The 57671-nt window shown below is 60.8% G+C and carries 49 protein-coding genes and 3 pseudogenes (2 of these 52 cut by a window edge); 35 read left to right on the top strand and 17 right to left on the bottom strand.

The window, feature by feature from the left end; genetic code table 11:
* From xerD to AC1Z24_RS24925, 6 genes and pseudogenes are all read left to right on the top strand, one after another.
* Positions 1-161, top strand: partial view of a site-specific tyrosine recombinase XerD gene (gene xerD, locus AC1Z24_RS24950; RefSeq protein ID WP_483743113.1) — the 3' end only. 736 nt of this gene lie to the left of the window's left edge; 161 of the gene's 897 nt are visible here — the last part of the coding sequence; its start codon lies beyond the left edge, outside the window; its stop codon occupies positions 159-161.
* 121 nt (positions 162-282) lie between these two features.
* On the top strand, positions 283-1023 hold the full coding sequence (gene dsbC / locus AC1Z24_RS24945; protein ID WP_483743112.1) for a bifunctional protein-disulfide isomerase/oxidoreductase DsbC: 741 nt from the start codon (positions 283-285) through the stop codon (positions 1021-1023).
* A gap of 79 nt (positions 1024-1102) precedes the next feature.
* A complete protein-coding gene (locus tag AC1Z24_RS24940; protein ID WP_259105834.1) occupies positions 1103-2407 on the top strand; it encodes a homoserine dehydrogenase in 1305 nt (434 codons plus the stop codon).
* Positions 2408-2512: 105 nt separating this feature from the next.
* On the top strand, positions 2513-3922 hold the full coding sequence (gene thrC / locus AC1Z24_RS24935) for a threonine synthase (protein ID WP_483743111.1): 1410 nt from the start codon (positions 2513-2515) through the stop codon (positions 3920-3922).
* A gap of 164 nt (positions 3923-4086) precedes the next feature.
* The gene (locus AC1Z24_RS24930) at positions 4087-7653 is read left to right on the top strand and encodes an ATP-binding protein (RefSeq protein ID WP_483743110.1); all 3567 of its coding nucleotides are present in this window, start codon (positions 4087-4089) and stop codon (positions 7651-7653) included.
* 69 nt (positions 7654-7722) lie between these two features.
* Positions 7723-8966: pseudogene (locus AC1Z24_RS24925) on the top strand (EAL domain-containing response regulator).
* Here the strand turns inward: AC1Z24_RS24925 and AC1Z24_RS24920 are convergent.
* A complete protein-coding gene (locus AC1Z24_RS24920; protein ID WP_483743109.1) occupies positions 8939-9601 on the bottom strand; it encodes a response regulator in 663 nt (220 codons plus the stop codon). The pseudogene AC1Z24_RS24925 and the gene AC1Z24_RS24920 sit on opposite strands and share 28 nt — an antisense overlap.
* Positions 9602-9966: 365 nt before the next feature.
* Here AC1Z24_RS24920 and AC1Z24_RS24915 point away from each other — a divergent pair, with 365 nt between their 5' ends.
* On the top strand, positions 9967-10263 hold the full coding sequence (locus tag AC1Z24_RS24915; RefSeq protein ID WP_259105829.1) for a DUF3509 domain-containing protein: 297 nt from the start codon (positions 9967-9969) through the stop codon (positions 10261-10263).
* A gap of 204 nt (positions 10264-10467) precedes the next feature.
* Here the strand turns inward: AC1Z24_RS24915 and AC1Z24_RS24910 are convergent, their stop codons facing one another.
* On the bottom strand, positions 10468-11316 hold the full coding sequence (locus AC1Z24_RS24910) for a TIGR02285 family protein (RefSeq protein WP_483743108.1): 849 nt from the start codon (positions 11314-11316) through the stop codon (positions 10468-10470).
* Between the two features lie 349 nt (positions 11317-11665).
* On the opposite strand from AC1Z24_RS24910, the gene AC1Z24_RS24905 reads away from it, so the two are divergent.
* The 3 genes from AC1Z24_RS24905 (at position 11666) to AC1Z24_RS24895 (ending at position 15123) form a co-directional block, all read left to right on the top strand.
* Positions 11666-12208: a YaeQ family protein gene (locus AC1Z24_RS24905; protein WP_259105827.1), complete on the top strand. Its 543-nt coding sequence runs from the start codon at positions 11666-11668 to the stop codon at positions 12206-12208.
* 3 nt (positions 12209-12211) lie between these two features.
* A complete protein-coding gene (gene recJ / locus AC1Z24_RS24900) occupies positions 12212-13921 on the top strand; it encodes a single-stranded-DNA-specific exonuclease RecJ (RefSeq protein ID WP_483743107.1) in 1710 nt (569 codons plus the stop codon).
* A gap of 95 nt (positions 13922-14016) precedes the next feature.
* Positions 14017-15123 carry an NADH:flavin oxidoreductase/NADH oxidase gene (locus tag AC1Z24_RS24895; RefSeq protein ID WP_483743106.1) on the top strand — a complete coding sequence of 369 codons (1107 nt, stop codon included), beginning with the start codon at positions 14017-14019 and terminating at the stop codon, positions 15121-15123.
* Between the two features lie 128 nt (positions 15124-15251).
* On the opposite strand, the gene AC1Z24_RS24890 is transcribed toward AC1Z24_RS24895, so the two are convergent.
* The 7 genes from AC1Z24_RS24890 to AC1Z24_RS24860 form a co-directional block, all read right to left on the bottom strand.
* Positions 15252-16676, bottom strand: coding sequence for a gamma-aminobutyraldehyde dehydrogenase (locus tag AC1Z24_RS24890; RefSeq protein ID WP_483743105.1), 1425 nt, complete (start codon positions 16674-16676; stop codon positions 15252-15254).
* 60 nt (positions 16677-16736) lie between these two features.
* Positions 16737-17546 (bottom strand): ABC transporter permease, encoded by an 810-nt coding sequence (locus AC1Z24_RS24885; RefSeq protein WP_483743104.1) that lies wholly within the window; start codon positions 17544-17546, stop codon positions 16737-16739.
* Positions 17536-18474, bottom strand: a complete 939-nt coding sequence (locus tag AC1Z24_RS24880) for an ABC transporter permease (protein ID WP_483743103.1) — start codon at positions 18472-18474, stop codon at positions 17536-17538. Before AC1Z24_RS24880 ends, AC1Z24_RS24885 begins: the two co-directional genes overlap by 11 nt.
* 2 nt (positions 18475-18476) lie before the next feature.
* Positions 18477-19520 carry an ABC transporter ATP-binding protein gene (locus AC1Z24_RS24875; RefSeq protein WP_483743102.1) on the bottom strand — a complete coding sequence of 348 codons (1044 nt, stop codon included), beginning with the start codon at positions 19518-19520 and terminating at the stop codon, positions 18477-18479.
* A 198-nt stretch (positions 19521-19718) separates the two neighbouring features.
* Entirely contained in the window at positions 19719-20870 is a 1152-nt protein-coding gene (ydcS, locus tag AC1Z24_RS24870; protein ID WP_483743101.1) for a putative ABC transporter substrate-binding protein YdcS, read from the bottom strand.
* A 198-nt stretch (positions 20871-21068) separates the two neighbouring features.
* Positions 21069-22514 carry a gamma-aminobutyraldehyde dehydrogenase gene (locus AC1Z24_RS24865; RefSeq protein ID WP_483743100.1) on the bottom strand — a complete coding sequence of 482 codons (1446 nt, stop codon included), beginning with the start codon at positions 22512-22514 and terminating at the stop codon, positions 21069-21071.
* A gap of 204 nt (positions 22515-22718) precedes the next feature.
* A complete protein-coding gene (locus AC1Z24_RS24860) occupies positions 22719-23633 on the bottom strand; it encodes a LysR family transcriptional regulator (protein WP_259105817.1) in 915 nt (304 codons plus the stop codon).
* A gap of 183 nt (positions 23634-23816) precedes the next feature.
* On the opposite strand from AC1Z24_RS24860, the gene AC1Z24_RS24855 reads away from it, so the two are divergent.
* From AC1Z24_RS24855 to AC1Z24_RS24780, 16 genes and pseudogenes are all read left to right on the top strand, one after another.
* On the top strand, positions 23817-24491 hold the full coding sequence (locus AC1Z24_RS24855) for a tellurite resistance TerB family protein (protein WP_483743099.1): 675 nt from the start codon (positions 23817-23819) through the stop codon (positions 24489-24491).
* Positions 24492-24773: 282 nt separating this feature from the next.
* Positions 24774-25187, top strand: a pseudogene (locus AC1Z24_RS24850) (MCP four helix bundle domain-containing protein); the annotation flags it as partial.
* Positions 25167-26336, top strand: a pseudogene (locus AC1Z24_RS24845) (methyl-accepting chemotaxis protein); the annotation flags it as partial. The pseudogenes AC1Z24_RS24850 and AC1Z24_RS24845, both read left to right, overlap by 21 nt.
* 9 nt (positions 26337-26345) lie before the next feature.
* On the top strand, positions 26346-26882 hold the full coding sequence (locus AC1Z24_RS24840) for a chemotaxis protein CheW (RefSeq protein WP_483743098.1): 537 nt from the start codon (positions 26346-26348) through the stop codon (positions 26880-26882).
* Positions 26879-28192 carry a CheR family methyltransferase gene (locus tag AC1Z24_RS24835; RefSeq protein WP_483743097.1) on the top strand — a complete coding sequence of 438 codons (1314 nt, stop codon included), beginning with the start codon at positions 26879-26881 and terminating at the stop codon, positions 28190-28192. The genes AC1Z24_RS24840 and AC1Z24_RS24835 overlap by 4 nt, the downstream gene beginning before the upstream one ends.
* Positions 28189-28878, top strand: a complete 690-nt coding sequence (locus tag AC1Z24_RS24830; RefSeq protein ID WP_483743096.1) for a chemotaxis protein CheW — start codon at positions 28189-28191, stop codon at positions 28876-28878. Before AC1Z24_RS24835 ends, AC1Z24_RS24830 begins: the two co-directional genes overlap by 4 nt.
* A complete protein-coding gene (locus AC1Z24_RS24825) occupies positions 28875-31283 on the top strand; it encodes a response regulator (RefSeq protein ID WP_483743095.1) in 2409 nt (802 codons plus the stop codon). Before AC1Z24_RS24830 ends, AC1Z24_RS24825 begins: the two co-directional genes overlap by 4 nt.
* Positions 31280-32290 carry a chemotaxis-specific protein-glutamate methyltransferase CheB gene (gene cheB / locus AC1Z24_RS24820; protein WP_483743094.1) on the top strand — a complete coding sequence of 337 codons (1011 nt, stop codon included), beginning with the start codon at positions 31280-31282 and terminating at the stop codon, positions 32288-32290. Before AC1Z24_RS24825 ends, cheB begins: the two co-directional genes overlap by 4 nt.
* 45 nt (positions 32291-32335) lie before the next feature.
* On the top strand, positions 32336-33343 hold the full coding sequence (locus AC1Z24_RS24815; RefSeq protein ID WP_483743093.1) for a diguanylate cyclase: 1008 nt from the start codon (positions 32336-32338) through the stop codon (positions 33341-33343).
* 96 nt (positions 33344-33439) lie between these two features.
* Positions 33440-34535 (top strand): peptide chain release factor 2 gene (gene prfB / locus AC1Z24_RS24810; protein ID WP_259105808.1). Its coding sequence is split into 2 segments (ribosomal slippage): positions 33440-33511 and positions 33513-34535, totalling 1095 coding nucleotides; the frame shifts between segments, so codons are not numbered across the junction.
* Positions 34536-34624: 89 nt separating this feature from the next.
* A complete protein-coding gene (gene lysS, locus AC1Z24_RS24805) occupies positions 34625-36127 on the top strand; it encodes a lysine--tRNA ligase (protein ID WP_259105807.1) in 1503 nt (500 codons plus the stop codon).
* Between the two features lie 158 nt (positions 36128-36285).
* Positions 36286-37005 carry a TetR/AcrR family transcriptional regulator gene (locus AC1Z24_RS24800; RefSeq protein ID WP_483743092.1) on the top strand — a complete coding sequence of 240 codons (720 nt, stop codon included), beginning with the start codon at positions 36286-36288 and terminating at the stop codon, positions 37003-37005.
* A gap of 116 nt (positions 37006-37121) precedes the next feature.
* Positions 37122-37685 carry a hypothetical protein gene (locus AC1Z24_RS24795; RefSeq protein ID WP_483746713.1) on the top strand — a complete coding sequence of 188 codons (564 nt, stop codon included), beginning with the start codon at positions 37122-37124 and terminating at the stop codon, positions 37683-37685.
* A gap of 32 nt (positions 37686-37717) precedes the next feature.
* Complete coding sequence (locus AC1Z24_RS24790) at positions 37718-38995, top strand: flavohemoglobin expression-modulating QEGLA motif protein (RefSeq protein WP_259105804.1); 1278 nt, start codon at positions 37718-37720, stop codon at positions 38993-38995.
* 157 nt (positions 38996-39152) lie between these two features.
* Positions 39153-40040 carry an alpha/beta hydrolase gene (locus tag AC1Z24_RS24785; protein WP_483746712.1) on the top strand — a complete coding sequence of 296 codons (888 nt, stop codon included), beginning with the start codon at positions 39153-39155 and terminating at the stop codon, positions 40038-40040.
* Complete coding sequence (locus AC1Z24_RS24780; protein ID WP_483743091.1) at positions 40037-40366, top strand: PA3694 family proteiin; 330 nt, start codon at positions 40037-40039, stop codon at positions 40364-40366. Before AC1Z24_RS24785 ends, AC1Z24_RS24780 begins: the two co-directional genes overlap by 4 nt.
* Before the next feature lie 132 nt (positions 40367-40498).
* Here AC1Z24_RS24780 and lptF read toward each other — a convergent pair whose 3' ends face one another.
* Together lptF and AC1Z24_RS24770 are read right to left on the bottom strand one after the other, a co-directional pair.
* On the bottom strand, positions 40499-41281 hold the full coding sequence (lptF, locus tag AC1Z24_RS24775) for a lipotoxin F family OmpA-related lipoprotein LptF (RefSeq protein ID WP_483743090.1): 783 nt from the start codon (positions 41279-41281) through the stop codon (positions 40499-40501).
* 57 nt (positions 41282-41338) lie between these two features.
* Positions 41339-41746, bottom strand: a complete 408-nt coding sequence (locus tag AC1Z24_RS24770; protein ID WP_483743089.1) for a DUF4398 domain-containing protein — start codon at positions 41744-41746, stop codon at positions 41339-41341.
* Positions 41747-42038: 292 nt separating this feature from the next.
* On the opposite strand from AC1Z24_RS24770, the gene ppc reads away from it, so the two are divergent.
* From ppc to AC1Z24_RS24740, 6 genes are all read left to right on the top strand, one after another.
* Positions 42039-44675 (top strand): phosphoenolpyruvate carboxylase, encoded by a 2637-nt coding sequence (gene ppc, locus AC1Z24_RS24765; RefSeq protein WP_483746711.1) that lies wholly within the window; start codon positions 42039-42041, stop codon positions 44673-44675.
* Positions 44676-44953: 278 nt separating this feature from the next.
* Positions 44954-45601 (top strand): adenylate kinase, encoded by a 648-nt coding sequence (adk, locus tag AC1Z24_RS24760; RefSeq protein WP_483743088.1) that lies wholly within the window; start codon positions 44954-44956, stop codon positions 45599-45601.
* Positions 45602-45692: 91 nt separating this feature from the next.
* Positions 45693-46367: a tRNA (adenosine(37)-N6)-threonylcarbamoyltransferase complex dimerization subunit type 1 TsaB gene (tsaB, locus tag AC1Z24_RS24755; protein WP_483743087.1), complete on the top strand. Its 675-nt coding sequence runs from the start codon at positions 45693-45695 to the stop codon at positions 46365-46367.
* A gap of 209 nt (positions 46368-46576) precedes the next feature.
* Complete coding sequence (locus AC1Z24_RS24750; RefSeq protein WP_483743086.1) at positions 46577-46897, top strand: hypothetical protein; 321 nt, start codon at positions 46577-46579, stop codon at positions 46895-46897.
* 5 nt (positions 46898-46902) lie between these two features.
* Positions 46903-47766, top strand: a complete 864-nt coding sequence (locus AC1Z24_RS24745; protein WP_483746710.1) for a DUF72 domain-containing protein — start codon at positions 46903-46905, stop codon at positions 47764-47766.
* Between the two features lie 54 nt (positions 47767-47820).
* Positions 47821-48654, top strand: coding sequence for an isocitrate lyase/PEP mutase family protein (locus tag AC1Z24_RS24740; RefSeq protein WP_483743085.1), 834 nt, complete (start codon positions 47821-47823; stop codon positions 48652-48654).
* 73 nt (positions 48655-48727) lie between these two features.
* Here the strand turns inward: AC1Z24_RS24740 and AC1Z24_RS24735 are convergent, their stop codons facing one another.
* Positions 48728-49357: an energy transducer TonB gene (locus AC1Z24_RS24735; RefSeq protein WP_483743084.1), complete on the bottom strand. Its 630-nt coding sequence runs from the start codon at positions 49355-49357 to the stop codon at positions 48728-48730.
* Between the two features lie 101 nt (positions 49358-49458).
* Here AC1Z24_RS24735 and AC1Z24_RS24730 point away from each other — a divergent pair, with 101 nt between their 5' ends.
* A complete protein-coding gene (locus tag AC1Z24_RS24730; protein ID WP_259105793.1) occupies positions 49459-50241 on the top strand; it encodes a class I SAM-dependent methyltransferase in 783 nt (260 codons plus the stop codon).
* A 100-nt stretch (positions 50242-50341) separates the two neighbouring features.
* Here AC1Z24_RS24730 and AC1Z24_RS24725 read toward each other — a convergent pair whose 3' ends face one another.
* Positions 50342-50977 carry a TetR/AcrR family transcriptional regulator gene (locus tag AC1Z24_RS24725; RefSeq protein WP_483743083.1) on the bottom strand — a complete coding sequence of 212 codons (636 nt, stop codon included), beginning with the start codon at positions 50975-50977 and terminating at the stop codon, positions 50342-50344.
* A 91-nt stretch (positions 50978-51068) separates the two neighbouring features.
* Between AC1Z24_RS24725 and AC1Z24_RS24720 the strand changes: the two genes are divergently transcribed.
* Positions 51069-52169 (top strand): efflux RND transporter periplasmic adaptor subunit, encoded by a 1101-nt coding sequence (locus tag AC1Z24_RS24720; RefSeq protein WP_259105791.1) that lies wholly within the window; start codon positions 51069-51071, stop codon positions 52167-52169.
* A 6-nt stretch (positions 52170-52175) separates the two neighbouring features.
* Positions 52176-55232, top strand: coding sequence for an efflux RND transporter permease subunit (locus tag AC1Z24_RS24715; RefSeq protein ID WP_483743082.1), 3057 nt, complete (start codon positions 52176-52178; stop codon positions 55230-55232).
* Positions 55233-55333: 101 nt separating this feature from the next.
* On the opposite strand, the gene AC1Z24_RS24710 is transcribed toward AC1Z24_RS24715, so the two are convergent.
* The 4 genes from AC1Z24_RS24710 to AC1Z24_RS24695 form a co-directional block, all read right to left on the bottom strand.
* Entirely contained in the window at positions 55334-55555 is a 222-nt protein-coding gene (locus AC1Z24_RS24710) for a DUF6124 family protein (RefSeq protein WP_483743081.1), read from the bottom strand.
* 488 nt (positions 55556-56043) lie between these two features.
* Positions 56044-56733 carry a DUF4197 domain-containing protein gene (locus tag AC1Z24_RS24705; protein WP_259105788.1) on the bottom strand — a complete coding sequence of 230 codons (690 nt, stop codon included), beginning with the start codon at positions 56731-56733 and terminating at the stop codon, positions 56044-56046.
* A 91-nt stretch (positions 56734-56824) separates the two neighbouring features.
* Entirely contained in the window at positions 56825-57223 is a 399-nt protein-coding gene (locus AC1Z24_RS24700; RefSeq protein WP_483743080.1) for a YbaY family lipoprotein, read from the bottom strand.
* A 189-nt stretch (positions 57224-57412) separates the two neighbouring features.
* Positions 57413-57671, bottom strand: partial view of a YbaY family lipoprotein gene (locus AC1Z24_RS24695; protein WP_483743079.1) — the 3' portion only. The gene runs 89 nt beyond the window's last position; the window shows 259 of its 348 coding nt (coding positions 90-348); its start codon lies beyond the right edge, outside the window — the gene reads right to left on this strand; the stop codon is at positions 57413-57415.

Genomic DNA, 57671 nt, shown 5'->3' with positions numbered 1-57671 from the left:
TGCGCCATGCCTTTGCCACCCATCTGCTCAACCATGGCGCCGATTTGCGGGTGGTGCAGATGCTGCTGGGCCACAGCGACCTGTCGACCACGCAGATTTATACCCATGTGGCTCGGGCCCGTCTGCAAGAGATGCATGCCAAACATCACCCGCGTGGCTAAAGAGGTGTCCGTTCTTTCGGCCTCACGGGCCTTATGTGATAGGCTTTGCCGGTTTCGCAGATTGAGGCTGGCCATCCCTGTTTTCAGAGCCACCCCGCTGCCCACCGCTCGAGGATTTTTCATGCGCGTGACCCGGATTATCGCTGCCGCCGCCGTAGTGCTGACCAGCAGCTTCAGTATGTTCGCCCAGGCGGATGCCGCCGCTGAGCAAGCCATCCGCAAGACCCTGGCGTCTCTTGAGTTGGAACTGCCAGTAGACAGCATCGCCAGCAGCCCGCTCAACGGCCTGTATGAGGTCAAATTGCAAGGTGGTCGCGTACTCTACGCCAGCGCCGACGGCCAGTTCGTGATGCAGGGCAACCTCTATCAGATCCAGGGTGGCAAGCCGGTCAACCTGACCGAGAAGACCGAACGCCTGGCCATTTCGAAAACCATCAATGGCATCCCGACTGCCGAAATGGTGGTCTACCCGGCGATTGGCGAAACCAAATCCCATATCACCGTGTTTACTGACACGACCTGTCCGTACTGCCACAAGCTGCACGCCGAAGTGCCCGCGCTGAACAAGCTGGGTATCGAAGTGCGTTATGTGGCGTTCCCGCGCCAGGGTCTCGGTTCGCCGGGTGACGAGCAATTGCAGGCGGTCTGGTGCTCCAAGGATCGCAAGGACGCCATGAACCGCATGGTCGACGGCAAGAATATCGAAGCGCCCAAGTGCGCCAACCCGGTGACCAAGCAGTTCGCCATGGGCCAGTCGATCGGCGTCAACGGCACGCCGGCTATTGTCCTGGCTGACGGTCAGTTGATTCCGGGTTATCAACCTGCACCGCAGGTCGCCAAGCTGGCCCTGGCCGCTAAATAAACCATTCAGAGAGCCGCATGTTTTTTGCGGCTGTTTTCCACGGTCGGCCCCACGCCGGTCGTTTTACGGGGAGTTCATAGTGAAACCGGTCAAAGTAGGCATCTGTGGGCTGGGTACTGTCGGTGGCGGTACCTTCAACGTTCTTCAGCGCAACGCCGAGGAGATTGCCCGCCGTGCCGGGCGTGGAATCGAAGTGGCGCAAATAGCCGTTCGCACACCCAACCCCAATTGCCAGATTACCGGTACACCGACCACGACCGACGTGTTCGCGGTCGCCAGCAACCCCGAAATTGATATCGTCATCGAACTGATTGGCGGCTACACCGTGGCTCGCGAACTGGTGCTCAAGGCCATTGAAAACGGCAAGCACGTCGTCACTGCCAACAAGGCGCTGATCGCCGTGCACGGCAACGAGATCTTCGCCAAGGCCCGCGAGAAGGGCGTGATCGTTGCGTTCGAAGCCGCGGTAGCCGGTGGTATCCCGGTGATTAAGGCCATCCGTGAAGGCCTGTCGGCCAACCGCATCAACTGGGTCGCCGGGATCATCAACGGCACCGGTAACTTCATCCTCACCGAGATGCGCGAGAAGGGTCGCACCTTCCCTGACGTGCTCGCTGAAGCCCAGGCCCTGGGTTACGCCGAAGCCGACCCGACTTTTGACGTCGAAGGCATTGATGCGGCGCACAAGCTGACCATCCTGGCGTCGATCGCGTTCGGTATCCCGCTGCAATTCGACAAGGCCTACACCGAAGGCATCACCAAGCTGACCACTGCTGACGTCAACTATGCCGAAGCGCTGGGCTATCGCATCAAGCATCTGGGCGTGGCCCGCAGCACCGCTTCGGGTATCGAACTGCGGGTCCATCCGACCCTGATCCCGGCCGACCGCCTGATCGCCAACGTCAATGGCGTGATGAACGCCGTGATGGTCAACGGCGATGCCGCCGGTTCGACGCTGTTCTATGGTGCCGGTGCCGGTATGGAGCCAACGGCTTCCTCGGTTATCGCCGACCTGGTTGACGTGGTCCGTGCCATGACTTCCGATCCGGAGAATCGCGTGCCGCACCTGGCGTTCCAGCCGGACAGCCTGTCAGCCCATCCGATCCTGCCGATCGAGGCCTGCGAAAGCGCCTATTACCTGCGCATCCAGGGCAAGGATCATCCGGGCGTATTGGCCCAGGTGGCCAGCATCCTGTCGGAGCGCGGGATCAATATCGAATCGATCATGCAGAAAGAAGTCGAAGAACACGACGGCCTCGTACCCATGATCCTGCTGACGCACCGCGTGCTGGAACAGCATATGAACGAAGCCATCAAGGCGCTGGAAGCCTTGCAGGACGTCGTCGGGCCGGTGGTTCGTATTCGCGTCGAACATCTTAATTAATTCAGCTGCAAGCTATTAGCCACAAGCTGCAAGTCAGAAGCCGATCGCGCTCTGCTTGCAGCTTGCCGCTTGAAGTTTTCAGCTCAAACCAAAGGTTTGATTCTCATGCGCTACATCAGTACTCGCGGCCAGGCGCCAGCCCTGAATTTCGAAGACGTGTTGCTTGCTGGCCTGGCCAGTGACGGCGGTCTGTATGTTCCGGAAAACCTGCCACGTTTCACCCAGGAAGAGATCGCTTCCTGGGCCGGTCTGCCGTATCACGAGCTGGCTTTCCGGGTCATGCGCCCCTTCGTGACCGGCAGCATTCCCGATGCCGATTTCAAGAAGATTCTCGAAGAAACCTACGGCGTATTCGCCCACAGCGCTGTTGCGCCGCTGCGTCAGCTCAATGGCAATGAATGGGTGCTGGAGCTGTTCCATGGCCCGACCCTGGCGTTCAAGGACTTCGCCCTGCAACTGCTGGGTCGCCTGCTGGATTATGTGCTGGCCAAGCGTGGCGAGCGCGTGGTGATCATTGGCGCCACTTCCGGTGATACCGGTTCGGCGGCCATTGAAGGTTGCCGTCGTTGCGACAACGTCGACATCTTCATCCTGCACCCGAACAACCGTGTTTCGGAAGTTCAGCGTCGGCAGATGACAACTATCTTCGGCGAAAACATTCATAACATCGCGGTAGAAGGCAACTTCGACGACTGCCAGGAAATGGTCAAGAACAGCTTCGCCGACCAGGGTTTCCTCAAGGGCACCCGTCTGGTCGCTGTCAACTCGATCAACTGGGCGCGGATCATGGCCCAGATCGTCTACTACTTCCACGCAGCCCTGCAGTTGGGCGGTCCGGCTCGCTCGGTGGCGTTTTCGGTGCCGACCGGCAACTTCGGCGATATCTTCGCCGGTTACCTGGCACGCAACATGGGCCTGCCGATCAGCCAGTTGATCGTCGCCACCAATCGCAACGACATCCTGCACCGCTTCATGAGCGGCAATCAGTACGTCAAGGAAACCCTGCACGCCACGCTGTCGCCGTCCATGGACATCATGGTGTCGTCGAACTTCGAGCGCCTGCTGTTCGATATGCACGGGCGCAACGGTGCGGCCATTGCCGGTCTGATGGACACCTTTAAGCAGGGTGGCGGTTTCAGCGTCGAAGACGACCGCTGGAACGAGACCCGCAAGCTGTTCGATTCCCTGGCTGTCAGTGACGAGCAGACCTGCGAAACCATCGCCGAAGTTTTTGCCGCTACCGGTGAAGTGCTTGATCCGCACACCGCCATCGGCGTCAAGGCCGCGCGCGCGTGCCGCCGCAGCCTGGACACCCCGATGGTGGTGTTGGGGACGGCGCATCCGGTCAAATTCCCCGAGGCGGTGGAGAAGGCGGGTGTAGGAAAAGCGCTTGAGCTGCCTGCACATTTGTCTGATTTGTTCGAGCGCGAAGAACGTTGCACCGTTCTGCCAAATGACCTGAAAGCCATACAGGCCTTCGTCAGTCAGCATGGTAATCGCGGCAAGCCGCTCTAACGGTATCGTTGTGTAACAACTTAGGGCCCGCCACTTGGCGGGCCTTCTGCTTTCTGCGTGCCACACTTTGCGGGTTCAAGAACTCATACGGATTGTCTGTGGCTGTGAAACAAACCTACCAGCGAGCCTCCTTCAGGCTTGTGTATGGCGCCTTTACTCCTGTCTTGTTTTTATGTTTGCTGCTGATCGCCGGGCAGTCGGCAACGGCCGCCGAGAGTCTGCCGTTCGGCCTGCCGCCGCCGTTTGTCACGGTTGCGCCATTGGTCCTCGATGATGCCGACCGGCAGTGGCTTGCCCGGCGCGAGAAACTGCGGGTCGGCATCGCCATCGCCGATTACGAGCCCATCGATATCACCAGTGATCAGAATCGCTACCAGGGCATCAGCGCCGACTACCTGAGCCTGATCAGCAGCCGGTTGGGTATCCCTGTCACGGTCGTCGGTTTTGCCCAGCGTGATGACGCCATCGGTGATCTGCACGATGGTCGCATCGATATTCTTACCAGTGCCAACGGCTTTGAGCGCGGCGTAGACAAGCTGGGCTTTTCGGCGGAGTACATGCCCGACCGTTCCGTGGTAGTCGGACGTGGCAGCGACACCCGGATAATGCCTGGCCTGCAGGGCAGCCGAGTGGTGGTGCTCGACGGTTATGCCGATGCCAAGGCACTGCGCAAGGCTTACCCCGACAGTGAAATCGTCCTGGCGCCGAATTTGTTCAGTGCGCTGGAGGCGGTTGGCCAGGGCGAGGTCGATGCCTTCGTTGGCAATGAAGTCATCGCGCGCGCATACCTGGCCCTGCGGCCCTATCTGGATCTGCAGATCAAATTCGAAAGTGCGCTGCCGGCCGTGGGATTCGCCTTCGCTACGCGCCAGAACGATCAACGCCTGCTACGCCTTATCGACTCCGCTCTGAGTAGTATCGAGCCTTCTGTGAGCCGGGAAATCCTCGGCCGCTGGACCCTCGGCCTGGGTTCTGACCTAACCAGCCAGCGCATTACCTTAAGCCGCGCCGAGCAACACTGGATTACCCGGCACCCGGTAGTCAGCGTTGTTTCCGCTCAGCATCCGCCTTACATCTATCGGGACAAGAACGGTCAGTGGATCGGCTTGAATATCGAGGTGCTGGCGCGGGTTTCGCGTCTGACCGGTCTGCAATTCGTGTTCAAGGAAAGCCCGTCGACCCAGGCCACGCTCAAGATGTTGCGGGCCGGCGAGGCCGACATGAATACCACCCTTGCGGAAAACGTCGAGCGCAAACGTTTTCTTAATTTCACCTATTCGTTCGGTGGCAACAGTTGGGTGTTTGTCGTCAGGGACGATGCACTTTCGCCCGACACCTTGCGTGAGCTCAATGGTCAGGTCCTCGCGTTGCCCGCCCGGCATGCCCTGGAGGAGTTGATCCAGCGCGAATATCCGGGTATCCGCCTGTTGTCGGTCGCCACCTACGACGATGCCCGCCGGATGGTCAGTGAAGGCAAGGCGCAGGTGACGATCCAGAACGAGGCCGGTGCCCATCTGTTTCCGCCAGGCAAACTCAGGGTCGGCCGTCAGGTCGAGGGGCTGTGGTCGCCGGATCGCTTCTCCGTGGTGAAATCCCAGCCAGAGCTGCTCAGCATCCTCAACAAGGCGCTGGAAGAGTTTCCCGTCGCCGAGATGAGGGCGATTCGCGTGAAGTGGCTCAGCGGTGCGCTGATTCCCGCACCTTCGTTATGGCAGCGAGTCCCACAGTGGGTTCACTGGACAGTCGTGCTGGCACTGCTGCTGGGCCTGGTGTCGCTGCTCTGGAGCAGTCGCTTGAAGGTACAGATTCGTCAGCGGCGCAAGGCGCAAGAGCAGCTCAATGATCAACTGGCGTTCAAGCACGCGCTGCTCGACGGCATTCCTATCCCCATCTACGTCCGTGACCTGCAGGGGCGTCTGCTGTCGTGCAATCGTAGTTATGAGGAGAGCTTTGGCCTAAGCTTCGAGCAAATGAGTGGTCGACGCCTGATCGATATCAATCTTATCCCCCGCGAGAGCGCCGAGCTCCTGCATTCAGATCACATGACCCTGTTGCGCACTCAGCCACCGGCTCCGGTGTTTGCTGATCGCCGTCTGAGGCTGTTGGATCGGCAGGTTGATGTCTGGCAATGGACGGTGCCGTTTTTTCGCGCCGATGGGCAGTTACAGGGCCTGCTGGGCGGCTGGATCGACATCACCGAACGCAAACGCCTGCAGGCGCAACTGGAGGAAGCGCGCGCCAGGGCGGATCAGGCCAGCGAGGCCAAGAGCGCTTTCCTGGCGAGCATGAGTCACGAGATTCGCACGCCGATGAACGCCATCATCGGTCTGCTGGAGCTGGAGAGTGAGCAGGCGCTGCAACGAGGTGAAACCCTAGGCGAAGGTCTGGACGTGGCTTATCGCTCGGCCAGGGAACTGATCGAGCTGATCGGCGACAGCCTCGATCTGGCCAAGATCGAATCAGGCAGCATGCAACTGGCGCCCGTCGTCACGTCCTTGCGGCCGTTGCTGGACAACATTCGCCAGTTGTTCGACGGTCGCGCCCGGCAGGCGGGGCTCGACTTGCAACTGCTGTTCGCTGCCGAGGCCGAAGGCGATTACTGGCTGGACCCGTTGCGCCTGCGCCAGGTTCTGTACAACCTGCTTGGCAACGCCTTGAAATTCACTGCCCGGGGTTCGGTGACGATTCGTGTCGAGGCCCTTGAGTCCGGTCCTGACGAGGCCCTTCTGCGGATCACTATCGAGGACACAGGAGCAGGCATTGCGGTGGAGCAACTCCCGAATCTGTTCAAACCGTTCATTCAGGGCAGCGGCAAGACGGCGGCGCGCTTTGGCGGCAGCGGTCTGGGCCTGAGCATCTGCAAGCAACTGGTCGAGCTGATGAAAGGACGGATTGCCCTGAGCAGCGTCGAAGGTCGGGGTACTCGGGTCAGTCTCGAATTGCCATTGACGCGCAGTATGACGCCGCCCATTTGCGCTGAGCCTGTGCAAGCGCCGATAACCACTGCCGAGCGGCGTTTGCGCCTTTTGGTGGTGGACGATCTGTCGGCCAGTCGTCTGGTCCTGGCCCGGCAACTGGAGTTTCTCGGTCACGACGTTGTGTGTGCCGAACACGGCGAGGCGGCTTTGCAGCATTGGTGCGACGGCAGCTTCGACGGGGTTATTACCGATTGCAATATGCCGGGCATGAGCGGCTATGTTCTGGCCGAAGCCCTGCGTCGCCTGGAACGTCAGGAGCAACGCCGCCCAGGCGTGATCATTGGTTGTACCGCCAATGCGACCCTTGAGGAAAAGCCGCGCTGCGTCCAGGCGGGTATGGACGATCTGCTGGTCAAACCGGTTTCGCTGACGCAGTTGTCGAGCTTGCTGGCTCAGCGATTCAAGGAGTCGAGCTTCGATCCAGGGACACTGCGGCGCATGACTCAGGCCAATGAAGAGCAGATGCAGCGTCTGTTGAATGAGCTGGACAAAAACCTGCTCGAAGAAATGGACGTCATACGTGCGGCGGTGGCACGGCAGGACCTGCGCATGCTGGAGGCTTCGCTGCACCGTCTCAAGGGCGCGGCCTGTCTGATCAATGCCGCACCCCTGGCCAGAGCTTGTGCGCAGTTGAATGGCCGGATCCGCTCGCAGGGGCCGCATGATCTCGGGGCTTACTGGCCGGCGCTGGAGTTATCGATTGATCGGCTGCGGGCCGATATCGCACAGCAGTTGGCCGTTTGCGCACTTTAAGACTCGTCCTATGTGGCGGGCCCGACGGTACCGCTAGAGTGCAGGTTTGCTGATGTTGGGAGCCCAGTGATGCACGCGCTCAAGGTTTTGATTCTCGAAGACAACCCTTTCCAGCTGATGGCCCTGCATCAGATGCTCAATGCCAACCAGATTTTCGATGTGCGGGTGGCGTCCAGCGTCGCCGATGCCTGCCGGGCTTTGGAGAGAGGGGGCGAGGTTGATATCGCAATATGCGATTTACAGATGGAAGGCCCCGATGGCATTGCGTTTATCGCTCATCTGGCGCAAAGCCAGGCAGCCCGCGCGCTGATTCTGGTCAGCGGCGTTGAGCGCGGTGTGTTGGACGCCGTTGCGCACCTGGCGCGCAAGCAGGGGATCGAGGTGCTGGGCTGCGTGCCCAAGCCTGCATCGGCCATGGTCCTGGCTGGACTGCTGCGACGCTTTGACGAACGGCCACCTGGTTGCGCCATCATCCGGCTGCCGTCGCTGCGCCAATCCTTCAGTTACGCGACCCTGTGCGGTGACATGGACCCGCAGGCCATCGCCGGGCAATGGATTGCCCACTTTCAACCCAAGGTCAGCCTCAAGGGCCAACTGCTCGGCGTCGAGGCCCTGGCGCGTTGGCAGCACCCGCGTCATGGGTTGTTGACCCCGGCCACTTTCATGGCGGCCATTGAGCAAGCGGGCCAACTGGAGGCCCTGACCTGGCGGATCATGGAGCATGCTCTGCAGCTGTCCTCCGAGCATTTGCGGGTACAAGGTGAGCCGCTGCCAGTGGCGGTCAATATCGCTCCGGTATTGCTCGAGAAGGCTGATTTCGCCAGTCGGGTCTCAGGCCTGCTCAGACGTTTTGCTTTGCCGCGCAGGTGCTGACCCTGGAGATCGTCGAGTGGGGCGGCGATGAGCCGGTCGCCTGGCAACTCGAAGGGCTGCTGCGTCTGCGCATGCAGGGCTGCAAGTTGTCCATCGATGACTTCGGCACTGGTGCTTCGAACATCCAGCGTCTGCTGCAACTGCCTTTTTCCGAGCTGAAGATTCCCGCCGAATTCGTCCGTGGCATGGCTGACGACGAGCGCAAGTGCGCAGCGGTGAGCGGCGCCATGCTCATCGCCCGGCGCATGGGCCTGGATGTGGTGGTGGAGGGGGTGGAGACTCTCGATGACTTTCACTCCCTGCTGTGCCTGGGAGATTCGGCAGTGCAGGGTTACTTCATCGCCCGGCCGATGGGCGCGACGGATCTTTTCGTCTGGATCGCGGATCGAGCTCAACGCAGCATGACCCCCCTTCAGGACAGCCCGTTTTCCTGCAAGTAGAGAAACAGCGCGGCATCGTTGACCAACCCCAGTTTGCGCATGGCGCTGATCTTCTGTGCGCTGACGGTCTGCTTGCTGCGGTTCAGGCGGGTAGCGATGCCCATGACGGAATTGCCGCTGGCCAGCATGCGCATCACCTCCAGCTCGCGGGGCGATAACTTGTGTACTGGCGTGCTCTCGTCCGTCCCGTAATCCCCGGCCTCAAGTAACGTACGACGAACGGAGTCAGCCATGTAAGTGGACTGCCGTCGTACCTTGCTGATGGCCTCCGGCAGTTCACTGGCTACGCTGGCTTTGCTGAGCAGGCCCTGAATGCCCAGTGCCAGTATGGTACGAAACAGCGCGGCGTTGTTCAGGGTCGTGACCACCACAATGGGCAGTTCGGGAAAGTCCCGGCGAATACGTTGCAGCAGGCGCAGGCCGTCATTCTGCTGCTCGGTCGGCATCATGAAGTCGGTGACCAGCACGTCGCAGGTCTGACGCTGCAGCAGTTGCAGCAGTTCGTCGGGGCTGCCGGCCTGGCCTACCACCTGGGCGAGATGGTCCTGTTCCAGCACGACCCGCAGCCCGATCAGGAAAATCGGATGATCGTCCGCCAGGATGATGCGCAAGGTTCGATCAATAAGAGCAATCACGGTATGGCTCCATGGCAAGGTGGTCGAGGACGTCCCTGACCGGATTGATGGCTGCTATTGCACATGAACCCGCGACCTGTGATTGCCTGCATGTGATGGACGAGCTGTAAGGCATGGAGATAATTATTCGCGATTTTTCCTACAGTTTCGCGTTGGCCCGTTTATCTGGCCCATTGCCCTATATACGCAGGCGAGGCCCGCCCGCCGTGGACCGGCAGTGAGTTTTCTCTCTGTCACAATCCGCTGGCATGCTCGAAGCTTCGGGTAGCCGCAACTCACCCGCACATGGTGCCGACGAACTTTCTGCATTGGCCGAAGGTCATTGATAAGCACCTTTGCATTCAAACTGTTGAGTGGTGATCCAGATGGAAAATATCAGCTTGTTGCTAAGCGAAGCGCTGACCCCGTACCACGCCAGCCTGGGCGCTGCCGGTTCTCGGGGCGAGTGTCTGGTTACCCTGAAAGATGCCGCCGGCACGGTTGTGCTCGAGCGCGTCGTCTCGGCCGAGCAGTTGCGTGACAAGCGTCTGCTGACGGATGTCGTGGACGGGTTTCACCGGGACCTGCTGATCGCCGAAGGACGTCTTGAGCCAAGCATGATTGCTGCCCTGCGCCACGTCGCATCAAGCCGTGCGTTCACTGCCTCGGCAGGTTTTGTTTAACTCACGGGAACCTTATGTTTGTGCGGTACTCCTATGAAGTACGGCAGGTTCAAACATTGTGCTCCGGTGATTGTGGCCTGTCGTTCGGGTCCGAATGGACCGCGGTTTACCCCGAGTAGTCTCCCCGCTGCTCGGGGTTTCTTTTGTCCGGAATCTCGTTCAGATACACAGGGTTGTGTCTCCCTCCACAAGCGCCGCGATCCCTCACTGCTTGTCATAGAAATGCCGGGCATCCTCCAGATAATCCTTGCGCGTTTTGCCATCGAGCCATTGCGAGTACAACTCCACCAGCTTGGTCTGGCGCAGCGAGCGCATTTCCCGATTGATGATTTCGATTGCCTGGCGGCCTTCTGGCGTATTTGAGCAGCCGAAATGGGTGAACTGGTACTTGGGAGCGTCCTTTATCGGCAGGAAATGCAACTCTTCGGGGTCAATGCCTTGCTGTTGTGCCAGGTAGCGGGCTTCCGGCCAAAAGCTGATCAGCGCCTGCAGCCGGCCCATACGTTCCATTTGCAGCAGACTACCGATGGCATTGTTACCGTAATGGACGTTGATTTCACTGGGCGCGATGCCCTTCAAAATCTGATCGATGACCGCGCCATAGCTGCGTTCGGCGACAACCCCCAGTTTCACGGTTTTGCTGTCGAGGAGGGCGTTGAGATCGACATGGCCTTCCTGGATGAACGGCTTGAATAAGGCCATGTCATCGTTGCGAACGATCAGGCCATTGCTGATTACGGCGTAAGTCGGGATTGAAAAGGCAATGGTCTTCGCCCGTTCGGCGGTCCAGATCAGGGTCGGGTCGCAGGTCAGGGCCGTCTCTTGCAGCATTTGCATGCCACGGGCGCGATTGACCCGCATCGTCACATGGTCGTATTCGGGCATTTGTGCGATCAGCAACGGCATCAATTGATCAATGACCCCCTTGCCCTCAAGCGGTCCGGCGAAGATCGTCGACGGTGGCAGATCACGCAGCAGCCAGGTCAGGGTGTCCTTGGCCTGGCTCGTACCGGCGATGCTGGACAGGGCCAGTCCCAATAGCAATGAACCCATGCATGAGCGCGCAATTCTTGAGGCGTGTCCGACCATTCGCTGATGTCATCCCCGAAAAATGTTGCATGCAGGAAGGGCGAGCGCCCGGCAAAAAGCCCCCTTTACTACCCGGATAGTCCGGATAGAGAGTCTAGGGGGTAAAAACGGATGAGTCTTTTGAGACTTTGGTCGGTAATTAAAGGGCATGCGGCCATCTTCGCGCCAGTGGATTTTTTACCGAAAGCCCTTAAGGGCGGGCGATTGCCGCCATCAAGGGGGTATGTGTCAGGAGTCAACCCTGTGCTTTTATCGTTCGCCGCCTCGGCATCGGTTAGACTTGCCGCCTTTCTCCGCTTCCAGAAGTCCGTTCATGGCCCAGCCGTCCACGACCTACAAATTCGAATTGAACCTCACCGACCTCGACCGTGGGGTTTACGAGAGCGTCAAGCAGACCATCGCCCGTCACCCGTCGGAAACCGAAGAGCGCATGACCGTGCGCCTGCTGGCTTACGCCTTCTGGTACAACGAGCAGTTGTCCTTTGGCCGTGGCCTGTCGGAAGTCGACGAGCCGGCGCTGTGGGAAAAAAGCCTGGATGACCGCGTTCTGCACTGGATCGAAGTCGGCCAGCCGGACGCCGATCGCCTGACCTGGTGCTCGCGTCGTACCGAACGTACCAGCCTGCTGGCCTACGGTAGCCTGCGTGTATGGGAAGGCAAGGTGATTCCTGCGATCAAGACCCTGAAAAACGTCAATATTGCCGCTGTGCCCCAGGAAATCCTGGAAACCCTGGCCAAGGACATGCCTCGGGTCATCAAGTGGGATGTGATGATCAGCGAAGGCACCATCTTCGTCACTGATGATCGCGGCCAGCATGAAGTGCAGTTGCAATGGCTTGCAGGCGAGCGCGGCTGATCAATGCGTATAGAACCCCGTGCGCTGCCTGCGACCCTGCCATTTCTGGGCGATCTGCCGCCGCTGCTGACCCGTTTGTATGCAGCCCGCGGTGTTGCCAGTGAAGCCGAACTGGATAAAAGCCTGGCTCGGCTGATCCCGTTCCAGCAACTCAAGGGCATCGATGCTGCCGTTGATCTGTTGGTAACGGCATTGGAGCAACGTCAACGCATCCTCATCGTGGGTGACTTCGACGCCGATGGCGCTACCGCCAGTACCGTCGGTGTGCTGGGCTTGCGCCTGCTGGGTGCGGCTCATGTCGATTATCTGGTGCCGAGCCGCTTCAAATTCGGCTACGGCCTGACCCCGGAAATCGTCGCCGTCGCCCTGGAGCGCAAGCCGCAGCTGCTGGTGACGGTAGATAACGGCATTTCCAGCATCGAAGGCGTGGCAGCGGCCAAGGCTGCGGGCCTGCAAGTGCTGGTCACCGACCACCACTTGCCCGGTGCCGAGCTGCCGCTGGCCGATGCCATCGTCAACCCTAACCAGCCTGGCTGCCCGTTCCCGAGCAAAGCCCTGGCCGGGGTTGGCGTGATGTTCTACGTACTTATGGCCTTGCGTGCGCGCTTGCGCGAAATGGGCTGGTACACCAGCACGCCGCAGCCGAATATCGGTGAATTGCTCGACCTAGTGGCCTTGGGTAGCGTTGCCGACGTGGTGCCGCTGGACGCCAACAACCGCATCCTGGTCCATCAGGGCCTTGAGCGGATCCGCGCCGGTCGCGCCCGACCGGGCATCAAGGCGATTCTGGAAGTGGCCAAGCGCGAGGCCTCGCGCATCACGTCCACTGACCTCGGTTTTATCATCGGCCCGCGGCTCAATGCCGCCGGGCGTCTGGATGACATGAGCCTGGGCATCGAGTGCCTGCTCAGCAGCGATCCGGCCAGCGCCCGGGAGATGGCCCAGGCACTGGATGGCATGAATCAGGACCGCAAGAGCATCGAGCAGGGCATGCAGCACGAAGCCCTGGCACAGCTCAAGGACTTGCCGCTGGACTCGATGCCGTTCGGCCTGTGCCTGTTCGATGCCGACTGGCATCAGGGCGTGATCGGGATTCTTGCCTCGCGCCTCAAAGAGCGTTATCACCGCCCGACCATTGCCTTTGCCGATGCCGGGGAGGGCTTGCTCAAAGGTTCGGCCCGCTCGGTACCGGGCTTCCATATTCGGGATGCGCTGGAGGCAGTCAATGCCCGCCATCCAGCCTTGATGAGCAAGTTCGGCGGCCACGCCATGGCGGCCGGCCTGACCCTGAGCGAAGCCAACTTCCCGCTGTTTGCCCAGGCCTTCGACGAGGAAGTACGTCGCCATCTCGCCGAGGACGACCTGACCGGTCGTTTGCTGTCGGACGGCACCCTGGCCGTGGAAGAGTTTCACCTGGAGCTGGCCCGCGCCCTGCGCAATGCCGGCCCTTGGGGGCAGCATTTCCCCGAACCGTTATTCCATGGCGTGTTCCAGCTGGTCGAACAACGGGTGGTGGGCGAACGTCACTTGAAGATGGTGCTCAAGAGTGAATGTGGCAGCCTCAAGGTCGACGGCATTGCCTTTGGTGTGGACCGCGATATCTGGCCCAATCCGAATATTCGCTGGGTCGAGCTGGCCTACAAGCTGGACGTCAACGAATTTCGTGGCAATGAGGCGGTGCAGTTGATGGTGGTGCATATCGCCCCGCGCTGACCCGGAGCATCTCAGGAACCCCAGTGGCGATCGGATTGTCGACTAGTCTCTAAAGATTGTCAGAACAGTCCGATTTCCTTGTCTGAGAGGTCCCCATGAGCCTGTTGCTTGAACCCTGCACCTTTCGCCAACTGACCCTGCGCAACCGCATCGCGGTATCGCCCATGTGTCAGTACTCCAGTGTCGATGGCCTGGCCAATGACTGGCATCTGGTCCATCTCGGTAGTCGTGCGGTTGGCGGCGCGGGCCTGATCATGACCGAAGCCACGGCCGTGACCCGTGACGGTCGCATCACCCCGCAAGACCTGGGGCTATGGAACGACGAACAGATCGAGCCGCTGCAACGCATCACGCGCTTTATCACCGCTCAAGGTGCCGTAGCCGGCATCCAGTTGGCCCACGCCGGGCGCAAGGCCAGCACTTGGCGGCCGTGGCTGGGCAAGCATGGCAGCGTGCCGGAGAGCGAAGGCGGCTGGATTCCCTGGGCGCCGTCACCCATCGCCTTTGACCCGACTTACACCAAGCCGGTGCAACTAAGCGAAAGCCAGATTCAAGAGGTGGTCGAGGCATTCGTCACCGCAGCCAAGCGGGCGCTGACGGCGGGTTTCAAGGTGGTCGAAGTCCACGCTGCTCATGGTTATCTGCTGCACCAATTTCTCTCGCCCCTGAGCAATCAGCGTCAGGACCAGTACGGCGGCTCGTTCGAGAACCGCATTCGCCTGACCCTGCAAGTCACTCAGGCCATTCGTGATATCTGGCCCGAAGAGTTGCCGCTGTTTGTCCGCGTCTCGGCCACCGACTGGGTCGAAGACGGCTGGAACCCGGATGAAACCGTGGAACTGGCGCGGCGCCTTAAAGACCTCGGTGTGGACCTGATCGACGTGTCGTCAGGCGGCACTTCGGCCAATGCGGAAATCCCGGTCGGCCCCGGCTATCAGACGCGCTTCGCCGAGCGGGTACGCAAGGAAGCCGGTATCGCCACCGGTACTGTCGGGATGATCACCGAACCGGCCCAGGCCGAACATATCCTGCGCACCGGGCAGTCCGACATTATCCTGCTGGCCCGTGAGTTGCTGCGTGACCCCTACTGGCCGCTGCATGCCGATGACGATCTGGGCGGACGCCTGGCGACTTGGCCTGCGCAGTATCAGCGCGCGACCCATCGCGACCAGCCGATTCATGAGTCGGATTTGCGCGAGTAGTCCTCAGCCCGCACAGCACTAATGTGGGACCGGCTTCAGCCGGGAATCGGCAGGCAGGATCGATACACGTCTATCGCCTGCCTCATTGCTTTCCCGGCTGAAGCCGGTCCCACGACATCCCCCTGCATTCAGTGCTTAAACATCACATGCCGCACGGTGGTGTAGTCCTCCAGCCCATACATGGACATATCCTTGCCGTAGCCGGACAGTTTCTGACCGCCGTGGGGCATTTCGCTGATCAGCATGAAGTGGGTGTTGACCCAAGTGCAGCCGTACTGCAAACGCGCGGCCAGGCGGTGGGCGCGGCCGACGTCCTGGGTCCAGACCGACGACGCCAGGCCGTAGTCCGAATCGTTGGCCCAACCCAGCACTTGGGCTTCGTCCTGGAAGCGGGTGACCGAGACCACCGGGCCGAACACTTCGCGGCGTACGATCTCGTCATCCTGCTGGGCATCGGCGATGACCGTCGGCTCGAAGAAATAGCCGTTGCCGTCGATGGCCTTGCCGCCGGTGATCAGGCGCATATGGGACTGCGCCAGGGCGCGCTCGACGAAGCCGGTGACGCGGTCGCGGTGCTGGGCGGTGATCAGTGGCCCGAGTTCAGTGTCCGGGTCGTCCTGCAGGCCGACCTTGATCGTGCTTACGGCTTCGCCGAGCTTGCTGACGAACTTCTCGTAGATGCCATCCTGAGCGTAGATGCGGCAAGCGGCGGTGCAGTCTTGACCCGCATTGTAGAAACCGAAGGTGCGGATGCCTGCGACGGCAGCGTCGATATCGGCATCATCGAAAATGATCACCGGGGCCTTGCCGCCCAGTTCCATATGCATGCGCTTTACGCTGTCGCTGGTACTGGAAATGATGTGCGAGCCGGTGGCGATGGAGCCGGTCAGAGACACCATGCGTACCTTGGCGTGGGTGACCAACGGATTGCCGACGGTCTGGCCACGTCCGAACACCAGGTTGAGCACACCGGCGGGGAAGATTTCCTGGCACAACTCGACCAGGCGCAGGGCGGTCAGCGGCGTCTGTTCGGATGGTTTGAGCACCACGGTATTACCGGCGGCCAGGGCCGGGGCGATTTTCCAGGCGACCATCATCAGCGGGTAGTTCCAGGGGGCGATGGAGGCTATCACGCCCACCGGGTCGCGACGGATCATCGAGGTATGCCCCGGCAGATATTCGCCCGCCGCCGAGCCGCTGAGCACCCGGCTGGCTCCGGCGAAGAAGCGAAAGACGTCGGCAATGGCCGGGATTTCGTCGTTGAGGGCGGCGCTGTAGGGTTTGCCGCAGTTGTCTGATTCCAGTTTGGCCAGCTCCTCGCCATGGGCCTCGATGGCATCGGCGAGCTTGAGCAACAACAGCGAACGGTCTTTCGGCGCGGTTTGCGACCAGCTGTCGAAGGCTGCATCGGCAGCGCGTACGGCCGCATCGACCTGGGCCTCGCTGGCTTCGTTGATCTCCACCAGCACACGCCCGGTCGCCGGGTTGAACACCGCCTGGGCCGGACCTTCACCGGCGACCAGATGACCGTTGATCAGCAGTTTGGTTTGCATGGTTGTCTCCTTTTCAAGCCGTTATGAGGTCGTTGTGGGATTGGGTGTGCCTGGGTTCCATTATTTGCCACCACTCCCCGCCACGCTTTCGCCACCCCGGGTCAAGTAATAGGCGCCGAGAATCGGCAGCATGGTCACCAGCATCACCAGCATGGCGACCACGTTGGTCACCGGCACATCCCGCGGCCTGCTGAGCTGATTGAGCAGCCAGATCGGCAGGGTGCGTTCATGCCCGGCGGTAAAAGTGGTAACGATGATTTCGTCGAACGACAGGGCAAAGGCCAGCATGCCCCCCGCCAACAGCGCCGAGCCCAGGTTGGGCAGGATGATGTAGCGAAAGGTCTGCCAGCCGTCGGCGCCCAGATCCATGGATGCCTCGATCAGGCTGTGGGAGGTGCGGCGCAGGCGAGCGATGACGTTGTTGTAGACGATCACCACACAGAAGGTGGCGTGGCCGACGATGATGGTGAACATCCCAGGCTCAATGCCCAGGGCTTTGAACGCCGCCAGCAGGGCCAGGCCGGTGATGATGCCGGGCAGGGCAATGGGCAGGATCAGCATCAGCGAGATACCGTCCTTGCCAAAGAAATCCCGCCGGTACAACGCCGCCGAAGCCAGGGTGCCGAGGAACAGCGCGATCAGGGTCGCCACGCAGGCGATTTGCAGGGACAGCTTGATCGATTCCAGCACATCCGCACGGGAAAACGCCACGCTGAACCACTTCAGGGTGAAGCCCTGGGGCGGAAAGCTGAACGCGGCGTCCTGAGTATTGAAGGCGTAGACGAAGATGATCAGGATCGGGAAGTGCAGAAACACCAGCCCGCCCCAGGCAGCGATCTTCAGGCCCGCAGAAGCTTTTTCAGAGTGCATCGAAGGCTCCCAGGCGTTTGACGATGGACAGGTACACCGCGATCAGCACGATGGGTACCAAAGTGAAAGCTGCCGCCATGGGCATGTTGCCGATGGCGCCTTGCTGGGCGTAGACCATGCTGCCGATGAAGTAGCCGGGCGGGCCCACCAGTTGCGGCACGATGAAGTCGCCCAGGGTCAGGGAAAAAGTGAAGATCGAGCCTGCGGCGATGCCGGGTATCGACAGCGGCAGGATCACTTGCATGAAGGTCTGCCGTGGCCTGGCGCCGAGGTCGGCCGAGGCTTGCAGCAGCGACGGCGGCAAGCGTTCCAGTGAGGCCTGGATCGGCAGAATCATGAACGGCAGCCAGATATAGACGAACACCAGAAAGCGTCCCAGGGCCGAGGTCGACAGGGTACTGCCACCAATTCCCGGCACGCCCAACAGCCATTGCAGCACAGGTTCAAGCCCCATGTGCTGGACGAACCATTGCGCCACGCCGCCCTTGGCCAGCAGCAGGGTCCAGGCATAGGCCTTGACGATATAACTGGCCCACATCGGCATCATCACTGCGATATAGAAAAAAGCCTTGGTCTTGCCCGTGGTGTAGCGCGCCATGTAATAGGCGATGGGGAAGGCGACGACGGCGCTGGCAATGGACACGCTGATGGCCATCAACAGGGTGCGCTGGATGACGTCGAAGTTCGCCGGGTTGAACAGGGCGGCGAAGTTGGCGGCGGTCAGGTCCGGGGTAACCGTCATGCTGAAGTCGTCGAAGGTGTAGAAGCCTTGCCACAACAGGCCCAGCAACGATCCCAGGTAGATCGCGCCGAACCACAGCAGCGGCGCAATCAGCAACAACGACAGATACAGGTTCGGGCGCCGATACAACAGGTTGGCGAAGCGCCGCAGCGGCGACTGCGCCGGATGGGGGAGGGTCTGGATCATGCCTACAGGCCCTCGCCGGGGGTGATGCCGTCCTGCAGCAGGGTCATGGCCTGACGTGGCCAACTGACTTGCAGGCGCTGGCCGACCTGGCGCTGGCCGCTGTTGTCCTGCCATTGGTTGTTGGCCTGGCTGACGCTGAGGGTCTGGCCGTTGTCCAGTTTCAGCTCGTAGCGGGTGGCGCTGCCCTGGTACTGGATATCGTGAAGTACGCCACTGACCTGAAGCTCGCCCGTGGCCAAAGGGCCGCTGCTGAAGCGGATATGTTCCGGGCGAATGGAAAAGGGTCGCGACGTGCCGTTGAGATACTGCGCCAGTTGCCCGTCGACGACGTTGGAGGTGCCGACGAATTCGGCGACAAAACGCGTGGCCGGGTTCATGTACAGGTTGCGCGGCGTGTCGACCTGCTCGATGCGGCCCTTGTTGAACACAGCGACCCGATCGGACATCGACAGGGCTTCGGTCTGGTCGTGGGTGACGAAGATAAAGGTGATGCCCAGCTGGCGTTGCAGCTTCTTCAGCTCGCTCTGCATCTGCTCGCGCAGCTTCAGGTCGAGGGCGCCGAGGGGTTCATCAAGCAGCAGGACCCGCGGACGATTGACCAGGGCACGAGCCAGAGCCACGCGCTGGCGCTGGCCGCCGGACAGTTGCACCGGCTTGCGTGCTCCATAGCCATCGAGAGCGACCATCGCCAGGGCTTCGTCAGCCCGGGCCAGACGCTCACTCTTGCCCACACCCTTGACCTTCAAGCCATAGGCGACGTTGTCCTGCACGTTCATATGGGGGAACAGGGCGTAGTCCTGGAATACGGTATTGACGTCGCGCTGATAGGGCGGCAATCCCGCCGCTTCGGCGCCATGAATGCGAATGGAACCGGCACTGGGCTGCTCGAAACCGGCAATCAGCCGCAGGCAGGTGGTCTTGCCCGAACCTGACGGGCCGAGCATGGAAAAGAACTCACCGTCCTGGATATCGATGGAGACCCGGTCAACGGCCTTCACCTCGCCGAACTGGCGGGAAACCTGGGTGAACTGGACTGCAAGGGTCATGGTGAAACCTCAAGATGGAAGCGAGCGACTGCCTTGGGCTCGCCAGCAGGGCAAACTCTCATGAATGCGGGGATCTCAGTGGGAGCGTGGCTTGCCCGCGAATAGGCCGGTACAGATGACGCATCTCTTTGTCAGAGACATCGCCTTCGCGGCGGTGCGATCCGACAAGCCACGCTCCCACAGAGCCAGGATGGCGCCCTATCGCCCGCCCATGATCGCAATGTAGTCCTGGGTCCAGCGGCTGTAAGGCACGTACTTGCCGCCCTCGGCCTGGGGTGTTTTCCAGAAGGCGATCTTGTCGAACAGATCGAAGCCGTTGGTGGTGCAGCCTTGCTCGCCGAGCAGTTCATTGCCTTTGCAGGCGGCAGGTACGGCGGGCAGCGAGCCGAACCAGGCAGCGACGTCACCCTGGACTTTCGGCTTCATCGACCAGTCCATCCACTTGTAGGCGCAGTTGGGGTGCTTGGCTTCGGCGTGGAGCATGGTGGTATCGGCCCAGCCAGTCGCACCTTCCTGTGGGATGGTCGAGGCTACGGGCTGTTTATCGGCCTGCAGGCCATTGACCATGTAACCCCACGAGCTGCTGGCGGCCACGCCTTCGTTCTTCACGTCGCTCATTTGTACGGTTGCGTCATGCCAGTAGCGATGCACCAGCGGATGTTGCTTGCGCAGCAGATCGAGCACGGCCTTGTACTGGGTTTCGGTCAACTGATAGGGGTCGACGATGCCCAGTTCCGGCTTGGCTGACTTGAGGTACAGCGCGGCATCGGCGATGTAGATCGGGCCGTCGTAGGCCTGGACCCGTCCCTTGTTCGGCTTGCCGTCGGGCAGATCCTGCGGCTCGAACACCACGCTCCAGCTCACCGGTGGCGTCTTGAACACGTTGGTGTTGTACATCAGCACGTTCGGGCCCCACTGATAGGGCGTGCCGTAGGTTTGCTTGTTGACCACATACCAGGGACCGTCTTTCAGGCGCGGGTCGAGGTTCTTCCAGTTGGGGATCAGGCTGGTATCGATGGGCTGCACACGCTTGCCGGCGATCAGGCGCAACGAGGCGTCGCCTGACGCGGTAACCAGGTCATAGCCGCCCTTGGTCATCAGGCTGACCATCTCGTCGGAGGTGGCGGCGGTCTTGACGTTGACCTTGCAACCGGTCTGCTGCTCGAAGCCCGTCACCCAGTCATAGGCCTTGTCGCTCTCACCCCGCTCGATGTAACCCGGCCAGGCGACGATATCGAGCTGGCCTTCACCGGCGCCGACACTCTTGAGTGCTTCGGCGGCCTGCAAACTGACACTGGCGAACAGCGTCGTAACCACGGCGCCGAGCAGTGCGATCTTGGGTGCTGACATGATGATTTTCCCTCTTCTTTAATTGTCGGTCGGGGCAGTTGTGAGTTGTGAGTTGTGAGTTGCGAGCTTCGAGCCGCGAGCTACAAGTCAGTGGGTGCGCTTGCTGTCGCATTCAATCTGAAGTCGCGGGTGTAACTGTTCTTATGGATGTCTCATTGCGCTTTTGTTTTTGCTTGTAGCTCGAAGCTCAGAGCTGCTTCATAGCTCCCCGGCATGCCGGGCCATAATGTGTCGCACCACGCTGTAGTCCTGCAGTGAGTCGCTCGACAGGTCCTTGCCATACCCCGAACGCTTGAGGCCGCCGTGGGGCATTTCGCTGACCAGCATGAAATGGCTGTTGATCCAGGTGCAGCCGTATTGCAGGCGCGCGGCCACTTGCAGGGCCTTGTCCAGGTTGCCGGTCCAGATTGATGAGGCCAGGCCGTATTCCGAATCGTTGGCCCAGTCCACCGCCTGTTCCAGTTGTTCGAAGCGGGTCACGGTGACGACCGGGCCGAACACTTCGCGCTGGACGATTTCATCGCTTTGCTTGCAACCGGCCAGCAGGGTCGGTTGATAGAAAAAGCCCGCGCCGGAATGCACGGCGGCGCCGGTGATGCGTTCGATATGGGGTTGGCTCAGGGCGCGTTCGACGAAGCTGGCCACGCGGTCGCGTTGGCGGGTGCTGATCAGCGGGCCAATCTCGTTGTCGGCGTCGCGCTTGCCTGCGAAGCGCAAGCTGCTCACGGCGGCACCGAGTTCGGCCACCAGACGATCATGAATACCGGCCTGGGCGTAGATGCGGCAGGCGGCGGTGCAGTCCTGCCCGGCGTTGTAGTAGCCGTACGTGCGGATGCCTTCGACCACGGCTTGCAGGTCAGCGTCGTCGCAGACGATTACTGGCGCCTTGCCGCCGAGTTCCAGGTGGGTGCGCTTGAGTGTCTTGGATGCGGCCTGAAGGATCTTCTGACCGGTGACGATATCGCCGGTCAGGGACACCATGCGCACTTTCGGGTGGCTGACCAGATGGCTGCCGACCCCCTCGCCACCGCCGCAGACAATATTGATCACTCCTCGCGGCAACAGCTCGGCGAGGACCGGCGCCAGGGCCAGGATCGACAGCGGCGTATGTTCCGATGGTTTGAACACCAGGGTGTTGCCCGCCGCCAGGGCCGGGGCGATTTTCCAGGCGGCCATCATGATCGGGTAGTTCCACGGCGCAATGGAAGCGACCACGCCAATGGGGTCGCGCCGCACCATGCTGGTGTAGCCGGGCAGGTATTCGCCGGACAACTGACCGGTCTGGCAGCGCACGGCACCGGCAAAGAAACGGAAGACATCGACGGTAGCGCTTAAATCGTCCTGACGGGCCAGGTGTAAAGGCTTGCCGCAGTTCAGGGCTTCGAGGCCGGCGAGCAGATCGGCGCGCTGTTCGATGGCGTCAGCGATGGCCAACAGGGTGTTGGCGCGTTGCTGTGGCGTGGTTCGGGACCAGACGCAGAGGGCTCGATGGGCGGCGAGAATCGCACTCTCGACCTGTTCAGTGCTGGCTTCGGCGATAGTGACCAGCACCTCCCCGGTGGCCGGGTTGAGAATCGGCTCGACAAAACCCTGGCCTTTGACCAGTTCGCCGTCGATCAGTAGCGCGGTGCAGAAGTCCGTCATGGTCCGGGAAGCCTTTTATCCGTACGCGGCCTGTTTTTAGTGTGGGACCGGCTTTAGCCGGGAAGGCGTCGAGGGGATCGGTAGATATCTATCGCCTGGCACATCGTCTTTCCGGCTGAAGCCGGTCCCACAGCTATTTGTGACCTTGAGACTAGTGCCCGCCCCGGTAGACGACAAATACCAAATACTGAAAGCGGCGTTCGATTAAATCGATAGCCTGCGCTGTGTATGGTGGTGTTCCCGCGCAATCGTCAGGAACGGGTCAACCAGCGACGGTCGTGCAGTGCCGCGGCGCCAGGCCAGGCCGACGTCCAGGGTGCGGGTCAGGTCGACCAACGGGCGGGCTTCGATGATGTCACCTTCAAGGGACCACGGCCGGTAGGTCATGTCCGCTTGAATCGACAGCCCCAGGCCTGCCGCCACAAGGCTGCGCACGGCTTCGGTGGAGGCGGTGCGCAAGGTCACGCGCGGTTGCAGGCCGGCACCAGACCAGATGCGCTGCGCATTGAGGTCCATTTCATCGACGTTGAGCTGGATCAGCGGCTCACCGGCCACATCGGCCAGGCTGATGCTGTCGTGTTCCAGCAACGGGTGTTGCGCGGGCAGCCACAGCCGGTGAGGGGAATGGGTCAGTACCTCGGTCTGCAGGGCATGGCGGTCTTCGAGGTTGGACAAAATCAGCACGCCGACATCTATTTCGCCACTGACCAGCAGGTGCTCGATATAGGGCCGTTCGTCTTCCATGACGCGGATGTCGACATTGGGGCAGGCGCGCTGGAAGCGGGTGAGCAGGTCGGCCAGGTAATAGCCTGCGACCAGACTGGTCACGCCGATGATCAATTGCCCGGCGACCTGATCAGTGCTCTGTTGGAGGCTGCGCTTGGCGTTGTCCACGGTCGCCAGAATCAAGTGTGCCTGACGTAAAAACTGATGCCCCTGATGAGTCAGGGTCATGCCCTTGGCGTGGCGGTTGAACAGTGTGACGCCGATTTCCTGCTCCAGTTGCTGGATCGCCAGGGTCAGGGTCGACTGGGAAATGAACACGGCCTGAGCAGCAGCGGAAATCGAACCGGTCTCGGCAACGGCGATGAAGTGGCGAATTTGGCGCAGCGTCATCATGGTGGGCACGGCTCAGGTGAGTTTTATCGAATGGGACGAATGTATATCGTTTTTAGCGATGAGCCGTCTATCAGCTCTTTGTATCCCGGCAACATCCGGAAAAACACCTGGCCCCTGGACGCAGGTAACAAGATTTAACCTGCTGCGCATCTGTCATGAGCCGATGGCTCCAGGAGGTTTTCCATGATTACGCGCGGTTTGCTCGATCAGTTGCTCAAGTCCGGCCAGGATCTATTGCAGAACAAGACGGGTAGTCAATCCTCAACCAAGGGCCAGTTGGGCGGCCTGCTCTCCGGCGCTGGTGGTGGCGCGCTGGCGGCGGGAGCCATGGGGCTGCTGATGGGTAATAAGAAAGTGCGCAAGCTGGGTGGCAAGGCCATGACTTACGGCGGCCTGGCTGCCCTCGGCGTATTGGCCTACAAGGCCTATGGCAACTGGCAGGCCAATCAGGGCACCGCGCCGCAGCGCGAGCCGCAGACCATTGATCGGCTGCCCGCGCCGGAGGTCGAGGCTCATAGCCAGGCGATCCTGCAAGCGCTGGTCGCAGCCGCCAAGGCCGACGGGCACGTCGATGAGCGCGAGCGAGAGCTGATCGAAGGGGAGTTTGCCCGGTTGAGCGACGACGCATCCCTGCGCGACTGGTTGCACACGCAACTGAACAAGCCGCTGGACCCGGTGGAGGTAGCCCGAGCTGCCCGTACCCCCGAAATGGCCGCCGAAATGTACCTGGCCAGTGTCATGATGGTGGACGAAGAACACTTCATGGAGCGTGCTTACCTTGACGAGTTGGCGCGGCAATTGAAACTCGAACCTGCTTTCAAGAGTGAGCTGGAGGCTCAGGCTAGAAAGGCTGCCTGAGCACTCGGCCCTTTGCTGTAATGCTAAGGGCCATATTTTCTACCGTTCACTCTCTGACGCTTCTGCTCTGGGTAGTCTTTTTGTATCGGGCAGTGTCATTGCATTGACATCACCGCACGCTATTGAACCATCCGCTGGGCTATACTTCGCCCGCCTGGACCGTTCGTCGGTCCGCTTCTCGAACACGGCTCGACGCCTGTGTTGACTTCCTGAGGGCTGACTGTGAAGAACTGGACTCTGCGCCAACGGATCCTGGCGAGTTTCGCCGTGATTATCGCCATCATGCTATTGATGGTTGTCGTATCGTATTCGCGCCTGTTGTCGATTGAGTCCAACGCCGACGAAGTGCGTCAAGACGCTTTGCCCGGTGTTTACTACAGCACCATCGTGCGCAGCACCTGGGGTGAAAGTTATATACGCACTTTGGAACTGATGAGTGAAGGCAAGGGCCGTGAATTGACGCGTTCGGAACTGGACCAGTTCACGGACACTGAAAATCGCCTGCAAGACCAGATTGATAACTACAAGAAAACCATCTTTGATGACGCTGATAATGAACGTTTTAAGGTATTCGAGAAGCAGCGTGATGCCTTTATAAAATTGTTGAAGGACACCCTTGCCGCATACCAGCACAATGATTTTGCCCTGGCCCATTCTATTTTCTACGATCAGGTCGGGCCGGTCTGGCAGGCCGGGCGCAAACAGCTCAACGAGTTGATTACAGCTAACAAACTGGTAGCTGATACCGCCGCCGATCACATTGGCTCATCGGTTCAGTCGGCCAAGTTGAGCATGGGGCTTTCGCTGCTTATCGCGATCATCGCAGCCGGTGGCTGTGGCCTGCTGTTGATGCGCTCGATCCTGGCACCTATGAACCGTATTGTCAGCATCCTCGAAGTGATGCGTACCGGTGATCTGAGCAAGCGTCTGGATCTGGAGCGCCGAGACGAATTCAATGCGGTGGAAACCGGCTTCAACGACATGATGACCGAGCTCACGGCCCTGGTTTCCCAGGCCCAGCGCTCGTCGGTGCAGGTGACCACATCGGTTACCGAAATCGCCGCCACCTCCAAGCAGCAACAGGCTACTGCCACTGAGACCGCTGCGACCACCACGGAAATTGGCGCGACTTCCCGTGAAATTGCGGCCACTTCCCGCGATCTGGTACGCACCATGATCGAGGTGACTTCTGCTGCCGACCAGGCTTCGGTACTCGCAGGCTCCGGCCAGCAAGGTCTGGCGCGCATGGAAGAAACCATGCATCAGGTCATGGGTGCTGCTGATCTGGTGAATAACAAGCTGGCGATCCTCAATGAGAAGGCCAGCAACATCAATCAAGTGGTCGTGACCATCGTCAAGGTTGCCGATCAGACCAACCTGCTTTCGCTCAACGCCGCCATCGAAGCCGAAAAGGCGGGCGAGTACGGCCGCGGCTTCTCTGTCGTGGCGACCGAAGTGCGGCGTCTTGCCGACCAGACCGCCGTGGCTACCTATGACATCGAACAGATGGTCCGGGAAATCCAGTCGGCGGTGTCGGCTGGCGTCATGGGCATGGACAAGTTCTCCGAGGAAGTGCGCCGGGGCATGTACGAAGTGACCCAGGTCGGCGAGCAACTGACCCAGATCATTCATCAGGTTCAGGCCCTTGCACCGCGAGTGCTGATGGTCAACGAAGGCATGCAGGCCCAGGCCACTGGCGCCGAACAGATCAACCAGGCACTGGTGCAGTTGGGCGATGCCAGCAGCCAGACCGTGGAGTCCCTGCGCCAGGCCAGTTTTGCCATCGACGAGCTGAGCCAGGTCGCTGTCGGCCTGCGCAGCGGCGTCTCGCGCTTCAAGGTTTGAGACCTGCCGATGAGCGAACGTACGGCTGAGCGCGGTGCTGCCAAGGCAGCGTCGAACACCCTGTTCCTGCTGTTTCGCATAGGCGAGGAACGCTACGCCCTGGAAGCGATGGAAGTCGCGGAAGTGCTGCCGCGCCTGCCGTTGCGCGCCATCGCCCAAGCGCCGCATTGGGTCGCGGGCGTCCTGGCCCATCGCGGCCAGGTGGTGCCAGTCATTGATGTCAGCGCGTTGACGTTCGGCCGCCCGGCCAGCACCCGTACCAGCACGCGTCTGGTGATGGTTCATTACCGTGCCGATGCCGAGCGCCCGGAACAACTGCTGGGCCTGATCCTCGAACAGGCCACTGACACCCTGCGCTGCCCGCGCAGTGAGTTCAAGGCTTACGGCCTGGACAATCGCCAGGCGCCTTATCTGGGGCCGGTGCGTGAAAGCGAGACTGGATTATTACAGTGGATCCGCGTGCAGGAACTGCTCAGCGATCCTGTGCGTGAATTGCTCTACCCGCAGGAACCCTGGGACCTTGCCTCGCTTGAGGACGCACCATGAGTGACGACGCGCGCTTTTTCAGGTTTCTCAAAGAGCGCATCGGCCTGGATGTGACCTCCGTGGGCGAGTCGATCATCGAGCGGGCGTTGCGCCAACGCTTCACCGCGTCTGGCGCCATCGACAGCGATGCCTACTGGCTGTTGCTGCAGGGGTCGAGTGCCGAGCAGCAGGCGCTGATCGAAGCGGTGATCGTGCCGGAGACCTGGTTTTTCCGTTACACCGAATCCTTTATTGCCCTGGGCAAGCTGGCCATTGAACGGTTGCAGGCGCTCAATGGCGTTCGTCCGTTACGCATTCTCAGTGTGCCGTGTTCGACGGGCGAAGAGCCTTACTCCATTGCCATGGCGCTGTTCGATGCCGGCTTCACGGCGCAGCAATTCAAGGTCAATGCCATCGACATCAGTCCGCTGTCGATCCAGCGTGCCAAGCGTGGCATCTATGGCAAGAACTCCTTTCGCGGCGATCGCATCGAGTTTCGCGAGCGTTACTTCACTGCGATCAACGATGGCTACCAGATCGATCAGCGGGTCAGTGATCAGGTCGACTTCCAGCCCGGCAACATCCTCGATCCGATGCTGCCCGCCAAGAAGCTGGATTATGATTTTGTGTTCTGCCGCAATCTGTTGATCTATTTCGACCAGGCCACGCAAAAACACGTTTTCGAAGCCCTCAAGCGCCTGACCCATGCCGACGGCGTGCTGTTCATCGGTCCGGCCGAAGGTTCGCTGCTCAGTCGCATGGGTATGCGCTCGACGGGGATTCCCCAGTCGTTCGCTTTTCGTCATGCCGGTGCGGACGCTGAGGCTGCTCAACCGCTATTGCCGTCGGTGCTTTCACCCATTGCCCGAACGAACCCGCGCAAGGTCGTTGACCTGCCGCTGCCGACCCCGGCCGCTTCATCGCGCCCCTTTGACGCCAGCGTCGCGCCGTTCGCCAGTCGCAGCCTGCGGCCGGCCCCGGTTCCCGCAAGCGCTGGCGGCGATGACGTGGCGACCCTGCTCGCCACCATCGCAAGCCTGGCCAATCAGGGTAAAAGCAGCGAGGCCAAGGCGGCCTGCGAGCGTTATCTGCAACAGCATGAGCCGGTGGCGCAGGTGTTCTACTGGCTGGGGCTGCTCAGCGAAGTGGCCGGCAACACCCGTGAAGCCCAGGGTTTTTACCGCAAGGCGTTGTACCTGCAACCGCAGCACCCCGAAGCCCTGGCGCAACTGGCCGCCTTGCTGGCCGCCCAGGGTGACGCTGCCGGTGCCCGGCGTCTTCAGGATCGCGCGGCGCGCAGCAACAATAATAAAGAAGGAAGCCGTCGATGACTGGCTCTTATAGCCATGTGAGCGTGATTGACGAGGGCGCCCAGGCTATCGACGACTGCTGGAACCGTATCGGCATCCACGGCGACCGTTCCTGTCCGTTACTGGTCGAGCATATTCATTGCCGAAACTGTTCGGTTTACTCCTCGGCGGCCACGCGCCTGCTGGATCGCTATTCGTTGTCCCAGGAAGCCCATGACGACCGTTCTGCCCAGTATGTGCAGGGCGAGATCAAGACCCGTTCGATCGTGGTGTTCCGTCTCGGCGAGGAATGGCTTGGCCTGCCGACCCGTTGCCTGTCGGAAATCGCCCCGCTCCAGACCGTGCATTCGTTGCCGCACCAACGCTCCCGGGCGCTGATGGGAGTGGCCAATGTTCGTGGCGTATTGGTGCCGTGCCTGTCGATGGTCGAATTGCTCGGTCTGGACCCTGCCGTGGTCATCGATCCGACCGGGCGGATCACCCCGCGCATGTTGATAGTCGCGGCCCAGGGCGGCCCGGTGGTGGTACCGGTGGATGAAGTTGACGGCATTCATGCCATGGACGAGCGAGAGCTGGAATCCGCCTCTGTGTCCGGGAACCAGGCCAATGCCCGCTTTACCCTCGGCGTGTTGCAATGGAAATCCCGCAGCCTGCGTCTGCTTGATCAGGAACAACTGCTGTCCGCAATCACTCGGAGCCTGACATGACCCCCGATCAAATGCGCGACGCTTCACTGTTCGAGCTGTTCACCCTGGAGGCCGAGGCGCAGACCCAGGTGTTGAGCCTTGGCCTGCTGGCCCTGGAGCGCGATCCGACCCAGGCCGATCAACTCGAGGCCTGCATGCGTGCCGCTCATTCGCTCAAGGGCGCGGCGCGGATTGTTGGTGTGGACTTCGGCGTCAGTGTTTCCCATGTGATGGAAGACTGTCTGGTCAGCGCTCAGGAAGGGCGTATCTACCTGCAACCTGAACATATCGACGCCTTGCTGTTCGGCACCGATTTGCTGATGCGCATCGCCACGCCGGGAGACAGCAGTCTCGGGCAGGGCGATATTGATACGTTCGTCGAACGCATGAATACCTTGTCCAGTCAGGGCAGGGGCACTCGTGCCGGGGTCAGCGCGCCGGTGGCGCCGCCCATGGGCGCGGATGAAATGTTGCTGGCCAATGCCTTGTTGCTGGGCAGTGCCATGCCGTCGGGCGTCAATCCGTTGCTGGCCGACGATATTTCCAGTCTGACCATGGCCCAGGCTGATGCGCAGGCCGATGTCGAGGCGCCTGCCGAGCCGGAACCGGTCGCCAATGCGCCCGCCGTACCCGCCAATGCTGATGTTCAGGTACCCAATCGACGGGGCACCGACACCGGTGAACGGATTCTGCGGGTCAGCGCCGACCGTCTGAACAACCTGCTTGATCTGGCCAGCAAATCCCTGGTGGAAACCCAGCGGGTCAAGCCGATCCTCAGTAATATGCAGCGACTCAAGCGCATGCAGAGCGGCAGTGACCGCGCCCTGGCGACTCTGGAAACCACACTTGGTGGCGCCGATATGCCTCAAGACGTGCGCCAGGCCTTGGCCGACGCCCGGCGCCTGAACAGCGAAGCCCAGCAGATGCTGATCCAGCAGACCGCCGAACTGGACGAGTTTGGCTGGCAGTCGAACCAGCGCGCTCAGTTGCTCTATGACACGGCTCTGGTCTGCCGCATGCGTCCGTTTGCCGACGTGCTCAAGGGCCTGGCGCGAATGGTCCGGGATCTGGGCCGGGAATTGGGCAAACAAGTGCGTCTGGATATCGAAGGGGAGAAAACCCAGGTCGACCGCGACGTACTGGAAAAACTCGAGGCGCCGCTGACTCACTTGCTGCGCAATGCCGTCGACCATGGCATTGAGATGCCGGATGTACGCGCTGCCGCTGGCAAGTCGGCCGAGGGCGTCATCCGTCTCAAGGCGAGGCATCAGGCCGGCATGCTGGTGGTTGAACTGAGCGATGACGGCAATGGTGTCGATCTTGATCGCCTGCGCAACCGCATCGTTCAGCGTCAACTGTCACCGGCGCAAACCGCCGCGCAGATGAGCGAGGAAGAGCTGCTCAGCTTCCTGTTCCTGCCGGGGTTCAGCATGCGCGACAAGGTCACGGAGATTTCCGGGCGCGGCGTCGGCCTGGATGCCGTGCAACACATGATTCGCCAGCTGCGCGGTGGCGTTGAGCTGCATCAGGCCGCTGGCCAGGGCAGTCGCTTCCAGCTCGAGGTGCCCCTGACCCTGTCGGTGGTGCGCAGCCTGGTGGTGGAAGTGGGTGGCGAGGCTTATGCCTTCCCCCTGGCGCATATCGAATGCATGCGCGACCTGGCCAGCGAAGACATTGTCCAGCTGGAAGGGCGTCAGCATTTCTGGCACGAAGAACGGCATATCGGCCTGGTTGCCGCCACTCAACTGTTGCAGCGCCCGCACAATCCGGACCCGCAGGAAGTGCTCAAGGTTGTGGTCATCCGTGAGCGCGACAGCGCTTATGGCGTGGCGGTGGAGCGCTTTGTCGGCGAGCGCACCCTGGTGGTCTTGCCGTTGGATGCGCGTCTGGGCAAGATTCAGGATATTTCCGCCGGGGCCTTGCTCGACGACGGTTCGGCGGTGTTGATCGTTGATGTCGAAGACATGTTGCGTTCGGTGGAGAAACTGCTCAATACCGGCCGCCTGGAACGTATAGACCGGCGCAGTCGCCAGGTCGACAGCGTTGCGCGCAAGCGCGTGCTGGTGGTGGACGATTCATTGACGGTGCGCGAGTTGGAGCGCAAGTTGCTGCTCAGCCGCGGTTATGAAGTCGCCGTGGCCGTGGACGGCATGGACGGCTGGAACGCCTTGCGCAGCGAGGATTTCGATCTGTTGATTACCGATATCGACATGCCGCGTATGGACGGTATCGAGTTGGTCACTCTGTTGCGGCGCGACAGCCGCCTGCAATCGCTGCCGGTGATGGTGGTGTCCTACAAGGACCGCGAAGAGGATCGGCGCCGCGGCCTTGATGCCGGTGCCGACTATTATCTGGCCAAGGCCAGCTTCCACGATGACGCGTTGCTCGATGTGGTCGCGGAGCTGATAGGAGACGCACAAGGATGAAGATTGCCATCGTCAACGATATGCCTATGGCAATTGAAGCCCTGCGCCGAGCCATCGCTTTCGAGCCGCAGCATGAGGTGATCTGGGTCGCGTGCAACGGTGCCGACGCGGTAGCCCGTTGTGCCGAGCACACGCCGGACCTGATCCTGATGGACCTGATCATGCCGGTCATGGACGGTGTCGAGGCAACTCGTCGGATCATGGCGGCAACGCCTTGCGCGATCGTTGTCGTGACCGTTGATCGCCAGCAGAATGCCCATCGTGTGTTCGAAGCCATGGGCCATGGCGCGTTGGACGTGGTCGATACCCCGGCCATTGGTGGTACCAACCCGAAGGAAGCGGCGGCGCCGTTACTGCGCAAGATACTCAATATCGGCTGGCTGATCGGCAAGCGCCACACCCGCGAACCCATGGTTGCCGCGCCGATACGCGCGGCGGTCAAGCGCCGGGGGCTGGTGGCAATCGGTTCTTCGGCTGGCGGCCCGGCGGCACTGGAATTGCTTCTCAAGGCACTGCCCGCCAGTTTTCCGGCGGCTATCGTATTGGTACAACATGTAGATCAGGTGTTCGCCGCCGGCATGGCCGAGTGGCTGAGCAGCGCTTCAGGACTGCCTGTGCGCCTGGCCCGTGAGGGTGAGCCGCCGCAGCCGGGAACGGTGTTGCTGGCGGGGACCAATCACCATATTCGGCTGTTGCAGAACGGCAATCTGGCCTACACCGCAGAACCGGTGAACGAAATCTACCGCCCTTCAATCGACGTGTTTTTCGAAAGTGTGGCACGCTATTGGAGTGGTGATGCCGTGGGTGTTCTGTTGACCGGGATGGGGCGAGATGGTGCCGAAGGCCTCAAGTTGATGCGTCAGCAAGGTTTCCTGACCATCGCTCAGGATCAACACAGCAGTGCGGTCTATGGTATGCCAAAGGCCGCTGCCGCCATCGACGCGGCGGTCGAAATTCGCCCGCTTTCCACAATCGCACCTCGTTTGACCGAGGTATTTGCGCAATGATTTTCCAGGTGAATTCACTGCCAGCCAGTGACCAGGAGCACCCTCATGCATGACTTGCAAATGGACGGTCTGAAGGCCACGGATGAAAATGCCGCGATGGTACTGCTGGTCGACGACCAGGCCATGATCGGAGAAGCCGTGCGCCGCGGGCTGGCCAACGAGGAGAATATCGACTTTCACTTCTGCGCCGACCCGCATCAGGCCATTGCCCAGGCCATCGAGATCAAGCCCACGGTGATTCTTCAGGATCTGGTGATGCCCGGTCTGGACGGTCTGACCCTGGTGCGCGAATACCGCAACAACCCGATCACCCGGGATATCCCGATCATCGTGTTGTCGACCAAGGAAGATCCGCTGATCAAGAGTGCGGCATTTGCTGCCGGGGCCAACGATTACCTGGTCAAACTGCCGGACAATATCGAGCTGGTCGCGCGTATCCGCTATCACTCGCGCTCCTACATGACCCTGCTGCAACGTGACGAAGCCTACCGTGCGCTGCGGGTCAGCCAGCAACAGTTGCTCGACACCAATCTGGTGCTGCAACGCCTGATGAACTCCGACGGCCTGACCGGCCTGTCCAACCGTCGCCACTTCGACGAGTACCTGGAGCTGGAATGGCGCCGGGCCACTCGTGAGCAGAGCGAACTGTCGCTGCTGATGATCGACGTGGACTTCTTCAAGGCCTACAACGACAGCTTCGGCCATCTCGAAGGCGATGAAGCACTGCGCCAGGTGGCCAAGGCCATCCGTGCCAGCTGCGCTCGCCCGTCGGATCTGCCGGCGCGTTATGGTGGCGAAGAGTTCGCACTGGTGTTGCCCAGCACCACCCCCGGCGGCGCTCGCCTGCTGGCGGAAAAGCTGCGCCAGACGGTGGCCGCCATGAATATCCCGCACATCGCACCGGCACCGGGCTCGCACCTGACCGTGAGCATTGGCGTTGCGACCGTGACCCCGGGCGTGGGCAGCAACAGCCGCCAGTTGATCCAGGAAGCCGACAAAGGCCTGTATCAGGCCAAGCACAACGGGCGTAACCGGGTGTCGGTGGGCCAATAAACGGGGCCAGCTTCTGGTCCCGACGGGCTGCCATGCGTCAGCCCGGTAGGGTATACTCGTCGGCTTTGTAATTTTCGCCTGCGAGTGCTGCCCACCATGGAAATCAACCCGATCCTAAACAGCATCAAGGACCTGTCCGAGCGCTCCGAAACCATTCGGGGGTATCTTTGACTACGATCACAAACATGATCGTCTGACCGAAGTAAACCGCGAGCTCGAAGATCCAAGCGTCTGGAACAACCCCGAATACGCACAGAACCTGGGCCGCGAGCGTGCCTTGCTGGCGCAGATCGTCGAGACTCTGGACGAAATGTCCACCGGCCTGGTCGATGCCAAGGACCTGCTGCTGATGTCCGCCGAAGAAGAAGACCAGGCTGCCGTCGATGACGTCGCGGCTGAAGTCGAGCGTCTGCGCGAGGCACTGGAAAAGCTCGAGTTTCGCCGCATGTTCAGCGGCGACATGGACCCCAACAACGCTTACCTGGACATCCAGGCCGGTTCCGGCGGCACCGAAGCCCAGGACTGGGCCAACATCCTGCTGCGCATGTACCTGCGCTGGGCCGACAAGCGCGGCTTCGACGCGACCATCATGGAACTGTCCGCCGGTGAAGTCGCCGGGATCAAGGGTGCCACCGTGCATATCAAGGGCGAGTATGCCTTTGGCTGGCTGCGCACCGAAATCGGCGTGCACCGTCTGGTACGCAAGAGCCCGTTCGACTCCGGCAACCGTCGCCACACCTCGTTCTCGGCCGTGTTCGTTTCGCCGGAAATCGATGACAACATCGAAATCGACATCAATCCGTCGGACCTGCGCATCGACACCTACCGCTCCTCCGGTGCCGGTGGTCAGCACGTAAACACCACTGACTCGGCGGTACGTATCACCCACGTTCCAACCAATACCGTGGTCAGCTGCCAGAACGAACGTTCCCAGCACGCCAACAAAGACACCGCGATGAAGATGTTGCGCGCGCGTCTGTATGAGCAGGAAGTGCAGAAGCGCAACGCCGCTTCCCAGGCGCTGGAAGACACCAAGTCCGACATCGGCTGGGGTCATCAGATCCGCTCCTACGTGCTTGACGCCTCGCGCATCAAGGACCTGCGTACCAACATCGAACGCAGTGACTGCGACAAGGTGCTCGACGGCGACCTCGACGAATACCTGATCGCCAGCCTCAAGCAAGGGCTTTAAATACTGCATGGCGGGCCGTTCGCAAGACGAGCCCGCGATCCCCTGCCGACTGCCGGGGGCAACGAACCTGTGATGGAAAATCTAAAGACATGAGCGACCAACAACTCGACCCGCAAGCCCTGCAACAGGAAGAAAATACCCTGATCGCCCTGCGCAAGGAGAAGCTTGCTGCCGAGCGCACCAAGGGTCAGGCCTTCCCCAACGACTTCCGCCGCGACAGCTACTGCAATGACCTGCAGAAGCAGTACGTGGACAAAACCAAGGAAGAACTGGCTGAGGCAGCGATCCCGGTCAAGGTTGCAGGTCGCATCATGCTCAACCGTGGCTCGTTCATGGTGATTCAGGACATGACCGGTCGCATCCAGGTCTACGTCAATCGCAAAACCCTGTCCGAAGAAACCCTGGCTGCGGTCAAGACCTGGGACCTGGGCGACATCATTGCCGCCGAAGGCACCCTGGCCCGTTCCGGCAAGGGCGACCTGTACGTCGAAATGACCAGCGTGCGCCTGCTGACCAAGTCGCTGCGCCCGCTGCCGGACAAGCACCACGGCCTGACCGACACCGAACAGCGCTATCGCCAGCGCTACGTCGACCTGATCGTCAACGAAGAAGTGCGCGAGACTTTCCGCGTGCGTTCGCAAGTCATCGCCCATATCCGCAGCTTCCTGATGAAGCGTGACTTTCTGGAAGTGGAAACGCCGATGCTGCAGACCATTCCTGGCGGCGCCGCAGCCAAGCCGTTCGAGACTCACCACAATGCCCTGGACATGGAAATGTTCCTGCGCATCGCGCCTGAGCTGTACCTCAAGCGGCTTGTTGTAGGTGGGTTTGAAAAGGTGTTTGAGATCAACCGCAACTTCCGTAACGAAGGTGTTTCGACCCGGCACAACCCCGAGTTCACCATGCTTGAGTTCTATCAGGCGTACGCCGACTACGAAGACAACATGGACCTGACCGAGGAACTGTTCCGCGAGTTGGCTCAGCTGGTACTTGGCAGCACCGACGTCCCGTACGGCGACAAGGTGTTCCATTTCGGCGAGCCGTTCGTGCGCCTGTCGGTGTTCGACTCGATCCTCAAGTACAACCCGGACCTGACTGCCGACGACCTCAACGACATCGACAAGGCCCGTGCCATCGCCAAGAAAGCCGGCGCCAAGGTGCTGGGCTTCGAAGGCCTGGGCAAGCTGCAGGTGATGATTTTCGAAGAGCTGGTCGAGCACAAGCTGGAACAGCCGCACTTCATTACCCAGTACCCGTTCGAAGTCTCGCCGCTGGCCCGTCGCAACGATGACAACCCGAACGTCACCGACCGTTTCGAGCTGTTCATCGGCGGCCGTGAAATCGCCAACGCCTACTCCGAGCTGAACGACGCGGAAGACCAGGCCGAGCGCTTCATGGCACAGGTGGCCGACAAGGACGCCGGTGATGACGAAGCCATGCACTACGACGCCGACTTCGTTCGCGCCCTGGAATACGGCATGCCGCCAACGGCGGGCGAGGGCATCGGTATCGACCGCCTGGTCATGCTGCTGACCAACTCGCCATCGATTCGCGACGTCATCCTGTTCCCGCACATGCGGCCACAGGCGTAAGACAAAAAAGCCGCCCGCGCAGGGCGGCTTTTTTGTGTGTGCATGCTGGCCTGTGGGACCGGCTTTAGCCGGGAAGGCGCCTTCCCGGCTAAAGCCGGTCCCACAGAATGTTCTTCATTCAGCCCCATCGCCTCCAACAAAAAAAAGGAACCCCCGTCGTGACCCGCACGATCGCTCTCCATGGCGCGGCCGGTATCGCTACCGCCGTGGCCAACAGCGTCCGTTATCAAGGCCGCAAGGCCAGTCGGCAAGGCAGCGAGCAACGTCGCCAGGATATTCTCGATGCCACCATGCGCATCGTCATCCGTGATGGCGTGCGTGCCGTACGTCACCGGGCCGTCGCTGCCGAGGCCAATGTACCGTTGTCCGCGACCACTTATTACTTCAAAGACATCGACGCGCTGCTCACCGATGCCTTCTCCCGTTACGTCGAGCGCAGCGCGGCCTATATGGCCCGGCTGTGGAGCAATACCGAAGTCATCCTGCGCGAAATGGTCGCCCGCAGCGACGGCACTACGGCTGCCCGTGCCCGCCTCGCCGACCAGATCGCCGTGATGGCCCATGACTATATTCGCCATCAGTCGCTGATCCGTCGCGACCAGTTGATCGCCGAGCATGCCTTCCATCACGAAGCGCTGATCAACCCCAAACTGGCCGAACTGGTGGCGGCCCATCAGCAGATTCTGTTGCAGGGCACCTGCCAGTTTCTGCAGGTGATTGGCTCTGCCCAGCCATCGCAGGACGCGCAAGTGTTGACGGCGATTATCCGGCGGATGGAGTATCAAGGCCTGTTACATGGCCCGCAGCCGGAAGCGGATGCTGAAATACTCGCTATTCTCACTCGCCAGATGCGTCTGGTTTTGGGGACTGCCGCCTAGGAGATTGCGCTGTGTCGCTGACACTGCACCATCACACCGCACACACTGTGGGACCGGCTTTAGCCGGGAATGCGCCTTCCCGGCTAAAGCCGGTCCCTCTGATGCCATTGATTGATATGGCTACGGGGTGTCTCAAGCATCTATGGCGCGTATCGGTGGTCCTGATACTTCTGACATTAAGCGGCTGTCTCGTCACCTTCACCGGCACCATCCCCGCCCATGACATCGCCCCTTCAGCGTTGCTCGGCACCTGGACCAGCAAGAATGCCTGGGGCGAGCCCCTGGAACTGGAGATCAGCCGCGTGGGTGAAGGGCGCTACAGGGCCGTCAGCTACCGCAAGGGCGATCGCAAGAACCGTGACGAATACAGCATGACCGTGGCCGAGCATCACGGGCGCTGGTATCTGTCGACCGAGCTGCCGGACAAGTACGGTGGACATTTCATCATGGGTGGTTTCGAGCTGATCGAAAATGACCAATTGGTGCTCTACAGCCTCGATCCGCAGCGCTTCAAAAAATGGGTCGAGCAGAAGGCCCTCAGCGGCCAAAAGGTGGAAACCGACAAGGGTGAGGTATTGTTGATCGACAGCCCCCTGGAGCAGGTTTTCGGCTACCTCGACGACCCGGCCAATTCCGATGTTTTCCTCGATGCCGCGCATTACCAGCGCGTGCCCAAGTAGGGCGATACAGCTGACCAACCAAGGAGTAGCGGGTGGACGATTACCAACAGACTATTCGAGCATTGTCAGACCGCATCGTGCAGGCGCAGACACCGATCCGGGTACTGGATGCGGTGAAGTGGGATGACAGCATCCGCAAGGACTTCCTTGCTGCCAAGGGCAAGGCCATGCCCAAGGTGGACCGGGCCTATTACGAAGGCCGGCCGCTGGCCTTCGATTCGACGGCGGTGAAGCTGGAGTTCCAGAATATCGAGCGCGATATCACCCGGCGCCTGGGCCAGTTCAGCCCGGTGGGGCAGATCATGCGGCGCATGTGCAAGGAATACCGCATGGTGATCCGCATGCTCGAAGCCCGTGGCACGGCGGATTTCGGCCTCATTTCCCAAGAATTGTACGGGGCGGCGTCCGATGCCTTTCACGCCGGTGACCCGACCCTGGCCGACTTGGGCATGATGCTCTCCGACTATCTGAACAATATTGCCGGGCGCGGCGATCTCAAGGACGAACCCAAGACCCTCACCGCCAAGGATGCCGTGGCGATGCTGCAAAGCCGCCTGAACAAGGTGTTCGGCGAGGCCGAGGAAACCATTCGGGTGTTCGAGTCCGACGGTATCGTCGCCGATGCGGCGGCGGGTGCGGACTACATCAAGATTCGTTCCGATGCCATGTTCAACGAGCGCGACGTACGTGCGTTGGAAGTCCATGAAGGTCTGGTCCATGTGGGCACTACGCTCAACGGTCAGAACCAGCCGATCTGCACCTTCCTCGCCAAGGGCCCGCCTTCGTCGACGGTGACCCAGGAAGGGCTGGCGATTCTCATGGAGGTCATCGGCTTTGCGTCCTACCCCAGCCGCCTGCGCAAGCTGACCAACCGCACGCGCGCCATTCATATGGCCGAGGAGGGCGCGGACTTTCTGCAAGTCTTCGAGTTCTACCGCGAGCAGGGTTTCGGCATGCCGGAAAGTTACGGTAATGCCAGTCGAGTTTTCCGTGGATCGGTGCCGGACGGTCTGCCATTCACCAAAGACTTGTCCTACCTCAAGGGTTTCATCATGGTTTACAACTATATTCAGCTCGCCGTGCGCAAAGGCAAGCTGGAGCAGGTGCCGCTGCTGTTCTGCGGCAAGACCACCCTGGAAGACATGCGCACGCTGCGCCAACTGGTGGACGAAGGCTTGGTGGTGCCGCCCAAATACCTGCCGGACCAGTTCCGTGACATGAATGCCCTGTCGGCATGGATGTGTTTCTCCAACTTCCTTAACCACCTGAGCCTGGATCGGATCGAAGCGGATTATTCCAATATCTTGTAGGGGATTCGCGATATCTGTGTGGGAGCCGCCTTGGTGGCGATCGAGTGCGAAGCGCTCGCAATAGTGCCGGTGGCTAATGCGCCGCTATCGCCAGCAAGCCGACTCCTGCGGAAAACACGTTGAGGGGCACCACCATTTGAAACCATTCATCCTGCTGATGCTGCTGGCCCTGAGTGGTTGCAGTTCGATGCTGTTCTACCCCGAGCCGGGCTTGCCGTTCACCCCGGAAAAGGCCCATCTGCAATACCGTGATATCACCCTGACTGCCGCCGATGGCACGCATCTGCATGCCTGGTGGCTGCCCGCCAAGGAAGGTGTGGCGGTCAAGGGCACGGTGCTGCATCTGCATGGCAATGGCGGCAACCTGGCGTGGCATCTGGGCGGTAGTTGGTGGTTGCCGGAGCAGGGTTATCAGGTTCTGCTGCTGGACTATCGTGGCTATGGTCTGTCCGAGGGCGAGCCAAGCCTGCCGGCGATCTATCAGGATATCGATGCCGCCTTTAGCTGGATCGACAAGGCCCCCGAAACCCAGGGCAAACCCTTGGTGGTGTTGGGGCAAAGCATCGGCGGCGCTCTGGCGGTGCACTATCTGGCCGAGCACCCGCAGCAGCGTCAACGACTCAAGGCACTGGTGCTCGACGGCACTCCGGCAAGTTATCGCGACGTCGCCCGTTACACCCTCGGTACGTCCTGGCTGACCTGGACCTTGCAGACCCCGCTGTCCTGGCTGATCCCCGACGGCGACAGCGCGATCAATGGCATGGCGCAGTTGCAGGGTACGCCGCTTCTGTTGTTCCAGAGCATGGACGACACTCAGGTGCCGATGGGCAACGGCATTGCCCTGTATAAAGAGGCGCCCCTGCCACGGGTGCTGCAACTGACCCGGGGCGCGCATGTGCAGACCTTTGCCGACCCTACCTGGCGCCAGGTGATGCTGCGTTATCTCGATGACCCGCAGCATTTCAACGGCCTGCGCCGCCTGGGCGAGATACCCAACTATCCCGATCCGAATTCGCAATCGAGCAAGCCCGAGACCCCGCAATGACTGAAGAACGTAACGCCATCCCGATGATTATCACGGGTATCTGCACCATCATCGGCACCGTCGGTGCCCTGTGGTACTACGGCTACCTGCACTTCGCCAAGCCGGAGGATGCGCTGCTGCTCAACCAGTTCACCATGCTCATGGCCGCGCCGGGGGAGGAATACAAGATCGCCATCGAGCCTGCCGTAGAAGTGGCCCAGTGCATTGATGGCGTGCTGGTGCTGTTCAATACCGAGAAGAAAGGCTTGTCAGGCGTGCTGATCAACGACAAGAAGCAGGCGGTGCGCTGCGCGGGAGAGGAGACGCCGAAGAAGGTGTTGCCCTAAAGCGTGGGACCGGCTTTAGCCGGGAAGACTCCGTGACAGACGATAGAAATGTATCCATCGTGCCGACGCCTTCCCGGCTAAAGCCGGTCCCACATGGCCCTAAGATCTATCGGACCGGTTCACGGGTCGCTGTTAATGCATCGAAGACCGCGGCGCCACCGGCTGGTTATCGTTGGAAATGGTCACTTCCACCCGACGATTCTGCGCACGCCCCGAGTTGCTGGTGTTGTCGGCAACCGGGTATTCCTTGCCATAACCCTGAGCGACGATACGGGCCGGGTCGACGCCCATGCGCACCAGTGCCATGCGTACGGAGTCAGCACGACGTTCGGACAGCGACTGGTTATAACTGGCAGAACCGGTGCTGTCGGTATAACCCTCGACGATCACCTTGCGGTCCGGGTTCTGCTGAAGGAACTGGGCCAGGGAATTGACGTTGGTCAGGCCGTTGGGCTTGAGCTCGGCGCGGTTGTAGTCGAACAGCACGTCACCGAAAGTCACCAGGGTGCCGCGTTCGGTCTGTTTGGCATTGAGGCTGTTCTTCAGCGCGGCGATCTGCGCGTCACGGGCATCCAGACGGGCCTGGGCGCGTTGGGCGGCGGCGTTTTTCAGGTCTTCTTCAGCCGAGCGCAGGGTAATGGTCTGCTTGGCCAGCTCTACGCGCTGGTTGGTCAGGTAGGCCATCTGATTGACCTTGGCTTCATTTTCATGATTGCGGTAGGCCATATCGGTCTTGTCCAGCCAGTCGCTGGCGTCCTTGGTTTCCAGGGCTGCGACCTTGGTTGCCTGAGGATTGCTTTGCAGCGCGGTGTAGTTGGCGCGGGCCTGTTCCAGATTCTGGTTAGGCGGAGTCGCACAAGCAGCCAGACCAACACTCAGGGCCAGCAGGGCAGGGATCATCAATTGCTTACGCATAATATTCGTCCTTCAAATCGATAGTGAATGCATGAAAGCGGCAAGGAACACGGCGGCTTATTGCGCCGGTTGCACCTGACGCATGCTTTCTTCACGCAGTTCATTGACTCCTTGGCGCGCGTCGTCCAGCGCCTTCTGCGCCTTGGCCGCCTGGGACTTGCGCTCGGCGACCCGGGCATCCCACTCGGCCTGTTCGGCCAGGCGACGGGCCTCGTCATATTTCTGATCGTGCATGGCCACTTCGGCCTGCTTGAATTTGTCCTGGGCCGATTTCATTTCCACGGCAGCGTATTCCGGGCCGCCAGCGCTGACGGCGCTGTTCACGGCGGACTGGGTCACGGCGTACTGCTCGGTCGGCGGATTGCCTGCGCACCCGGCGAGAACAACGCTGGCGCCCACTGCCAACGCGGCCAACTTGAGCCCGCGAAGACGTGAGTACGTGGATTTGGCTGTGCTGGTAGTCATGGTGGTCAACTCCATTGTGTTGCTCCAGAAATCTCGATTTTCCATGACCGGGGTAAATAGGTTCCCTGTCATGGTTATTGGCTGGGACCTGCCGGGTTTTTGAATAGTTCAGAGTTATTTCCCACTAACCAGTCAGCTTTTTATTCCGTTTCATACTTTTGACGTTGGTCTTTTGACGCGTTTTTCGCTGACCTTGATTACTGTTGCGCACTTGTATCTGCCCGGCGCTCTGGTCATTCTGGAAGGCGATTTGCTGATCTGTTCGTCCATCGACAACAAGGAAAAAGGGACCATGGCCGATATCGATGTGCGTTTGCGTGAAGACGTCCACCTGCTCGGCGAACTGCTGGGCAACACCATCCGCGAGCAACGCGGCGCGGATTTTCTGGAGACCATCGAGCGCATCCGCAAGGGCGCCAAGGCCGGTCGGCGCGGTTCGGCGGCGGGCACCGAGCAACTGAGCGCCAGCCTCGACGGCTTGAGCGAGGATGAGCTGCTGCCGGTGGCGCGGGCGTTCAACCAGTTCCTCAACCTGGCCAATATCGCCGAGCAATATCAGTTGATTCGCCGTCGCGAAGAGTCTCAGGAACAGCCATTCGAATCGGTGATCCTGCCGCAGTTACTGGACCGTCTGAAAGCCGCGGGCCAGGCGCCGGAAGCCTTGGCCCGGCAGTTGGGCAAACTGGAGATCGAGCTGGTGCTGACCGCGCATCCCACCGAAGTGGCGCGCCGCACCCTGATCCAGAAATACGACGCCATTGCCGCGCAACTGGCCGCCCTCGACCATCGTGACTTGAGCAGTGCCGAGCGTGAACAAATCATCCAGCGCCTGCAACGGCTGATCGCCGAAGCCTGGCACACCGAAGAGATTCGCCGCACCCGACCCACCCCGGTGGACGAAGCCAAGTGGGGCTTTGCGGTGATCGAGCATTCCCTGTGGCAGGCCGTGCCCAATTATCTGCGCAAGGCCGACCTGGCCCTGCATGCCGCCACCGGCTTGCATCTGCCCCTGGAAGCCGCACCCATCCGCTTTGCTTCTTGGATGGGCGGCGACCGTGACGGCAACCCCAATGTCACCGCTGCCGTGACCCGTGAAGTCCTGCTGCTGGCGCGCTGGATGGCCGCCGACCTGTACCTGCGCGATGTCGATCAACTGGCCGCCGAGCTGTCCATGCAACAGGCCAGCGATGAATTGCAGGCCGCAATCGGCGAAAGCGCCGAGCCTTATCGCGCCGTACTCAAGCAGCTGCGCGAGCGCCTGCGCGCCACCCGTAACTGGGCACACAGCTCGTTGAGCAGCACGCAACCGGCGCCGGAAGCCGTGTTGCACAGCAATCGCGAGCTGCTGGAGCCTTTGCAACTGTGCTATCGCTCCCTGCACGAATGCGGCATGGGCGTGATTGCCGACGGGCCGCTGCTCGACTGCATGCGTCGGGCGGTGACCTTCGGCCTGTTCCTCGTGCGCCTGGATGTGCGTCAGGACTCCACCCGCCATCGTTCGGCCCTGACCGAGATCACCGACTATCTTGGCCTGGGTCGCTACGAAGACTGGGACGAGCAGACGCGTATCGATTTTCTCCTGCGCGAACTGAATAACCGGCGGCCATTGCTGCCCAGCCATTTCAAACCGGCGGCGGATACCGCTGAAGTACTGGCAACCTGCCGTGAAGTGGCCATGGCGCCTGAGGCGTCTCTCGGCTCCTACGTGATCTCCATGGCCGGTGCCGCCTCGGATGTACTGGCCGTGCAATTGCTGCTCAAGGAAGCCGGGCTGCTGCGGCCGATGCGCGTGGTGCCACTGTTCGAGACCCTGGCCGACCTGGATAACGCCGGGCCTGTGATCGAGCAACTGCTGAGCCTGCCGGGTTATCGCGCGGGTCTGCATGGCCCGCAAGAAGTGATGATCGGCTATTCCGACTCGGCCAAGGATGCCGGCACGACGGCGGCGGCCTGGGCGCAGTACCGGGCGCAGGAAAAGCTGGTGGAGATCTGCCGCGCGCAACAGGTCGAACTGCTGTTGTTCCATGGTCGCGGCGGTACCGTGGGCCGTGGCGGCGGCCCGGCTCATGCGGCGATTTTGTCGCAGCCGCCGGGTTCGGTGGCCGGGCGTTTCCGTACCACCGAGCAGGGCGAGATGATCCGCTTCAAGTTCGGCCTGCCGGATATCGCCGAGCAGAACCTGAACCTGTATCTGGCTGCGGTTTTGGAGGCAACTCTGCAACCGCCGCCACTGCCTGAGCCGGCCTGGCGCACGATGATGGACCAGTTGGCGGCCGATGGCGTCGGTGCCTACCGCGCGGTGGTGCGGGAAAACCCCGAGTTCGTCGAGTATTTCCGCCAGGCCACGCCTGAACAGGAACTGGGCCGTCTGCCCTTGGGCAGTCGTCCGGCCAAACGCCGTGAGGGCGGGGTGGAAAGCCTGCGGGCGATTCCGTGGATCTTCGCCTGGACCCAGACCCGCCTGATGCTGCCTGCCTGGCTCGGCTGGGAAGCAGCCCTGAGCCGCGCGCTGGAGCGGGGCGAGGGCGATTTGCTGGGGCAGATGCGCGAACAGTGGCCGTTTTTCCGCACCCGTATCGACATGCTGGAGATGGTCCTGGCCAAGGCTGACAGCGATATTGCGCAGATGTACGACGAACGTCTGGTGGAGCCTGGGTTGCGCCATCTGGGCGTGCATTTGCGCGACCTATTGTCGCAGGCGTGCCAAGTGGTACTGGGCTTGACGGGGCAGAAGCAGCTGTTGGCCCACAGCCGGGCTACCCTGGATTTCATCAGCCTGCGCAATATCTACCTGGATCCGCTGCATTTGCTTCAGGCCGAACTGCTGGCCCGTTCACGAACTCGCGAGGCGCGTCTGGACAGCCCGTTGGAACAGGCTTTACTGGTGTCTGTTGCGGGGATTGCTGCCGGATTGCGCAACACCGGTTGAGTCGATTTTCCGACTATTGTCGGACAAGGCGCGCCAAGGCCTTGTCCGACAAGGGTCGGCGAATCGCCAAAAATCTGGCGGGGCAGGGCGTCGCAGGTTAATCCACTACCTTATAGCGGCTATTACACCTTCGGTTAGTGCGACCTTAGGCGGCTTGTGCCACCTGTGTCTGCTGTGTATCTTGATCAGCCTTTGGCCGTTTGGCCGAGACCTGTTTTTAGCGATTGGCCCCAAGAGGCGAATCCTGCGTTTTTATATAAAAATTGAGGAGCACATCGATGCGCGTAATCCTGTTGGGAGCTCCGGGGGCCGGTAAAGGTACTCAGGCGAAGTTCATCACCGAGAAGTTCGGCATTCCGCAAATCTCCACTGGCGACATGCTGCGCGCAGCGGTCAAGGCCGGCACCGAACTGGGCCTGAAGGCCAAGAGCGTGATGGACTCCGGCGGCCTGGTATCCGATGACCTGATCATCGGCCTGATCAAGGACCGCCTGGAGCAGCCTGACTGCGCCAACGGTTGCCTGTTCGACGGCTTCCCGCGCACCATTCCTCAGGCTGAAGCCCTGAAAGCCGCTGGCCTGGCCATCGATTTCGTGGTTGAGATCAAGGTCGACGACGAAGAAATCGTCCAGCGTATTTCCGGTCGTCGCGTCCACGAAGGCTCCGGCCGCGTGTACCACGTCATGTTCAACCCGCCGAAAGTTGAAGGCGTGGATGATGTGACCGGCGAGCCGCTGGTACAGCGCAAGGACGACGTCGAAGAAACCGTTCGTCATCGTCTGTCGGTCTACCACTCCCAGACCAAGCCACTGGTCGACTTCTACGAGAAGCTCGAAGCCCAGGACGGTACGCCCAAGTGCAGCCACATCGAAGGCGTCGGTTCGGTTGAGTCGATCACTGCCAAGGTTCTCGAAGCCCTCAGCTAAGAGAAACCGTACGCAGTGAACAACGGCCCGCTTGCGGGCCGTTTTGCGTTTACAATGGCGCACTTTTTTCCCGACCATGGATACCTCTCTGATGAGCACCCTGCTGGCCCTGGATACCGCCACTGAAGCCTGTTCGGTTGCCTTGCTGCATGACGGCAAGGTGCTGAGCCACTATGAGGTGATTCCACGCCTGCACGCCCAGCGCCTGCTGCCGATGATCAAGACCCTGCTGGCCGAAGCCGGGATCGGCCTCAATGCCCTGGACGCGATTGCCTTTGGTCGTGGGCCGGGTGCCTTTACGGGAGTGCGTATCGCTATTGGTGTGGTTCAGGGCCTGGCCTTTGGTCTCGAGCGTCCGGTATTGCCGGTGTCCAACCTGGCGGTGCTGGCCCAGCGCGCTTATCGCGAGCACGGCGTTCGCCAGGTGGCCGCAGCCATCGATGCACGCATGGATGAGGTGTATTGGGGCTGCTATCACGAAGTCGGCGGCGAAATGCGTCTGCTGGGCAACGAAGTTGTTCTGCCGCCGGAGCGTGCAGCCCTGCCAGCGGACGCCAGTGGCGAATGGTTCGGTTCCGGCACGGGCTGGGGCTATGCCGAACGCATCGCCGTCAAACCCGTTGCCATGGACGCCAGCCTGCTGCCCCACGCCGAGGATCTGCTGAGCCTGGCAACCTTTGCCTGGCAACGTGGTGAAGCGATCGTCGCCGATCAGGCTCAGCCGGTTTACCTTCGCGATCAGGTTGCGACGCCTAAAGCGCGGTGATGTCAGGCCGATAGCAAGGCAATAGCGATGTAATAGCACTTATCGAACTAACTTCGTCGATAAGCGACCTTTCATCGCCAAACCCGCGATTCAGAGCCCTGTTCTGAACTCTTTTTCAAGATGTGTGGTCTAGTTATCGTTCGGAGAATTGCCAGGGGGCTCTCCGTGACGTTAAATTGCCACTATCTAATAAAGTAGAGAACGCCGTTATGCGTATAGACGGACCCTCAGCACGCTCCTACCCGATAAAGCGCAAGCCACGTAAAGGCTCTGCGACGGTCGAAGGCACCTTCGAAGAAGTAGCAGACAGTGATATCGAGGTTCCTGCGCAACCGGCAAACACTTCTCGTCGGCAAAGTGCCAGCGGTGCCCAGTCGGCGCCAACTCCCAACGTTCCTGCTCGTCAGCAAGACATTATCTTCCCTCGCTCCATGAGTCGCCGTGTCGCGACCGCACTGGCCAGTTATCTAAATACTGCCAGTTTCGTCGATTGGGATCTGGAAGTGTCCGGGCTTGATCTGCACGTTTGAATAGTCTGCCTGGTGACATCCTGCCTTACTACATCGGTTGTCCGTCCTGGGGTGATAATGCCTGGCGCGGCTCGTTGTATCCGCCGCAAACCCGCAACAACGAAATGCCTGATCTGTACGCCCAGGTCTTCAATGCCGTCGAAGGCAATACCACTTTTTATGCACGTCCCGCCGCTTCTACAGTGCAGCGCTGGGCGCAAGTGTGGCCGGCGCACTTTCGTTTCACCGCCAAATTCCACGGCGATATCAGCCACGGTGGTGATCTGCGCGATCGGCTGCAGGCCGCCGAAGAGTTCATGCAACTGCTCGCGCCCTTGGGCGCCCGGGTCAGCCCTTTCTGGCTGCAGCTGTCCCGCAGTTTCACGCCCAATCGCCTGGGTGAACTGGCAGCCTTTATCGACGCCCTTGAGTGCCCGCTGGCGGTAGAGGTGCGCAACATGGCCTTCTTCGAAAAAGGCGAAGAGGAGCGCATGCTCAACCGCCTGTTGCTCGATCGCGGTGTCGAGCGCATCTGCCTGGATTCGCGGCCGCTGTTCAGTTGTGTTTCCGGCGACCCTGCGGTGCTCCATGCGCAATCGAAAAAGCCCAAGGTGCCGCTGCGCCCGGCGGCCATGACGCAGTTTCCGCAGGTGCGCTTTATCGGCCATCCTTTGCTGGAGGCCAATGACCCGTTTCTCGCCCCTTGGGTCAGCAAAGTCGCCGAGTGGATCGAAGAAGGCCGCACACCTTATGTGTTTCTGCATACCCCGGACAATATCCAGGCGCCGGACCTGGCCCGCCGCTTTCATCAGCAATTGATGGCACGCTTGCCGGGCCTTGCGCCCCTGCCGGAGCTCAAGCCCGAGATCGAACAGCTGGGTTTACTCTGACAAACCCTGTACATGTGGCTACCCTGTGTAGAACATTGCCCAGGGAGTAAGCACATGGATTCGCTGCAACGGCTTCGTGCACACACGTTCAAAGCGCTGCATGAGCGCAAAAGCGCTTTTATCGTCGCCAATCCCTGGGATGCCGGTTCCGCCAAACTGCTGGCCGCAATGGGGTTTGAAGCACTGGCGACCAGCAGTGCGGGCCTGGCCTTCAGCCTGGGGCGTACCGATGGTGACGGCGGTATCAACCGTGACGAGACCCTTGAAAACATCCGGCAGATCATTGCCGCCACAGCCTTGCCCATTACCGCTGACCTGGAAAACGGTTTTGCCCATAGCCCGGAAGGCTGTGCAGAGAACCTGCGCCAGGCCATTGCCTGCGGTATCGTCGGCGCGTCCATCGAAGATGCCAGCGGCAAGGCCGAAGCACCTATCTATGCATTCGAGCATGCCGTAGAGCGGGTCAAGGCTGCGGTAGAAGTGGCTCGCAGCATGCCGTTTCCCTTCATGCTGACCGCCCGTGCGGAGAATCTGCTGCATGGCCGTACGGACTTCGCTGACACCCTGCGCCGTCTGCAAGCCTATGCCGAAGCTGGCGCGGATGTGCTGTATGCACCGGGTTTGCAGACGCGGGATCAGATTGCGGCAGTGGTCAAGGCGGTGTCGCCCAAGCCTGTCAATGTGCTGATGGGCCTGGAAGGCGTGGCGTTGTCGGTACGCGATCTGAGCGAGCTGGGCGTCAAGCGCATCAGCGTCGGCTCATCCCTTGCGCGGGCGGCCTTTGGCGGCCTGCTGCGGGCGGCCGAGGAGATGCGCGACCATGGCACCTTCACCTATGCCGAACAGGCGATGCCGTTTGCCAGGTTGAATGGGTTATTCAAGGATTGATGTCTATTGTGGGACCGGCTTTAGCCGGGAAGGCGTATTCCCGGCTAAAGCCGGTCCCACAGTCATCTGTGAATCAGGCAGCCATCCGCAGATTCTGCAGAATGATCGGACGGGCCCAGCCGCTATCAAAGTTGAGTGCGCGCTGTTGTTCGCTCATTTCGTGTTCGCTGAACGGCTCGGCAGGCGGTGGCAGCAGATCCCATTCGAATTCGGCAATCGGCAGGTGCAGAGGTTTTGGCTGCGGGCCTGGGCCAGGGTTGACGGTGTCGTCGTACGGGTTGAGCACATTTGGGCGGACCCAGTTGTTCTCCACGTCCAGGTGGCGCTGCTGGGCGATCATGTCGCTGATGCTGAACGGCTCAGGCGCCGGTGGCAGCAGGTTCATTTCGAATTCGGCAATCGGCAGAAACAGCGGCTCAGGCGGCTTGCGCTCGGCATCCACCACCGGGCAGCCGCGCTGCTCGACGATCTTGCCCAATACTTGCGCACCGGCAACCGGTTCGCCGGTACTGCTGTCGACACTCACGCTGAAGGTCGGTGCAGCCGGTTCGTTGGCGTTATCGTCGACACCCTGGGCCATCGCCCGGCTGAACGCATCCTGCCACAGCTGCGTAACGCCGCCGAGCACACGGGTATTGGGTACGCTGTAATCGCCAGCGTAGGCCAAGTAACCGATTGAGGATGAGGTCTGAATGTCTGACATAGCGCTCAGTACATACCGTGGGTTCTGGCAAAATGCCGGATACTTTGTTTATCGGCAGTTTTTGCCAATCATTAATACTTTTTTGAGCGTGCGGACACACAATGAGTGAGCAACAAGCGGGCAGTCGAATCCGGGTCGAAGCCCTGGCCGGTCAGAGCCAGGAGCAGGCCGCCAAGTGGGCGGGGCGCCTGGGTCTGCCGCTGGAGGATGACAGCGCCGATTTCGCCTTGCAGGTCAGCAGCGACGGCTTGCAACTGCAACAACTGGGCGACGATGTGCCTGGCCCGGTGCGGGTGGATTTCGCCGAGGGTGCGGTCGCCCACAGGCGGTTGTTCGGTGGCGGCAGCGGGCAGATGATCGCCAAGGCCGTGGGCATTCAGCCAGGCGTGCGACCCAGCGTGCTCGATGCCACGGCGGGGTTGGGCAAAGACGCGTTCGTCCTCGCCAGCCTGGGTTGCGAGATGAGCCTGATCGAGCGCCAGCCGATCATTGCCGCGCTGCTGGAAGACGGTCTTGCACGGGGTGCCAACGATGCCGACGCGGGCCCGATCACCCGTCGCATGCGCCTGTTGACCGGTAACTCCATCGAGTTGATCCGCGCCTGGGAAGGCACGCCACCGCAAGTGATTTACCTTGATCCGATGTTTCCCCATCGGGAAAAAACCGCGCTGGTGAAGAAAGAAATGCGCCTGTTTCGCCCGTTGGTGGGTGATGACATGGACGCCCCGGCGCTGCTCGAAGCCGCCCTGGCCCTGGCCAGTCACCGGGTCGTGGTCAAGCGCCCGCGCAAGGCACCGTGCATCGACGGGCCCAAGCCTGGGTATGCGTTGGATGGTAAATCCAGTCGTTATGATGTGTATCCGAAGAAGGCCCTGAAGACCTGATGCCACACCTGTTGGAGCGAGGCTTGCCCGCGAATGATTCAACGTGCAATGCCTGAAGGACCGTGTCGCGCCGTTCGCGGGCAAGCCTCGCTCCAACGATTCAGGCCTGATACGCCCGCATAAACAACCCCACCACATCCTGCACATGCTGCTCTTCGATGGCCGGGTCCAGCTCGTCGCACAGACCGATCATCAGGCGGAAATTGCACGCGCCCTTGAGCAGGCTGAAAAAGTGCTCGGCTGCGGTTTTCGCCGAAGGGAAGTGCAGGGCGCCACACGCCTGGATCTGTATCAGCACCCGCTCCATTTCCATCAGCAAACGCTGTGGCCCGGCTTCGAAGAAGATCTTCGACAGCTTCGGGTCCTGACTGCCCAGGGTCACCATCAGCCGGTGCAGTTCGATGGATTCGGCGCTGTTGGCCAGGGTATTGAAGCCGCGGCCGATGCTCAGTAGCACGGTTTCGACCGACTGGCCGCTGTTGAGATTGAAAAACAGCTCGGGGATCTGCTCTTCGCAACGCGCCACCACGGCGGCGGAGAACAGCGTCTCCTTGTCGGTGAAGTGGTTGTACACCGTGAGTTTCGAGACCCCCGCTTCGGTCGCCACGGCATCCATGCTGGTATTGGCATAGCCATTACGCACGAACAGATTTTTCGCGGCTTCGAGGATGGCCTGGCGTTTGGCCAGGTCCTTGGGACGGCCGGGGCCGGATGCGCCTGTAGAATTGTCGGACATAAACGTTTTAATAGTGGACTCTTGAGTTCGGTAATTCTTAATATACTGGCGAGTACAATTATTCCAAGCTCTGACTGCAAAGGTCTTCACTATGTTCCGCGATGCCTTGTCTCTTGTCCTGCCATTAAGCCTGGTGTCGTTACTGGCCGCCTGTGGTCAGGAAGTCGCACCTCCTGCCAGTGTTCGTCCTGCCATGGTAGTGCAGCCGCTGCCATCCTCACAGTCGGCAGACAGTTATCCCGGTGAAGTTCGTGCCCGTTTCGAGCCGGACCTGGCCTTCCGCATCGGCGGCAAGGTCAGCAAGCGCCTAGTGGAGGAAGGCCAGCGGGTCAAGGCCAATCAACCGCTGGCCGAGCTGGATGCCCAGGATGTGCGCCTGCAACTGGACGCCACCCGCGCCCAGGTCGCCGCCGCCGAGGCCAACCTGCAGACGGTCCGCTCCGAGCGTGATCGCTACAGGGCGTTGGTGGACAAGCAGATGGTCAGTCATTCGCAGTTCGATAATGCCGAAAACCTTTATCGCGCCGGTGAAGCCCGCCTCAAGCAGCTCAAGGCCGAGCTGACCGTCGCCGACAATCAGACCAGCTACACCGTATTGCGTGCCCAACAGGATGGCGTAGTCACCAAACGCCTGGTGGAAGTCGGCCAGGTAGTCGCCGCCGGGCAAACCGTATTCACCCTGGCCGCCGATGGCGAGCGCGAAGTGCTGATCGGCCTGCCAGAGCAGAGCTTCAACCGCTTCAAGGTCGGCCAGGCCGTGTCGGTGGAACTGTGGAATCAGCGCGACCAGCGTTTCCAGGGACGCATCCGTGAGCTGTCGCCGGCCGCTGATCCGCGTTCGCGAACCTTCGCTGCACGCATTGCCTTCAGCAGCGGCAAGATCCCTGCCGAACTGGGCCAGAGTGCACAGGTGTTTATCCAGTCCGAACAGGCGGTGCCTTTGGCGGTGCCGTTGTCGGCCCTGACGGCGGAAAACGGCAATACCTATGTCTGGCAGTTGCAGGCCGACGACACCCTCAAGCGCATCCCGGTACAGATCGGCCCTTACGGCCAGGAGACCGTGCCGGTGCTCAAGGGCCTGGCCGCCAGCGACTGGGTCGTCGCAGCGGGGGTGCATGTATTGCACGAAGGGGAGAAAGTCCGGCCGGTGGATCGCAATAACCGCACGATCAAGCTGGCGGCGAAGGAGTAGGCACGGATGCGTTTCAATCTTTCCGAATGGGCGCTGAGTAACCGCCAGATCGTGCTGTACCTGATGATTGTCCTGGCTCTTGTTGGAGCAATGTCCTACACCAAGCTGGGGCAGAGCGAAGACCCGCCGTTCACCTTCAAGGCCATGGTCGTACGCACTCTGTGGCCCGGCGCCAGCGCTGAAGAAGTGGCGCGTCAGGTCACCGACCGTATTGAAAAGAAGCTGATGGAAACCGGTGAATACGAACGCATCAGTTCGTTCTCCCGGCCCGGTGAGTCGCAGATCATTTTCGCCGCCCGTGACTCGATGCTGTCCTCGGCGCTGCCGGATCTGTTCTATCAACTGCGCAAGAAAACCGGCGATATCCGCCAGACCCTGCCGCAAGGCATTCAAGGCCCGTTCTTCAACGATGAATTCGGCACCACCTTCGGCAATATCTACGCCCTGACCGGTGACGGCTTCGACTACGCAGTGCTCAAGGACTACGCCGACCGCATCCAGATCCAGCTGCAACGGGTCAAGGACGTCGGCAAGATCGAACTGATCGGCCTGCAGGACGAGAAGGTCTGGATCGAGCTGTCCAACGTCAAGTTGGCCACCCTCGGCCTGTCCCTGCAAGCGGTGCAGCAGGCCCTGGAAGCGCAGAACGCGGTGCAGGCCACCAGCTTCTTTGAAACCCCCACCGAGCGCGTGCAGTTGCGGGTGACCGGGCGTTTCCTCTCGGTGGACGAGATCCGCAACTTCCCCCTGCGCGTGGGTGACCGCACGCTGCGCATCAGCGATCTGGCCGAGGTGCATCGCGGCTTCACCGATCCACCGTCGCCACGCATGCGCTTCATGGGCGATGACGCCATCGGTCTGGCCGTATCGATGAAGGATGGTGGCGACATTCTGCAGTTGGGTCACGCGCTGGAGGGCGAGTTCGAGAAGATCCAGCGCAACCTGCCGGTGGGCATGCAACTGCGCAAGGTGTCCGATCAACCGGCGGCGGTGAAAACCGGGGTTGGCGAGTTCGTGCATGTACTGGCCGAAGCCTTGGGCATCGTCCTGCTGGTGAGTTTTTTCTCCCTGGGCATGCGTACCGGGCTGGTGGTTGCACTGGTTATCCCGTTGGTATTGGCCATGACCTTTGCCAGTATGTCGTTCTTCGGCATCGGCCTGCACAAGATCTCCCTGGGGGCGCTGGTACTGGCCCTGGGCCTGCTGGTGGACGACGCGATCATCGCCGTGGAGATGATGGCGATCAAAATGGAGCAGGGCTTCGACCGGCTCAAGGCGGCCAGTTATGCCTGGACCAGCACGGCGTTCCCCATGCTCACCGGGACCCTGATCACCGCCGCTGGCTTTCTGCCCATTGCCACCGCCCAGTCCAGTACCGGCGAATACACCCGCTCGATCTTCCAGGTGGTGACCATTGCCCTGCTGGCATCGTGGGTAGCGGCGGTGGTGTTCGTGCCTTATCTGGGGGATCGGCTGCTGCCGGACCTGGCGAAGATCCACGCGGCCAAACATGGCAGCGGCCCTCACGACCCTTACGACACCCGGTTCTATCGTCGGGTGCGCGGGGTCATCGAGTGGTGCGTACGCTGGCGCAAGACGGTGATAGTGCTCACCGTCGGCCTGTTTGTGCTGTCGATCCTGATGTTCAAGTTTGTGCCGCAACAGTTCTTCCCGGCCTCGGGGCGACTGGAGTTGATGGTCGACCTGAAACTGGCCGAAGGCGCCTCGTTGAATAACACCGCCGATCAGGCCAAGCGATTGGAGGCGATGCTCAAGGACAAGGTCGGCATCGATAACTATGTGGCCTATATCGGCACCGGTTCGCCGCGTTTCTACCTGCCGCTGGATCAGCAATTGCCCGCAGTGAGCTTTGCCCAGTTCGTGGTGCTGGCCAAGACCATCGAAGACCGCGAGGCCCTGCGTACCTGGTTGATTGATGCGCTGAACGAGCAATTCCCGACCCTGCGTTCACGGGTCACGCGCCTGGAAAACGGCCCGCCTGTGGGTTATCCGGTGCAGTTCCGCGTCTCCGGCGAGCATATCGAGGAAGTCCGCGCCCTGGCGCGCAAGGTCGCGCTCAAGGTGCAGCAGAATCCCCATGTGGCCAACGTCCATCTGGATTGGGAAGAGCCGAGCAAAGTGGTGTACCTCAACGTCGATCAGGACCGCGCCCGGGCCCTCGGCGTGACCACGGCGGATTTGTCGCGCTTCCTGCAAAGCTCCCTGACCGGTTCCAGCGTAAGCCAGTACCGTGAGGATGACGAACTGATCGAAATTTTGCTGCGCGGCACGCCGGAAGAACGTCAGCAACTGGGTTCCCTGGCCAGCCTGGCGATTCCTACGGCCAATGGCGCCAGTGTCTCACTGTCCCAGGTGGCGACGCTGGAATACGGCTTCGAGGAAGGTGTCATCTGGCACCGCAATCGCTTGCCGACGGTGACCGTTCGCGGTGATATCTACGGCAAGGAACAGCCGGTAACCCTGGTTAAACAGATCCTGCCGACTCTGGACGACGTGCGCGCGCAACTGCCGGACGGTTATTTGTTGGAAGTGGGTGGCACGGTGGAGGATTCCGAGCGCGGGCAGAAGTCGGTGAATGCCGGGGTGCCGCTGTTCATTGTGGTCGTGCTTACGCTGCTGATGGTGCAACTGCGCAGCTTCTCGCGGATGTTCATGGTCTTCCTTACCGCACCCTTGGGGCTGATCGGCGTGACCCTGTTCCTGCTGGTCTTTCACCAACCGTTCGGCTTCGTCGCCATGCTGGGCACCATCGCCCTCTCGGGGATGATTATGCGCAACTCGGTGATTCTGGTGGACCAGATCGAGCAGGACATCACGGCGGGCCTGACGCCGTGGAACGCTACGGTGGAAGCCACGGTACGCCGCTTCCGCCCCATCGTGCTGACCGCCCTGGCGGCGGTGCTGGCGATGATCCCGCTGTCACGCAGCGTGTTCTATGGACCGATGGCGGTCGCGATCATGGGCGGGCTGATTGTCGCGACGGCGTTGACGCTGCTGTTCCTGCCGGCGCTGTATGCGGCGTGGTTCAGGGTGAAAAAATAAAGTGTGGGCCGGCTTGCTGGCGATGGCGTCGGTGCGGTCACTGACGCCCTTGCGAGCGCTTCGCACTCGATCGCCACCAAGGCGGCTCCCACGGTTTTGCGCTAACTCGTTTGATGCTCGCTGATCAGGTTCAGCAACTCATCAGCCAGGGCCTTGGCCATATCGATCAAATACAGCCCGGCAAACGCCAGATTGCGGTCGGAACCTGTGTGTTGATCGCCTGCTTCATAGATCACCGCCGCCGCGCATCGCAGCAGGTCGAACAGGCGAGTCAGGAGTTCTTCGAAGGTGTGGGGTGGGTCGGGGACGAGCTTTTTAATCATGGTGTAGCCTCGTAAGTTTTGGAGCCTTCTCATTGCCGTTTCCACACGGCGAAGAGGTGGCAGCTATGAACGGGGTGGAAAACCGAGTCACGAGCACCCCGGCCAGACCGAAGTCTGCCCGAACATAGCTGCCATAAAGCCTTACCCGAAGGTAAATAACCTGAGGCACTGATGCGTTCGTAAAAGACAGGTTTCCACACCCGGCCACTGATTTCAGCGGCGGGACGCAGGCTAATTCCTGAATCTGACGAGCACAAGCGGGGGAGGATTGTTTAGGAAATTTCACTCAAAGGATAGAGAGCGATCCTTCGGAATCGTCTCATTTGATGTGGTCAAAATGGCAGCGGGTAGTACATAACTATCTGAATTAACGACATCCTGTAGGACCGGCCGGGCGGCGCTCGGCTTTAGCCGGGAGAGCGTCATCAGTTTCAAAGGCGCCCTCCGGCTAAAGCCGGTCCTACGGATCATTGCATTCCAATCCGACGTTACAGCGCGCCAAATACCTTCTTCGCCAGGCTGGTCGCAGCCGCTGCCGGGTTGGCGCGGATGCTTTCTTCCTGCTTGGCGATCATTTCAAACAGGCCGTTCAGCGCCTGTTCGGTCACGTAGTTTTCGACGTTGGCCGACTTGCTGTCGATCACACCGAATGAAGCGGCCTGGCTGGCGAAGGCGTTGTACTTCTGGGCCACGCCGACCTTGTCGGTGGCTTGCTTGACGATGGGCAGGAACTTGGCGCGAATCTGTTCACGGCTGCTCTTGTCCAGGTATTGGGTGGCTGAGTCCTTGCCACCGGCCAGAATGCCCTTGGCGTCGGACACGCTCATTTTCTTCACGGCATCGACCAGCAAAGCCTGAGCCTGAGGCACTGCTGCTTCGGCAGCCTGGTTCATGCTGTTCTCCAGTTGATCGACCTGATCACCCATGCCGAACTGCTTCATTTTCTTGGCAGCCTTGCCCAGGTTGCCCGGCAACTCGATGCGCACGTCCTTGTTGTTGCTGAAACCACCGGGCACGCCCAGTTGTTTGACCGCAATCTGCGCGCCCTGGCTGAGGGCGTCTTTCAGGCCGCCGGTGGCGTCGGACTGCGACAGATCGCCCAGCGACAGGGCAAAGGCGTTGGCCGACAGCAGCAGGCCGCTGCACAGGGCGGCGAAACCGAGGGAAGAGCGGAACATAGGGGCATCCTTTTCTAAATAAAGCTTTCTTGAAAACTGCGGGCAGCGCCATTGCACGATGGCGCTGCTCTGGTCGGGAAGATCCCAGGCGTCAGCGCGCCGGATTCAGGCGAATGCGCAACGGCTGTGGATCCTTGCCGTCCAACTGTACGCCATGCCGTTCGGTGGTGACGAATAGAAGTTGTCCATCCGATTCGATTCGCGCACTGATTGCGTACTGATGGCCGGGCTGGATTTGCGTCGGATCGTAATGCAAATGGAAGGGCAGCGGCACCTGGCCTTTGACCGGGCCGTTTTGCTGGGCGAGGACCAAAGCCGGGGCGTCGGCGAGGGAAACGTCCTGCAGGCTGACCCTCAGGGTGGCGGTCGGCGGCAAGGCCATGCGTTGCAGGTAGAAGACTTCGCCGTCGAGGCTGGCGGGAGTGGACGGTTGCAGGTTGCTGCAGGCGCCGAGCAGGGCGGCCATCAGCAATAGGGTAAGTTTTTTCATGGGCCTATCCATATTTTCCGGTTGCGCTGACAAAGAGCTTGCGCGAGGGGGCGGAATTTAAAGGATTTGCCCGCGCGGATCAGCACCTGAGATGTCCTGTTACATAGTCTAGGCAAGTTGCAGGATGGATGCTTGCGGGAGGGATAAGCGAGGGCGGCACATTGAGTCGATGTGCCGCTTTGGGGGCGATCAGCCGTTGACTTGAACCACCTGAATTCTCAGGCCGTTCTGATCAGCATCAGTCAGCGGCATGGAGTGGATCGAATCATTGATCCACAACAAGCGGCCTTGCTGTTCAATGCGTGCCGACAGGGCATAGAGATGGCCTTGAGGCAACAGCCGGGCGTTATAGCCGAGTTCGAAGGGCAGAGGCACTTGTCGGGTAACGTCGGTTTGGCTGACTGCAATTACGGTTGCAGAGGCGTCCTGAACAGTGATGTCATTCAGC

Source organism: Pseudomonas sp. JL23, from assembly GCF_056933585.1.
The sequence above is the reverse complement of the archived record's forward strand: the minus strand, read 5'-3'. Positions and strand labels throughout refer to the sequence as shown.

Bases quoted from the DNA above. Each gene is read 5' to 3' on its own strand.
- AC1Z24_RS24705 (WP_259105788.1), bottom strand. From the start codon at position 56,733: ATGTTCCGCTCTTCCCTCGGTTTCGCCGCCCTGTGCAGCGGCCTGCTG.
- AC1Z24_RS24715 (WP_483743082.1), top strand. From the start codon at position 52,176: ATGCGTTTCAATCTTTCCGAATGGGCGCTGAGTAACCGCCAGATCGTG.
- AC1Z24_RS24885 (WP_483743104.1), bottom strand. From the start codon at position 17,546: ATGCACTCTGAAAAAGCTTCTGCGGGCCTGAAGATCGCTGCCTGGGGC.
- AC1Z24_RS24730 (WP_259105793.1), top strand. From the start codon at position 49,459: ATGAGTGAGCAACAAGCGGGCAGTCGAATCCGGGTCGAAGCCCTGGCC.
- AC1Z24_RS24890 (WP_483743105.1), bottom strand. From the start codon at position 16,676: ATGCAAACCAAACTGCTGATCAACGGTCATCTGGTCGCCGGTGAAGGT.
- AC1Z24_RS24860 (WP_259105817.1), bottom strand. From the start codon at position 23,633: ATGATGACGCTGCGCCAAATTCGCCACTTCATCGCCGTTGCCGAGACC.
- ppc (WP_483746711.1), top strand. From the start codon at position 42,039: ATGGCCGATATCGATGTGCGTTTGCGTGAAGACGTCCACCTGCTCGGC.
- AC1Z24_RS24915 (WP_259105829.1), top strand. From the start codon at position 9,967: ATGGAAAATATCAGCTTGTTGCTAAGCGAAGCGCTGACCCCGTACCAC.
- ydcS (WP_483743101.1), bottom strand. From the start codon at position 20,870: ATGTCAGCACCCAAGATCGCACTGCTCGGCGCCGTGGTTACGACGCTG.
- AC1Z24_RS24835 (WP_483743097.1), top strand. From the start codon at position 26,879: ATGAGTGACGACGCGCGCTTTTTCAGGTTTCTCAAAGAGCGCATCGGC.
- AC1Z24_RS24895 (WP_483743106.1), top strand. From the start codon at position 14,017: ATGAGCCTGTTGCTTGAACCCTGCACCTTTCGCCAACTGACCCTGCGC.
- tsaB (WP_483743087.1), top strand. From the start codon at position 45,693: ATGAGCACCCTGCTGGCCCTGGATACCGCCACTGAAGCCTGTTCGGTT.
- AC1Z24_RS24720 (WP_259105791.1), top strand. From the start codon at position 51,069: ATGTTCCGCGATGCCTTGTCTCTTGTCCTGCCATTAAGCCTGGTGTCG.
- AC1Z24_RS24725 (WP_483743083.1), bottom strand. From the start codon at position 50,977: ATGTCCGACAATTCTACAGGCGCATCCGGCCCCGGCCGTCCCAAGGAC.
- AC1Z24_RS24795 (WP_483746713.1), top strand. From the start codon at position 37,122: ATGGCTACGGGGTGTCTCAAGCATCTATGGCGCGTATCGGTGGTCCTG.
- AC1Z24_RS24750 (WP_483743086.1), top strand. From the start codon at position 46,577: ATGCGTATAGACGGACCCTCAGCACGCTCCTACCCGATAAAGCGCAAG.
- AC1Z24_RS24855 (WP_483743099.1), top strand. From the start codon at position 23,817: ATGATTACGCGCGGTTTGCTCGATCAGTTGCTCAAGTCCGGCCAGGAT.
- AC1Z24_RS24770 (WP_483743089.1), bottom strand. From the start codon at position 41,746: ATGACTACCAGCACAGCCAAATCCACGTACTCACGTCTTCGCGGGCTC.
- AC1Z24_RS24905 (WP_259105827.1), top strand. From the start codon at position 11,666: ATGGCCCAGCCGTCCACGACCTACAAATTCGAATTGAACCTCACCGAC.
- AC1Z24_RS24830 (WP_483743096.1), top strand. From the start codon at position 28,189: ATGACTGGCTCTTATAGCCATGTGAGCGTGATTGACGAGGGCGCCCAG.
- AC1Z24_RS24865 (WP_483743100.1), bottom strand. From the start codon at position 22,514: ATGACGGACTTCTGCACCGCGCTACTGATCGACGGCGAACTGGTCAAA.
- adk (WP_483743088.1), top strand. From the start codon at position 44,954: ATGCGCGTAATCCTGTTGGGAGCTCCGGGGGCCGGTAAAGGTACTCAG.
- AC1Z24_RS24880 (WP_483743103.1), bottom strand. From the start codon at position 18,474: ATGATCCAGACCCTCCCCCATCCGGCGCAGTCGCCGCTGCGGCGCTTC.
- AC1Z24_RS24785 (WP_483746712.1), top strand. From the start codon at position 39,153: ATGCTGCTGGCCCTGAGTGGTTGCAGTTCGATGCTGTTCTACCCCGAG.
- AC1Z24_RS24825 (WP_483743095.1), top strand. From the start codon at position 28,875: ATGACCCCCGATCAAATGCGCGACGCTTCACTGTTCGAGCTGTTCACC.
- AC1Z24_RS24780 (WP_483743091.1), top strand. From the start codon at position 40,037: ATGACTGAAGAACGTAACGCCATCCCGATGATTATCACGGGTATCTGC.
- AC1Z24_RS24710 (WP_483743081.1), bottom strand. From the start codon at position 55,555: ATGATTAAAAAGCTCGTCCCCGACCCACCCCACACCTTCGAAGAACTC.
- AC1Z24_RS24700 (WP_483743080.1), bottom strand. From the start codon at position 57,223: ATGAAAAAACTTACCCTATTGCTGATGGCCGCCCTGCTCGGCGCCTGC.
- AC1Z24_RS24740 (WP_483743085.1), top strand. From the start codon at position 47,821: ATGGATTCGCTGCAACGGCTTCGTGCACACACGTTCAAAGCGCTGCAT.
- AC1Z24_RS24735 (WP_483743084.1), bottom strand. From the start codon at position 49,357: ATGTCAGACATTCAGACCTCATCCTCAATCGGTTACTTGGCCTACGCT.
- lysS (WP_259105807.1), top strand. From the start codon at position 34,625: ATGAGCGACCAACAACTCGACCCGCAAGCCCTGCAACAGGAAGAAAAT.
- AC1Z24_RS24910 (WP_483743108.1), bottom strand. From the start codon at position 11,316: ATGGGTTCATTGCTATTGGGACTGGCCCTGTCCAGCATCGCCGGTACG.
- AC1Z24_RS24840 (WP_483743098.1), top strand. From the start codon at position 26,346: ATGAGCGAACGTACGGCTGAGCGCGGTGCTGCCAAGGCAGCGTCGAAC.
- cheB (WP_483743094.1), top strand. From the start codon at position 31,280: ATGAAGATTGCCATCGTCAACGATATGCCTATGGCAATTGAAGCCCTG.
- lptF (WP_483743090.1), bottom strand. From the start codon at position 41,281: ATGCGTAAGCAATTGATGATCCCTGCCCTGCTGGCCCTGAGTGTTGGT.
- recJ (WP_483743107.1), top strand. From the start codon at position 12,212: ATGCGTATAGAACCCCGTGCGCTGCCTGCGACCCTGCCATTTCTGGGC.
- dsbC (WP_483743112.1), top strand. From the start codon at position 283: ATGCGCGTGACCCGGATTATCGCTGCCGCCGCCGTAGTGCTGACCAGC.
- thrC (WP_483743111.1), top strand. From the start codon at position 2,513: ATGCGCTACATCAGTACTCGCGGCCAGGCGCCAGCCCTGAATTTCGAA.
- AC1Z24_RS24815 (WP_483743093.1), top strand. From the start codon at position 32,336: ATGCATGACTTGCAAATGGACGGTCTGAAGGCCACGGATGAAAATGCC.
- AC1Z24_RS24875 (WP_483743102.1), bottom strand. From the start codon at position 19,520: ATGACCCTTGCAGTCCAGTTCACCCAGGTTTCCCGCCAGTTCGGCGAG.